Origin of the sequence: uncultured Modestobacter sp., assembly GCF_947486615.1 — a bacterium.
In the GTDB taxonomy this organism is placed as follows: Bacteria; Actinomycetota; Actinomycetes; order Mycobacteriales; family Geodermatophilaceae; genus Modestobacter.
Genome location: NZ_CANKUD010000007.1, coordinates 113,148 through 169,101, shown reverse-complemented (window position 1 = coordinate 169,101; position 55,954 = coordinate 113,148). Strand labels below are relative to the sequence as shown.

The window sequence follows — 55,954 nt, the reverse complement described above, 5'->3', positions numbered from 1 at the left end:
CGGACCGGGCCGGGGCCTCCCCCGTGGGGCCGACCTCATGGGCGGTGTCACACGCCGGTCATGCCACCCCCGGTGCGGTGTCCCTGGGCGTCCGCGCCGCGGTAGGCGTCGACGTTGCCGTGCGCCCCGCCTCGGCTCACGTTCCGGCCGACGTCCCCGGACAGCCGGGCGCCGCGGGCCTTGGCACGGCGGTCCATCAGCGCCATCCCGGCGAGCAGGACAGCGAGCAGCGACCCGACCACGATCCAGAACGTCATGACGGGACGGTAGGGGTCCAGGGGTCGGCGCGCCAGCAGACCGGCCGCGGGGATCAGCGGAGCGTGGCGAAGGTGATCGCCGCGGCGGCGGCGACCCCGAGCGAGTCGACGCCGGCCCGCATCGGGATCCGGGCGCGCACCCGCGCTGCCTCCTTCGCCGCCGCGGTGAGCCCCGGCCCCTCGGCGCCGAGCAGCACGGCGGTGCGCGGGTGGGCGGCGAGGTCGACGTCGGCCAGGTCGACGGCGTCCGCGGCCGGGGTGAGTGCGACCGTGAGGTACCCGGCGTCGTGCAGCCGCGCCAGCCCGCCCGGCCAGTCGCCGAGCACCGCGATCGGCAGCGACAGCACGTGTCCCATCGACACCCGCACGCACCGCCGGTACAGCGGGTCGGCGCAGGTCGGGTCCAGCAGCAGCCCGTCGACGCCCAGCGCCACCGCCGAGCGGGCGATCGACCCGATGTTCTCGTGGTCGTTCAGACCCTCCAGCACCGCCAGCCGGCGCGGGGCGGCCGGGTCGGGGCCGGCCAGCAGCTCGTCCAGGTCCGGCGGGGGCAGCCGGTCGGCGGAGGCGAGCACGCCACGGGTCAGCCGGAAACCGATGACCTCGGAGAGCACCCACCGGTCGGCCTCGTAGGCGGGCACGTCGTCGGGCAGCTGCAGGTCGGCCACCCGGCCGGGGATGCCGAAGACGCTGCGGATCGGGTAGCCCGAGGCGAGCAGCCGCTCGACCGCCGGGACGCCCTCCACGATCACCGGCCCGGTGCCCCGCTCGGTGCCGGGCTTCCGGTCGCCGGCGACCAGGTCGCGGAAGTCGGCGACCCGCTCGTCGGCGGGGTCGGTGATCTGCACGGGAGGGACGGGCACGCCGCCGATCATCCCCGGCGCCGTCCGGCGGGCAGGTCACCCGGTCCCAGCGTGGCCCGACGGGCGCGATCACGTGGTGGACCGCAGGATCGTGCCGTGAGCAGCCCGAGCAGCACGGTCGTCATCGGCGGCGGCATCGCCGGCATCGCCTGCGCCCGGGCGCTGGCCGACCGGGGCCGGCCGGTGCAGGTGCTCGACCGCGGTCGCCGGCTCGGTGGCCGGATGGGCGGGCGCACGCTGCACGGGCGGCCGGTCGACCTCGGCGCCTCCTACCTGACCGTCTCCGACGGCTCGCCGTTCGCGCCGGTGGTGGCCGGCTGGGTGGACCGCGGCCTGGCCCGGCCGTGGACCCACACCTTCGCCGTCGCCGGCCCGCAGGGGATCGAGCGGACGACGTCCGGCCCGCTGCGGTACGGCACGCCCGGCGGACTGCGGGGCCTGGTCACCGACCTGGCCACCGGGCTGGACGTGCAGCTGGAGCGAACGGTCACCCGGGTGGGCAGTGACGGTGGCCCGACCGTGGACGGCGACCCGGCCGCCGCCGTCGTCCTGGCCCTGCCCGACCCGCAGGCGGCCCGGCTGCTCGAGCCGGGGACGGCGATCGCCGGGCGCCTGCAGCCCACCGCGTGGCAGCCGACGCTCGCGGTCGTCCTGGATTTCGCCCGCCGCAGCTGGGACGCCGACCTGCACGGGGTCTTCGTGCACGACTCCCCCGCACTGGAGTGGATCGCCGACGATGGCGACCGGCGCGGGGACGGCGCACCGGTGCTGGTCGCGCACAGCACGCCGGCGCTGGCCGCCGAGCACCTGGACGGGCCGGAGCGGGCCGTGCCCGCGGTGCTCGCCGCGGTGCGCGCGGTGCTGGGCCTGGACGAGGAGCCGGAGTGGACGCACGTCCACCGCTGGAGCTTCGCCAAGCCGACCGACCCGCGGGAGGAGCCGTTCGCGGTCGCCGACGGCATCGGGTTGTGCGGGGACGGCTGGGCGGCCCCGTCGAAGGTGGAGAGCGCCTGGCGTTCCGGGCACGCCCTGGGCACCGCACTGGCCGACCCGACCGACTGACCGGACCCGCCGACCACTGAACGGGGAGCACGCGTGCCCGGAGGATTCAGTCCCCCACCCGGACCGTCCGATGCCGCGGCCGAGACCGAGAGCTCGAACGGTTCACGGGTCGCCGCACTGGTCCGCGGGGTCGGCGTCCCGGCGCTGGTCGCCACCGTGGTCGGGCTGGCCTTCGTGGTCGTCTTCCTCGACGCCTTCCACGCCGCCGTGCCGCACGACCTGCCGGTGGCGGTCGTCGGCAGCAGCCAGCAGGTCGAGTCGGTGGCCGGCACGCTGGAGGAGCAGTCCCCAGGGCGCCTCGCGGTCCGGTCGCTGCCGGACGAGGCGGCAGCCCGGGACGCCGTCCGGCAGGCCGACGTCTACGGGGCGCTGCTGCTCGACGGCCCACAGCCGCAGCTGCTCGTGGCCGGCGCCCACGGGCAGGGGGTCACCCAGACGCTCACCCAGGCGTTCGGACCGATCGCCGAGGGGCTGCAGGTGGTCGACCTGCAGCCCCTGTCGCCCGGGGACACCCGTGGGCTGGGCATCTTCTACAGCGCGTTCGGCGTGGTGCTCGGCGGCTTCCTGTTCGGGATCAACTCCTACCAGGCCGCGCCGAAGCTGCCGCTGCGGTGGCGGGTGGTGAGCATCCTGCTGTTCGCGACGGTCTCCGGCCTGCTGGTCGCGTGGGCCGCCGGGGTGCTGTTCGACGCCGTCCCCGGCGGGTTCGGGACCGTGGCCCTGCTGGTCGGGCTGCTGGCGCTGGCGGTGGCCGCACCGGCCGCGCTGGTCCTGCGCGCGATCGGATCGGGCGGCACGTTCGTCACCTCGATCGGGCTGATCATCCTGGGCAACGCGACGAGCACCGGCAACCTGCCGGCGGAGTACCTGCCGCCGTGGATGCAGCCCCTGGCCGGCATCCTGCCGCCCGGCGTGGCGGTGCGGGCACTCCGTGGCGCGGCCTACTTCGGCGACGACGGCGTCGTCCGGGCCTTGTGGGTGCTGGCATCGTGGTCGATCGTGCCGCTGCTGCTGATCGCCCTGCTGGACGCCGTGCGTCGGCGGCGCCCCACCTCCCCGGCCGGTGGCTGAGCCCGGATCCCCCTCGCCGGGGGGAGACCGGTCCCCCAGGGGTGCGGTCGAGGCGCCTGGCTGCCGACCTGACCCCATGGCGCCACCGCGGACGACGGGCCGAGGGGACACCCCTGTCCGCTGGACGGCCTTCACCCGGCTGGCGGCCGGGATGGTCGTGCTGGGTCTCGCCGTCGGTGCGGTCTTCCCGCTGTTCGCCGTGCTGCTGGGCGTGCCGTCCCGCTACGCGGGCGACCCGGTGTTCCGGGTGGCCTGCCTGGTCGCCGGTCTGGTCCTGGGCGCGGCGAACTGGCTGCTGGCCCGGCACGTGGTCGGCAGCCGCCTCCGGTTGCTCGCCGGTCGCATCACCGAGGTGACGCACACCGTCGGTGACCCGGTGGCCACCGCGCAGGGCCGGGTCCCGCCGGCCACCGCGCTGGCCCTGCCGGTCGGCGCCGCGGACGACCTGGGCGCCACCGCCGCGGCGTTCAACGCCCTGCTCGTCGCGCTGGAACGGGAGCGCCGGTTCCGGTCGGTGGTGCAGGCGACGAACGACGTCCTGGCCCTGCTGACCCCGGGCGGGCAGATCTCCTTCGTCTCCGACTCGGTCTCCGACGTGCTGGGCTGGTCGCGCGAGGAGCTGCTGGGCCGGCAGGCGCAGGACCTGCTGCACGCCGAGGACGCCGACCTCTTCACCGCCGACGGCGAGCCGGTCACCCGCGAGCAGGACTCCTCCCAGGTCTTCCTGGTCCAGGCCCGGCACCGGGACGGCGGCTGGCGGCACCTGGAGGTCAGCTCCTCCGACCGCCGCGGCGACCCGGTCATCGGCGGTCTGCTGGTGACCGCGCGGGACGTCACCGAGCGGCTGGAGCTGCAGCGCCGGCTGGCCTTCCAGGCCACCCACGACGAGCTGACCGGCCTGCCCAACCGAGCGGCACTGCTCACCCGGGGCGCGCAGCTGCTGTCCGACCGGGTCCGGCTCGCCGTGCTGCTGATGGACCTGGACCGGTTCAAGGAGGTCAACGACACCCTCGGGCACGGCTACGGCGACCGGCTGCTGGCCCAGGTCGGACCCCGGTTGCAGCCGCTGCTGCGAGAGGCCGACCTGCTGGCCCGGCTCGGCGGCGACGAGTTCGCCGTCCTGCTGCCGGAGGTCACGGCGCAGCAGGCGTGCACCACGGCCCGGCAGCTGCGCGACGCACTGCGCGCGCCGTTCCCGGTCGACGGGCTCGCGCTCGAGATCGGCGCCAGCATCGGCGTGGCCGCCACCGGCGAGGAGCCGGTGGAGATCGGCGCCCTGCTCCGGCAGGCCGACGTGGCCATGTACGTGGCCAAGGAGCGGCAGAGCGGCGCGGAGCTCTACGACCTCTCGACCGACGAGCACGACCGCCGCCGGCGGCTGCTCACCGAGCTGGGCCGCACCAGCTGAACCCCCGGGCGACGGCCCCGGGTCTTGTCCTGCCGACACAACTCATCTAGCGTTGACTTCATCAGCCGTTGAGTTCTCTGGAGGATCCCGTGGACGCCGCCGTCGCCGTCTCCGACCTGGTCGTGCACCGCGGTGCGCGCCGGGTCCTGCACCAGGTCAGCTGCTCGGTGCCACCCGGCCGGGTCACCGGCCTGCTCGGCCCCAGCGGCAGCGGGAAGAGCACCCTGCTGCGCGCCGTGGTCGGCGTGCAGCGCGTGCACTCGGGCACCGTCACCGTGCTGGGCCGGCCGGCCGGCGCCGCGGAGCTGCGTGCCCGGGTCGGCTACGTGACCCAGTCGCCCAGCGTCTACCCCGACCTGACCGTCCGGGAGAACGCCCGCTACTTCGCCGCCCTCGCCGGCCGGGACGCCGCCGCCGCGGACGCCGCGCTCACCGACGTGGGCCTGGGCGCCGCGGCCGGGCAGCTGGTGGGTGGCCTGTCCGGCGGGCAGCGCGGGCGGGCCTCGCTGGCCTGCGCACTGGTCGCCCGGCCCGAGCTGCTGGTGCTCGACGAGCCGACGGTCGGGCTGGACCCGCTGCTGCGGGTCGAGCTCTGGGCGCACTTCCACGCCCTCGCCGCGGCCGGGACGACGCTGGTCGTCTCAAGCCACGTGATGGACGAGGCCGGCCGCTGCGACCAGCTGCTGCTGCTCCGCGACGGGCGGCTGCTCAGCGACTCCACCCCGGCGCAGCTGCGCGCCCGCACCGGCACCGACGACCTGGAGGAGGCGTTCCTCTCCCCGGTCCGCGCCGAGGGGGTGGCGGCATGACCACCGCGCTCTCCCCCCGGCTGACCTCCGCCACCGCCGGGCGGGTGCTGCGTCAGCTGCGGCACGATCACCGCACCGTGGCGATGCTGCTGGTGCTGCCCAGCGCCCTGCTCGGGCTGCTGTACCTGCTGTGGGCCGACGTCCCGACCCCGCCCGGTCAGCCGGGGACGTTCGACCGGGTCGGGCTGACCATGCTGGGGGTCTTCCCGTTCGTGGTGATGTTCCTGGTCACCAGCATCGCGATGCTGCGGGAACGGACGTCGGGGACGCTGGAACGGCTGCTCACCACGCCACTGTCCCGGCTGGACCTGTTGCTGGGGTACGGCACCGCCTTCGGGCTGGCCGCGGCGCTGCAGGCGCTGGTGACCGTGACGGTCGCGACCACCGCCTACGACCTGGACGTCGCCGGCCCGCTCGCGCTGGTGGTGCTGATCGCCGTCGTCGACGCGGTGCTCGGTGTCGCCCTCGGGTTGCTGGCCAGCGCCTTCGCCCGTAGCGAGTTCCAGGCCGTGCAGTTCATGCCGGTGGTCGTGCTGCCGCAGTTCTTCCTCTGCGGGCTGCTGGTGCCGCGCGACCAGCTGGCCGGGTGGCTGCAGGCGGTCAGCGACGTGCTGCCACTGACCTACGCGGTCGAGGCGCTGCAGGAGGTGGGCGCCTCGTCGGAGGCGACCGGCACCATGTGGGTGGACGTCGGCGTCGTGGCCGGCGCCGCGCTGCTGGCCCTGGGCCTGGCGGCGGCCACCCTGCGGAGGAGGACCAGCTGAGCCAGCCCGCCCGCCGCGCCCGGCCCACCGGACGGCGGCCCGGCAACCCCGACACCCGGGACGCGGTGCTCGCCGCCGCGCGCGCCGCCTTCGCCGAGCGTGGCTTCGACGGCGCCTCGATCCGGGTGATCGCCACCGCCGCCGGCGTCGACCCCGCCCTGGTGCACCACTACTTCGGCAGCAAGGACAAGCTGTTCCTCGCCGCGATCGAGGCACCGGCCGACCCGGAGGAGCTGCTGCCCGAACTGCTCGCCGGCGGGCCAGCGGACCTCGGCGCCCGCGTCGTCCAGCTGCTGCTGGAGGTGTGGGACGGCCCGGGGCGGTCCGCCGGGCTCGCCCTGGTGCGCTCCGCGGTGACGAACGAGTGGACCGCCCGGCTGCTGCGGGAGTTCCTGGTCTCCCAGGTGCTGCGCCGGGTGGTCGGCACGCTGGGCCTCCCTGCCGCCGAGGCGGAGGCACGCGGCTCGCTGGTCGCCTCGCAGCTGATCGGGGTGGTGATGGCCCGCTACGTGCTGCGCGTCGAGCCGCTCGCCTCGGCGACCGCCGACGAGCTCGTCGCGGCCGTCGGGCCCACCGTCCAGCGCTATCTGACCGGGGACGTGGACCTCCCGGGCGTGGTTGCGCCCAGCACCTAGGCTCTCGCCTCGATGAGCACCGACGACGGCTTCCACTTCGCGGCCGACCCGCTGGCCGACCCGTTGTTCAGCACCCCCGAAGCGCCGGCCGCGGTCTGCCGGGGCGTGCGCAAGACCTACCGGACGGCGACCGAGTCGGTGACCGCCCTGGACGACGTCACGGTCGCCATCCCCCGCGCCCAGGTGACCGTGGTGGTGGGCCCGTCGGGCTCGGGGAAGTCCTCGCTGCTGCGGCTGCTGGCCTGCATCGACTCCCCCGACGACGGGGAGGTGCTCATCGCCGGGCAGCGGGTCGACCGGCTCGGCGCCCGGGCCCGGCGGAAGCTGCGCCAGCGCCAGGTCGCCTACCTGTTCCAGCGGCCCGGGGAGAACCTGCTGCCCTACCTGGACGCCGTGGCCCAGATCCGGCTCGCCGCCGCACTGCGCGGAGCACCGGCCACCGAGGACGACGCCCTGGAGCTGCTGGGCCGCCTCGGCCTGCGCGAGCGCGCCGACCACCACCCCGCCCAGCTCTCCGGTGGTGAGCAGCAGCGGCTGGCCGTGGCCTGCGGCGTGGTCGGCAACCCCGCGTTGGTGGTCGCCGACGAGCCGACCGCCGAGCTGGACACCGCCGCCGCCGAGCGGGTGCTGGTCGCGATGGAGGACCTCGCCGCCGCCGGCGTCGGCTTCGTCATCTCCTCCCACGACCCGCGGGTGATGGCGATCGCCGACGGGTTCGTGCGGCTGGACCACGGCCGGCTGGTCGCGGCATGAGCCCCCGGCTGCAGCCGGCCGGCGGCTTCGCCGCCACCGGCCTGGTCAAGCGGTTCGCCCGCGGCGCGGAGACGGTGACCGCGCTGGCCGGGGTGGACCTGCGGGTGGACGCCGGGGAGTTCGTGGCCCTGGTCGGGCCCTCGGGCTCGGGCAAGAGCACCCTGCTGGCGCTGCTGTGCGGCTGGGAGACCGCCGACGAGGGCCGGCTGGAGCAGCTGGGACCGCTGGCCGGGCGCCCACCGGCCGACCTGGGCTGGCGCGAACTCGCCCTGGTGCCGCAGGCGCTCGGGCTGGTTGCCGACCTCAGCCTGGCCGACAACGTGCTGCTGCCCGCCCGGCTGCGCGGCACCACCGCCGACGCCGAGCCCCGCGCCCGGGCGCTGCTGACCGACTTCGGCATCGACCACCTGGCCGACCGCTACCCGCACCAGGCCTCCCTCGGTGAGCAGCAGCGGGTCGCCGTCGCCCGGGCACTGCTGCTGCGCCCGGCGGTGCTGCTGGCCGACGAGCCCACCGCCCACCAGGACCGCGGCCACGCCGACCGGCTGCTGGACGCGGTCACCGACGCCGCCCGGGAGGGCTCGGCGGTGCTGATCGCCACCCACGACGAGATCGCCTGGGCCCGCGCCGACCGGGTGCTCTCCATGCGCGACGGCGTGCTCACCGACGGGCCACCCGCGTGAGCCGCCCGCCGCTCTGGCGCCTGGCGCCCTGGACCCGGGCACCGCTGCTCGGCCTGCGCCAGCCCGCCGCCGTGCTGGCCGTGCTGGTGACCTCGGCGATCCTGGCCTGCGCGGTCGCCTCCGCCCCACTGTTCCTCTCCTCCGCCCGCTCGGCTGCCCTGCAGCAGCAGCTCGCCCCGCAGTGCGCCGAGGCCGGCTGGCTGCAGACGGGCCTGTGGACCCTGCAGTTCGACCAGAACGGGGACCCGTCGGCAACGCCGGCCACCGCGGCCACCGACGAGGCCCTGGCCGCCGCCTGGCGCGAGCAGGGTCGGGACAGCCGGCCGGTGCTGGTGGCAGGCGGCGGCGGGGTCACCACGGCCGCCGGTGAGCCCGCGTCCATCGGCGTGACGCTCTTCCACCGGCCGGCCGCGCTCGAGCACGTCGACGTCGTGGCGGAGCGTCCGGGCGCCGGCATCTGGCTGCCCGCCGACTACGCCGACGGGGCCGGCATCGCGCTGGGTGACCGGATCGCCGTCGCCGGCGTCCCGGTCGACGTGGTCGGCCTGTACACGGCGCTCTACAGCGTCGACCCCGGGGCCTTCTGGTGCGACTACCGCCAGCTGTACGCGAACGACACCAGCGCGAACGTCCCGCCGCCGGCGCTCGCCCTGACCACCGACCCCGCCGTCTTCTACGAACTGAGCCCCGGCATGGGCGGGGTCGACCAGCTCGCCGAGGTGCCCCTCGACCGGGACGAGCTCTCGATCTCCGAGGCCCGTGGCCTGATCGACACCCAGGCCACGGCCCAGCGGACGGCCACCGGCCTGGACCCCGAAGACCGGTTCGCCGCGGTCAACGTGCGCCTCGGCGAGGCGGCCGACCGCGCGTCGCTGATCGAGCGCGGACTACGTGGCCCGGTCATCCCGGTCGCCGTCGCCGGGGCGTTGCTCGCGCTGGTCCTGGTCGCCGCGGCCGGCAGCTTCTGGGCCGACCGGCGGGCCACCGAGGTGCGGCTGCTGGCCGCCCGCGGGGTCGGGCCCGTGCCGCTGGCCGGCAAGGCCGCGCTCGAGCTCGGGCTGCCGGCGCTGGCCGGGGCCGCCCTGGGCTGGGCGGCCTCCCGGCTGCTGATCGCCGGCCTGGGCCCGGCCGACGACCTCGACCGGTCGGCGACCACGGCCGCGGGCTGGGCCGGGGTGGCTGCTTTCGTCGTCGGCCTGGGCGCGGCGGCCGCCGTCGCCGGGCTCCGTGCGCGGGGCACGGCCGAACGGCCGCTGGGCGCCGCACCCCGCTGGCCGGCGAAGGTGCCCTGGGAGGTGACACTGCTGGTCGCGGCCGCGTGGTGCTGGGTGCTGCTGGAGAGCCGGGAGGCGGTGGTCAGCGACGCCGGCGTCGCACAGGTCAACGGGCTGCTCGTGGCGTTCCCGCTGCTGGCGGTCGCCGGCGCCGCGGCGCTGCTGGCCCGGCTGGTCACGGCGCTGCTGCCCCGGCTCCGCCGCTGGGCCGGCCGCCGCTCCCCCGCCGTCTTCCTCGCCGTCAACCGGCTCACCGCCGCCCGCCTGGCCACCGCGACGCTGCTGGTCGCGGTGACCCTGCCGGTCGCCGTGCTCGGCTACACGGCCACGCTGACCGCCAGTTCCCAGGCCACCCTGGACGCGAAGGTGGGAGTGCAGGTCGGTGCCGCGCGCGCCCTCACGTCGGTGTCCCGGATCGACGCGGTGCCCGGAGTCGATCCGATCGGCACGTTCGTCGTCCGGTACGACGGCGACGTCGTCGACGCCGAGGGCGACCGCGTCGACGTCCAGGTGCTGGCCGTCGACCCCGGCACCTTCGCCGGAACGGCGTTCTGGGACGACTCCTTCGCCGATGCGTCCCTCACCGACCTGATGGCCGCACTGCAGGGTCCCGAGGTCGACGGCCGGGTCCCGGTCGTGGTCCAGGGGGTGCCGCTGGGTGACCCGGAACTGCGGCTGGGCAGCACGCCGCTGTCCGCCGAGGTGGTCGCGCAGGCCCGGGTACTGCCGGGTCGGCGCACCGTCGACCCGATGGTCCTGGTCGCCGCCGACCGGGTGCCCGCCATCGACCGCACCGCCGGCTCGAACCGGCAGTCGGAGGTCTGGACCAACGGGCCGCTCGCCCCGGCGGTCGATGCGCTCGTCGACGCCGGTGGCCTGCCCGGTCGGGAGATCACCCCGGCGGTCGTGCTCAACACCGCCAACTTCCTGGGGATCACCTGGACGTTCGGCTACCTGTCGGCGCTGGCGGTGTTCGTCGGCGTGATCGCCGTCGGCGGGCTGCTGCTGTACCTGGAGGCCCGCTCACGCACCCGGGTCGCCGGCTACGTGATGGCCCGTCGGCTCGGGCTCACCCGCGCCGCACACCTGCGCTCGCTGTTGGTCGAGCTGATCGGGGTGGCGGTCGCCGGCGTGCTGCTGGGCGGGGTGCTGGCGGCGGGTGCGGTGGCGCTGGTCTACCGGCGGCTGGACGTCGACCAGGTCCGCCCGCCCACGCCGCTGCTGGACGTGCCCTGGCCGGCGCTGGCGCTCAGCGCGGTCGTCGTCCTGCTCGTCGCCGGGCTCGCCGCGCTCTACGCCCAGCGGGCCGCCGACCGCGCCGACCCGGCCACGGTCCTCCGCCAGGAGGCCTGAAGAAGGACCCCCTCGCCCCCCACGCCTCGCACGCTCGGCGCGGGCCCCTGCGAGGGGGCCGTTCCATCCGCTATCTGGGGGCGCGGGCGAGTTGGCGGCTCTGCGCGACGAGCCGGCCGGTGGAGTCCCAGATCCGGTAGTCCTCGTCGATCCAGCCGCCGGCGATCTCGCTCGCCCGCGCCTCGACCAGGCACCAGCCCGGCGCCGGCAGGGCGCGGACGAGCACCTGCAGCTGGACCGTCGGCGCCCAGCCGAACAGCCCGATCGCCCAGGGCGTCGGCGGCAGCGCGTCGGCGAAGGTGACCAGCGCCAGCGGGTCGGGCTCGCGGTCGTCGGCGAAGCGCACCCACGCCCGCAGCACCGGCTCCTCCCCCGGCTGCCCGAGCGCCCAGCCCGCGGTCTGCGGGTCCAGCCGGGTCTCCACCCGCCGGGTGAGGCCGGGGACCGACACCGAGGACGGCGCCAGGTGCGCGTTCTCCGCGATGGAGAAGCAGTCGGCCAGCGGGGTGGCGGCCGGCATCGGCGAGGAGAACGCCGGCTCGTCGGCGGTCAGGGTCGCCGTCGTCGCCTGGACGCTGACCGCCGGCCCGGTGGCGTCGGAGAGCAGCACGGTGGAGTGGGCCAGTGTCCGCCCCGCCGGGCCGGGGGTGACCGTCAGCGACGCCGGGCCGGCCGCGGCGGCGCGCAGATAGCTGGCCGAGAGCGCGACCGGGTGCGCGTGCGGGGACTCCAGGACAGCGGCCCGGGCGACCACCGAGAGCAGGTAGCCCCCGTTGAGGATGCCGCCGCCGACGTCCCAGCCCGGGTCGAGGGTCGCGGACAGGCCACCGCCCTCGCTGCGGGTGACGGCGGTGGCGACGTCGAAGGCGGAGTCGGACGCCGGGGCAGGCGGATCGGTCTGCGGCACGGCGGCCAGGGTGCCAGGCTCGGGCGCATGGACCAGACCCACCTCGGCCGCAGCGGCCTGTCCGTCTCCCGCCTCTGCCTGGGCACGATGAACTTCGGCTGGAAGACCGACGAGGCCGACAGCCACGCGATCATGGACCGGGCGCACGCCGAGGGCGTGAACTTCTTCGACACCGCCAACGTCTACGGCTTCGACGCCGGCAAGGGCCGCACCGAGGAGGTGCTGGGCAGCTGGTTCGCCCAGGGCGAGGGCCGGCGGGAGCGCACCGTGCTGGCCACCAAGGTCTACGGCGGCATGTCCGACTGGCCCAACGACACGTTCCTGTCCGCCCGCAACCTGGTGCGCGCCTGCGACGCCTCACTGCGCCGGCTGCAGACCGACTGGATCGACCTGTACCAGTTCCACCACAGCGACCCGGCCACGCCCTGGGACGAGATCTGGCAGGCCTGCGAGACGCTCGTGGCCCAGGGCAAGGTGCTCTACGTCGGGTCGTCCAACCACGCCGGCTGGCAGCTGGCCACCGCCCAGGCGACCGCTCGCGCGCGGCACTTCACCGGCCTGGTCAGCGAGCAGTCGATCTACAACCTGCTGACCCGGGACATCGAGCTGGAGGTCATCCCCTCCGCCGAGCACCACGGCATCGGCATCCTGCCCTGGAGCCCGCTGCAGGGCGGCCTGCTGGCCGGCGTACTGGCCAAGACCGAGGGCGGGCGGCGCAGCTCCGAGCAGGTGCAGCAGGCGGTGCAGGAGCACCGGCCGGCGTTGCAGGCCTACGAGGACGCCTGCGCCGAGTGGGGTCTGGCCCCCGCGGACGTCGGCCTCGCCTGGCTGCTCTCCCGCCCGGCCGTCACCGCGCCGATCGTCGGGCCCCGGACCATGGAGCAGTTCACCGGTTCGCTGGCGGCCACCGGGATCACCCTGGACCGGGCGCAGCTGGACCGGCTCGACGAGCTCTTCCCGGGCAAGGAGCCGGCGCCGATGGACTACGCCTGGTGAGCGGACCGCCGTCGCCGACGGCTGACCCGGTCGGGTGATCCGGCCCGCACCGCCGCCGGCGGGGGAACCGTCGGCGGGCCCGGACCGTTGGCCGAGTCCACGGGACCGGGAGTCCAGGTCCCCCACCGACAGAGAGACATGAGCGAACACCACATAGCCCAGGCCCCGTACCGCTGCCCCACTGAGGCGGTGCGGGGCCGGTGACGACGCTCCTCTCCCTCGGCACGGGTGTGCTGGTGGTCCTGCTGATCACGGCGGTCACCGGGTACTTCGTCGCCCAGGAGTTCGCCTACATGGCGGTCGACCGCTCCCGGGTCGGCGCCGCCGCGGCGGCCGGCGACGCGGCCGCGGAGCGCACCCTGGCGATCACCCGCCGCACCTCGTTCATGCTCTCCGGCGCGCAGCTCGGCATCACCGTGACCGGGCTGCTGGTCGGCTACGTGGCCGAGCCGCTGATCGGTGACTCCCTCGGCGAGCTGCTCGGCGGCACCGGTGTGCCGACCGCGGTGGCCATGGGCGCCGGCGCCGTCCTGGCGCTGCTGTTCTCCACCCTGGTGCAGATGCTGTTCGGCGAGCTGTTCCCCAAGAACCTCGCCATCGCCCGCTCCGAGCCGGTCGCCCGGTGGCTGTCCCGGTCCACGGCGCTGTACCTGGCGCTGTTCGGCTGGCTGATCTGGGTGTTCGACCAGGCGTCGAACCTGCTGCTGCGCGCGCTGAGGATCGAGCCGGTGCACGACGTCGAGCACGCGGCGACCGCGCAGGACCTCGAGCACATCGTCGAGGACTCCCGGGAGAGCGGTGACCTGCCGGCCGAGCTGTCGATGATGCTCGACCGGATCCTCGACTTCCCGCGGCGGGACGTCGACCACGCGATGGTGCCGCGGTCCCGGGTCGCCACCGTCCCCGAGACGACCACCCTCGGCGAGCTCCGGCAGCTGATGGCGCACGGGCACTCCCGCTACCCGGTGCTCGCTGCCGGCAGCGAGGACGTCGTCGGCGTCGTCCAGCTGGCCGACCTGCTGCGCACCGGCCAGCCCGACACCGCCCCGGTGACCGCCATCGCCCGTCCGCCGCTGGTGGTCTCGTCGCTGGCCGCGCTGCCCGACGCACTGCGCCAGCTCAGCGAGGCCGGGCAGCAGCTCGCCTGCGTGATCGACGAGTACGGCGGCTTCACCGGCGTGCTCACCCTGGAGGACCTCGCCGAGGAGCTGGTCGGTGAGATCACCGACGAGCACGACCCGGCCGACCCGACCTACGAGCCGGTGGCCGACGACGGGGTCTGGGAGATGGCCGGCGACGTGCACGTCGACGAGGTCGAGCGGTCCCTGTCCATCGACCTGCCGCGCGGCGACCACGAGACCGTCGCCGGCCTGGTCATCGCCGCCCACGGCGACCTGCCCGACGTCGGCACGGTGCTCGACGTCGAGCTGCCGGCCGACCCGGCCGACCTGGTGCACGACGACGCGCCCGCCCGCCGGCTGCTGCGGGTCACCGTCCTGGCCGTCGACCGGCACGTCCCCTCCCGGCTGCGGCTGGAGCTCCCGGGCACCGACCGGGCCACTGACCGCGCCGACGAGGAGGCCTCCCGATGACCGACGACCCGATCGTCGTCCTGGCCGCGACCGTGGCCATCGTGGGGCTCAGCGCCTTCTTCGTGGCCGTGGAGTTCGCGCTGATGGCGGCCAAGCGCCACCGGCTGGAGGACGCCGCGGCGAGCAGCCGCTCGGCCCGTGCCGCGCTGCGCAGCTCCTCGGAGCTGACCCTGCTGCTGGCCGGCTCGCAGCTGGGCATCACCGTCTGCACCCTCGCGCTCGGTGCGATCACCAAGCCGGCCGTGCACCACTGGCTCACCCCGCTCTTCGAGGGCTGGGGGCTGCCCGCGGTCGCCGCCGACGTGGTGGGCTTCGTGCTGGCGCTGGTGATCGTCACCTTCATCCACCTGGTCGTCGGGGAGATGGCGCCCAAGTCGTGGGCCATCGCGCACCCCGAGCGGTCGGCCACCCTGCTCGCGCTGCCGATGCGCGGCTTCCTGGTGCTCACCCGGCCGCTGCTGCGGGCCCTCAACGCCGCCGCCAACGCCCTGGTGCGCCGGGTGGGGGTGGAGCCGGCCGACCAGGTCGCGGTCGGGTCGACCCCGGAGGCCCTGCGGCACCTGGTCGAGCACTCGGCGAACGTCGGCGCGCTGGACGCCCGCTACTCGGCGCAGATCGCCGGCGTGCTGGAGCTGGAGCAGCTGACCGTCCGCGAGCTGCTCACCCCGGACGTGCCGCTGACCGGCGTCCCGGCCGCGGCGACCGTCGAGCAGGTGCGCGCGGCCACCCGCACCTCCGGCCACCTCCGGGTGCTGCTCGGGGTCGGGGCGGGTGAGCGGCCGGCCGCGGTGGTGCACGTCCGGGACACGCTGACCGCACCGGGGAGCGCCGCCGCCGCCGACTTCGCCCGGCCGGTCTTCGCCCTGACGGCCGACACCACGGTGCACGCGGCGCTGGCCGCCATGCGGGAGACCCGCAACCACCTCGCCGTCGTCACCGACGACGACGAGGTGCTGGGGGTCATCACCCTGTCCGACGTGCTGCGCCGGCTCTTCCCGCAGGCCACGGCCACACCCCCGGCCACGGCTCCGGCCTGAGCCGTCGGTGCCCCGCCCGGTGCCACCGCACCGGGCGGGGTCAGCCGACCGTCCAGGCGGTGACCCGCTCGTAGCGCGGCTCGGGCCCGAGGTGGCTACGCCACAGGACCACCTCGGGCACCGGCCACCCCGGCCCCCGGTACCCGGCCAGCCGCTCGGGCAGGTCGCCGTCGGCCGGCTGGCCGGGCCGCCACCGGCCGAGGGTGAGGTGCGCCCGGAACGGGCGGTCCTCCACCGGCAGGCCCAGCCCGCGCGCGGCGCCGGTCAGCCGGCCGGCCAGCGCGGTCAGCTCCGGGACGTCACCGGCCAGCCCGGCCCAGCAGACCGCCGGACGACGGCGGGACCCGAACCTGCCGGCGCCGGACAGCTGCAGCGACATCGCGGGAGCAGCGGCCACCGCGGGCGCGACGGCGGTGACCAGCGGCTCGAGCCGGTCGGCGGGCACCTCGCCGAGGAAGAGCAGGGTCAGGTGCCACCGCGCGGACGGCGTCCAGCGCGGGGCGCCGGGCGCGGAGCGCAGCGGCGCGAGCGCGCGGTCGAGGTGGGCCACCGCCGTCGCGGGTGGGTCGACGGCGAGGAAGAGCCGGCCGGCCGATCCGCTCAGCCGGTCACCAGTCCGGCGGCCTCCAGCTCGCCGAGCAGCCGCAGCCGCTCGAACTCCCGGGCGCCCTCCGGGGTGTCCAGCAGGCGGTGCGGCACCTGCAGCAGGTCGGCCGCCTCGACCAGCACGTCGTCGTAGGCGGCGAGCAGACCGCGCCGGCGGGCCATCGGCATGCCACCGGGCACGGTGGTCAGCTCCCGGGTGAGCCTCCGCAGGTCGGCCGCCACGAGCTGGAGCGGACGCCGGACGGCGGGGGTGACGGCCCGCTGCTGACCGGTGCCGGGTGCCCGGCGTCCGGCGGGGTGGTGCCCGGCGGCCGGACGGCGGCGGGGCGGGGCGAGGCCCGGGCCGGGCGGCGTGGCCTCCATGAACCGGGTCGCCGGCGCGGCCGGCGGGCGGGGCGGCCGGTCGGCCTGCTCGCGGGCCCGCCGCTGGGCGGCCACGTCGTGCTGACGCTGGCCGGTGAAGACGCGCAGCAGCCAGACGAGCACGGCGACCCCTGCGGCGACCATGGCGATGATCACGGCGAGGTGCAGCGAGCTCGTGGTGAGGTCTGCGGCGACCGACCCTGCGGAGGGCACGGGCTGACGGTACGTCTGTCAGCGCCGTGTGACAACGCGAACGCTGTCTGCGACCACGTCAGCGGACCGGGTCGCGCGTCGTCTGCTCCCCGGGTACTGCCCCGTCCGCGGCCTCCACGAGACCCGCGACCTCGGCCGGCGGTCGGGCGGGAGCCACGTGCAGGTGCGCGCTGGGCGGGACGACGTGCAGCTCCAGGCGCACCCGGCGCCCCCGGGAGAGCACCGCACCCGCGGCTGCCGCGACGACGACGCAGACGATCCCGCCGCCGATCAGGCCCCACGGCGCGCCGAACCGCTCGGAGACCCAGCCGATCAGCGGCGCGCCCACCGGCGTCCCGCCCATGAAGGCCATGAAGTACAGCGCCAGCACCCGGCCGCGCATCTGCGGCTCGACGCCCAGCTGGACGAAGCTGTTGCAGGCCACGCTGAACACCAGGGCGGCGGCGCCGGTCGGGACGAGCAGCGCGGCGAACGCGATGTAGTGCCCCATCAGGCCGCTGACCACCAGCAGCAGTCCGAAGGCGACGGCGGAGACGATCAGGAACCGCTGCAGCGGCCGGGCGCTGCGGCGGGTCGACAGCAGGGCACCGGACAGCGAGCCGACCGCGTAGGCGGTGGACAGCAGGCCGAAGGCGCCGGCGCCCAGGCCGAAGACCTCCTTGGCCATCAGCGCGATGGTGATCTGGGAGTTGAAGCCGAAGGTGCCCACGGTGAAGGCCAGCACCATCGCCAGGATCAGGTCGGGGTGCCGGCGGGTGTAGGCCAGCGTCTCCCGCAGCTGCCCGCGGGAGCGGGCCACCGGCGTGCTGCGGTCGAGCTCCCCGACCCGCATGAACGCCAGCGCCGCGATGGTGGTCGCGAAGCTCGCGGCGTTGACCAGGAACGCCGGGGCGGTGTCGCCGCCGGAGACCGCGATCAGCGCACCGGCCACCGCCGGCCCGATCAGCCGGGCCCCGTTGAACACCGTGGAGTTCAGGCTGACCGCGTTGGCCAGCAGCCCGGGGCCGACCATCTCCGAGACGAAGGACTGCCGCACCGGGGTGTCGAGGGAGGAGACGACGCCCAGGCCCAGCGCCAGCAGGTAGACGTGCCAGAGCGCGATCGAGTCGGCGGCCACCATCAGCCCGAGCCCGAGCGCCAGCACGCCCATCACCGCCTGGGTGAGCATCAGCACCCGGCGCTTGTCGTACCGGTCGGCCAGCACACCGCCGTAGAAGCTGAACAGCAGGGTGGGCCCGAACTGCAGTGCGGTGGTGATGCCGAGCGCGACGCCGCTGTCCCCGGACAGCTGGAGCACCAGCCAGTCCTGCCCGATGCGCTGCATCCACGTCCCGGTCTGGCTGACCAGGTTGGCCGAGACGTACAGCCGGAAGTTGCGCACGCGCAGCGCCCGGAACATGCCGGCGCGCGGGGTGGGGTCAGCAGCCGTCGAGGTCACCCACTGGCGAGCTTGTCCATGATCACCGCGGCCTGGCGCAGCACCTCGCGTTCCTCCGCGGTCAGCTCCTGGAGGTGGCCGGACAGCCAGGCCTCCCGGGCGCGGACCTCCTCGGTCATGAGCTCCTCGGCGGCCTGGGTCAGCTCGATGACCACCTGGCGCCCGTCGGTCGGGTGCGGCGTCCGGGTGACCAGGCCCTTGGCCTCCAGCGCGACGACCACCCGGGTCATCGACGGCGGCTGCACCCGCTCGTGCGCCGCCAGCTCCCCCGGGCTCATCGGCCCGTGCCGCTTCAGCGTCGACAGCGCAGCCAGGTGGGTGAGGGTCACCGAGGTGTCCACCCGCTGGTTGCGCAGCCGCCGGGAGAAGCGCATCACGGCCAACCGCAGGTCGTGGGCGAGCGCCGCGGTGTCCAGCGTCGTCCGTGCCACGTGTTCCACCTTAACCGTAGAAAGGAAGCATGACTAACGACCTGCCCCGTCCGGGGGCCCGCCCCGAGCGAGGCGACGTACTGGAACGGCCCCCCTTCAGGGGCCCGCCCCGAGCCTGCGAGAGGTGGGGGGAAAGGGGGTCCTTCCTCAGAGCAGCTGCTGGATCGGCTCGAGCGCGAAGTAGACGACGAACACCGCGGCCACGATCCACATCAGCGGGTGCACGTCCCGGCGGCGGCCGACCGCCAGCCGGAGCAGCACGAAGCTGACCACGCCGGCACCGATGCCGTTGGTGATCGAGTAGGTGAACGGCATCAGCGCGATGGTGAGGAAGGCCGGGATGACCAGCGACATGTCGTCCCAGGCCAGGTCCCGGATCTGGCTGATCAGCATGGCGCCGACGATCACCAGCACCGGCGCGGCGGCCTCGGAGGGCACGACCTGCACCAGCGGGGTGAAGAAGGCCGCGACCAGGAACACCACACCGGTGACGACGCTGGCCAGCCCGGTGCGGGCACCGTCGCCGACCCCGGCCGCGCTCTCGATGTAGGTGGTGTTCGAGGAGATGCTGGAGGCACCACCGGCCGCGGCGGCCAGCGAGTCGACCAGCAGCACCGGCTGGGAGCGGGGCAGGTTGCGGTCCTCGTCCAGCAGGTCGCCCTCCGCGCCCACGGCGGTCACCGTGCCGACCGTGTCGAAGAAGTCGGCGATCATGATCGCGAAGACGATCAGCACGGCGGCAAGCACACCGATCCGGGAGAACCCGCCGAACAGCGAGAAGTCCCCGATCAGCGACAGGTCGGGCAGGCCGATCCAGTCGTCGGGCCACGAGGGCACCTGCAGCGCCCAGCCGCGCGGGTTCGCCTCACTCCCGTCGGCGCCGGTGCGCGGCCCGACCTGCGCGATCGCCTCCACCACGATGGCGAACAGCGTGGTGACGACGATGCCGATGAGCAGCCCGCCCTTTACCCGCCGGACGACGAGCACGCTGGTGACCAGCAGGCCGACGACGAAGGTGAGCAGCGGCCAACCGGCCAGCTGACCGCCCACGCCGAAGCTGATCAGCGGCGAGCCCGGCCGGATCACCCCGGCGTCGGCCAGGCCGATGATGGTGAGGAAGAAGCCGATGCCGACGGCGATGGAGATCTTCAGCTGCGCGGGGATCGCCTCGAACACCGCCCGGCGGAACCCGGTGAGCACCAGCACCGTGATGAGCAGGCCCTCCAGCACGACCAGGCCCATGATCTCCGGCCAGGTGAGCTCGGTGGCCGCGTAGACCGCGACGATCGCGTTGATGCCCAGCCCGGCCGCCAGCGCGAACGGGTAGCGCCCGATGACGCCCATCGCGATGGTGAGCGCACCGGCCACGAAGGCGGTGACGGCGGCGACGGAGGCGAAGGGCAGCGTGTTCCCGTCGATGTCCGCGCCGGACAGGATGATCGGGTTCAGCACCACGATGTAGGCCATCGTGAAGAAGGTGGTCAGCCCACCGCGGACCTCGCGCCCGAAGGTGGAGCGCCGCGCGGTGACCTCGAAGTACCGGTCCACCCCGTTCTTCGGCCGGACCTGCGGCCCGGCGCTGCGCCGCGGGCCGGTGACGACCTCGGCGGGGACGCCGGCGTCGGCCGGGGCCGGCGCGGTGCCGGTGGCTGCGGTCGCCCCCGTGCCACCGGTGACCTTGCGGGCACGGTTGCGGGACTTGTCGGGCATGGGTGACCCCCGGGGGACGGCGACCGGCACGGCCCCGGTGCATGTCGGCACACCGGCGGACCGCCCGGCGCAGCTGACATCGAGCGGCGACAGCGTGCCACACGCGCCGGGCCGGGTCGTTCCACCCGCGTTCCGTTCCGGTTGCGCCGGCCCTAGGGTCGGGGCGTGCCCGCGCCCACCCGCCCCTCTCCCCCGCCGCTGCAGGTCGACACCACCCGGGTCGTGCTGGCCGGGACGGCGCTGTGGGCCATCGCGCTGGTCGTGCTGCTGGTCCTGGGCGACCGCGTCGACCCGGTGTGGACCTGGACCTGCGTCGCCGGCGTCGTCCTGCCCTTTCTCGGCCTGGCCCTCATGCGCTGGCAGGGCCAGCGCTGAGCCCTGCGCTCAGAGGACGTCGAAGTCCGCGGTGTCGTAGCGCGCGGTCGGGGTGAACTCGGCAGGCTCGCCGTCGGTGCGCTCGAGGCTGGCCTGGCTGTGCGCGCCGCAGCCGTAGTCGGCGGCCACCACGTGCCCGTCGGCCGGGGCGAAGGCGTTGCTGCAGGCCCCCAGCGACAGGCGCAGCGAGCCCGCCAGCGGCAGGAAGAACCCGCAGGTCGCACAGGGGCCGGGCGCGTGCCGGGCCATCGACGAGCGCGGACCGAAGTCGCCCTCCCGCCAGCGCGCAGCCGCCTCGTTGCGCCCCTCCGGCGACAGCACCCGCTCGCGGCCGATGCCCAGCTCCTCGGCGACGACCCGGCCGGCCGGGTCGTCGGCGGAGTCGTCGTCGGCCAGGTAGGCCGGCACCAGGCGCGGGTCGTCCTCGGTGGAGGGCAGCACGTCGCCGACCGAGAGGTCACCGGGGCGCAGCCGCTCGCTCCAGGGCACCCAGGCCGGGGCGAGCAGCGCGGAGTCGCCCGGGAGGAGCACGACCTCGTCGAGGGTGGGGGCGGCGTCACCGGGCACCACGGCCAGGGTCACCGCCCAGTGCCAGCCGACGTAGCCGGGCAGCGTGGCGGCGAAGGAGTGGGTGCGGACCGCACCCAGCTCGGGGGCCTCGTCGAGACCGATCAGCTCGGGGCTCACCCCCAGGTGGTCGCCCACGGCGGCGGCATCCCCGGCGACCTCGACGGCGGCAGCACGGGCCTGCTCGACGGCGGCGGCCAGCACCTCGTCCGGAGCGGGGCCAGGGGCAGCGGCGTACTCGGAGTCGGACACGCCCCCCATTGTCACCGATGGCGCCACCCCGGCACGGCCGGCGTCACCGGGACGGCGGTTCGTCCCGGTGACCGCGGCCGGGGTGAGCCGACGGGCACGGACAGCTGGCGCCCGTCCCCCGCCGGCGCCGAGGGCGACGGACCGGCACAGGCAGCTGCGGCACCATGGGCTCGTGTCCGACTCCCCCGCCCCGCGCGCCCGCCGGCGGCTGCGCGCCGCACGCCGGGCTCCGGAACACGGCGTGGACACCTCACCGATGGGCGTGCGCCGGCAGCAGACCCGGCCGCTGCCGGTCGCCGCGAGCCAGCCGCCCGGCGACGACACCCCCACCGCCGCCCGCCCGGTGGCCGCCGCACAGCCCACCGCCGCACAGCCCACCGCCGGACAGCCCACCGCCGCGCAGCCCCCGGTGGCGGCCGGCCCCACCCTCGCGGCGACGACGCCGGCACCCGGAGCCCACCCGCCGTCCGGCCCGGCCGCGCCCGGTCCCCGCGGACCGAAGGTGACCGTCACCCGGGTCGCCGCCGCACGCACCCGGGAGCTGGGCGGCGCCGCCGTCCGCCGGGTGCGGGCCGCCGGCCGGGCCGACGGCGCCGGCGACAGCGGGCTGTCCGGGCTGGTCTGGGTCAACGCCCTGCACGTGGCCGGCGACGCGATGATCGCCGTCTCGCTGGCCGGCACGCTCTTCTTCGCCGCCGCGGCCGACGCCCAGCGCAGCAACGTGGCGCTGTACCTGCTGGTCACGATGGCGCCGTTCGCGCTGGTCGCGCCGGTGATCGGACCGGCGCTGGACCGGCTGCAGCGGGGCCGGCGCTGGGCGCTGAGCGGCAGCCTCGCCGCGCGGGCCGTGCTGGCGCTGCTGATGGCCGCCCACCACGACGACCTGGCGCTCTACCCGGCCGCGCTCGGGGTGCTGGTGCTGAGCAAGGGCTTCAACGTGCTGCGCGCCGCGGTCGTCCCCCGGGTGCTGCCCGGGCCGATGTCGCTGACGTCGGCCAACGCCCGGCTGTCGGTGTTCGGGCTGGCCGCCGGCGGGGTGCTCGGGGCCGTCGGCGCGGGGATCGCGGCGCTGCTCGGCTTCGGCTGGGAGCTCGGCGCCACCGCCGTGGTGTTCACCGTGGCCGCGGTGCTCGCCGTCCGGCTCCCCTCCCACGTCGACGTCCCGGCCGGCGAGGAGGCAGCCGACGTGCTGCGCACCGCGCCGATCGAGCTGCCCGGACGGCGCCGGGCCACCACCCCGCACGTGGTGACCGCGCTGCGCGCCACCGCGGCGCTGCGCGGGCTGGGCGGCTTCCTCACCATCTTCTCCGCGTTCCTGGTGCAGGCCACCGTGGACGACGGCTGGGCGGCCACCGTCGCGCTCGGCTCGATCGCCGTGGCGGCCGGGGCCGGCAGCTTCCTGGGCACCGCGGCCGGGTCGCGGCTGCACACCACCAGCCCGGACAAGGTGGTGCTGGCCGCGGCCGGGGTGGCCGCCGCGATCACCGTGCTGGCCGCCTTCACCTTCAGCCTGCCGATGGCCGCGCTGGTCGCCGGGGTCGCCGCGATCGCCAACGGCCTGGGCAAGTCCGCCCTCGACGCGATCATCCAGCGCGAGGTGCCCGACCGGCTGCGGGCCTCGGCGTTCGCCCGGTCCGAGACCTGGCTGCAGCTGGCCTGGGTGGTCGGCGGCGCGCTCGGGGTCGCCCTGCCCACCATCGGCTGGCTGGGCTTCACCGTGGCCGCGGCGCTGCTGGTGCTCGCGATCGGCCTCACCCTCTGGAGCCTGCGCACCCGCCGGACCGTCCGCACCATCGATCGGGAGGCATGACGTGAGCACGGCAGGACGGGCGTCGACGGGGGCCGCGCTGCTGGCCGGGCTGGCGCTGCTGGGCGGCTGCGGGGACTCCGGGACGGGCAGCCGGGAGACCGTCGCCCCCTCGATCACCGTGCAGGCCGGCGGCGACCCGATCACCGCCGACCCCACCCAGTACTGCCTGGGCGGGGAGGGCCAGCGCTACCAGACCTCGCCGCCGATCCTGGAGGTCGCGCCGGACACCACGGTCGTGCTGCAGGTGCCCGACGCGGTGGCCGACTCCGGCTGGGAGGTCCAGGTGTTCGACGAGGACCTCCAGGAGCGGATCGGTGAGGTTGACGTCGAGGCGGGCACCACCGTCCTCGACGAGATCTCCACCTCCGACGTCGTCCCGGCGACGTTCTACCTGGTGGTCGTGCAGGACTCCGACGCCGACGCGTGCGAGGGGCTGTCCGGCGCGTGGCCGGTCGGCTTCATCCGCACCGCCGCCGGGCCGATCGAGAGCACCACCGAGGCGCCCCCGGCCGGCTGACGGCGGCCAGCCCTCAGGCGTCCAGGTCGGCGGCGACGGCGCGCAGCACCGTGGCCACCTTGCGGGCGTGCTGCGCGTCCGGGCGCCGGCCGTGCCGGAGGCCCTCCGACACGTCGTCCAGCAGCTTGATCAGGTCCTCGACGATCGGCACCAGCTCGTCGGGCTTCTTGCGGGTGGCGGCGACCGCGGACGGCAGCGGGTCGAGCACCCGCACCTGCAGCGCCTGGTCTCCGCGGCGCCCCTGGACGATGCCGAACTCGACCCGCTGGCCGGGCTTGAGCTCGGTGGTGCCGGCGGGCAGCGCGTCCTTGTGCACGAACACGTCCGGTCCACCGTCGTGGGCCAGGAAACCGAAGCCCTTCTCCGGGTTGAACCACTTCACCTTGCCGCTGGGCACGTCGATCCCTCAGTCACTCGTCGCCGGCCCCGGGCCGTCGTGGCCGGGGCGTGCGCAGCCGGTCCTCGGCCGCTCGCTCCCCAGGCTAGCCCGGGGACCGACCGCACCGGGCGGGCTTTCCGGGAGCCCCGGACGACGGGGACCTACGCTGACCGCCGTGTCGACCCCGTCCGGCTCCCCGGCCCCGCCGCCGCACCCGGACTACCGGTTCAGCCTGGCCAACGAGCGGACCCTGCTGGCCTGGCTGCGCACCGGCCTGGCCCTGGTCGCCGGCGGCGTGGCGATGACCCAGTTCGCCCCGCGGCTGGGCTTCGCCGGCGGCGGGGAGGCCGTCTCGGTGGCGCTGCTGGTGGCCGGGCTGGTGACCGCGCTGGCCGGGCACCGCCGGTACACCCGCAACGAGCGGGCCATCGCCGCCGACCAGCCGCTGCCACCGGGCGTCGCCGCCCGCTGGGTCACCGCGCTGGTCGCGGTGCTGGTGGTGGTGCTGCTGGTGCTGGTCGTGGTGGACATCGTCCGCGGGTGACCGGCAGCCCACCGCCCCGGGACGCCGGGGAGACCCAGCCGGACCGCACCGCGCTGTCCTGGCAGCGCACCGGGCTGAGCATGCTGCTGGTCGCCGGGCTGCTGACCCGCAGCGCGGCCGTGCACGACGACCTGCGGCTGGTCGTCCCGGCCGCGGTGACCGCGATCGCCGCGCTGGCCCTGCTGGGGACGGTGACGCCCCGGCGCCAGCGGGACGGCCAGGCCGCGGCCGGAACCGGTGGTGACGCCCGGGCACCCCGCACCGCGGCCCTGGCCACCGGGCTGGTGGTGCTGGCCGCCCTCTGCGGCCTGGTGACCGACCTCGTCGTCCGGCACGGCTGAGCCCCCGGCCGTCGGGCCCGGCTCAGGCGAAGGGGCTCAGGCGAAGGGGCTCAGGCGAAGCGGGAGGCGGCCGCCTCCTGCAGCCCCAGCTCCTCGATGGACACCTCGCGCATCTCGACCTTGCGGACCTTGCCGGTGACCGTCATCGGGAAGCCGTCGACGAGCTTGAGGTACCGCGGCACCTTGTAGTGGGCGAGCCGGCCGGTGCAGAACTCCCGCAGCGCGGCCACGGTGAGCGGCTCGGCGCCCTCGCGCAGCTGGACCCAGGCCATCAGCTCCTCCCCGTACCGCACGTCCGGGACGCCGATCACCTGGGCGTCCACGACGTCGGGGTGGGTGTAGAGGAACTCCTCGATCTCCCGGGGGTACACGTTCTCCCCGCCGCGGATGACCATGTCCTTGATCCGGCCGACGATGTTCAGGTAGCCGTGGGCGTCCATCACCGCCAGGTCGCCGGTGTGCATCCAGCGGGCGGCGTCGAGCACCTCGGCGGTCTTCTCCGGCTCGTCCCAGTAGCCGAGCATCACCGAGTAGCCGCGGGTGCAGAACTCACCCGGGGTGCCACGCGGCACGGTGAGACCGGTCCGCGGGTCGACGACCTTGACCTCCAGGTGCGGGTGCACCCGGCCGACCGTCGAGGTGCGGCGCACCAGGTCGTCGTCCGCACCGGTCTGGGTGGAGACCGGGGAGGTCTCGGTCATGCCGTAGCAGATGGTCACCTCGGTCATGCCCATCTCCTCGACCACCCGCTTCATCACCTCCACCGGGCACGGCGAGCCGGCCATGATCCCGGTGCGCAGGCTGGATAGGTCGTAGGAGGCGAAGTCGGGCAGGCCCAGCTCGGCGATGAACATCGTGGGGACGCCGTAGAGGGAGGTGCACCGCTCCTCCTGCACCGCGCGCAGGGTGGCAGCCGGGTCGAAGCCGGGCGCCGGGATCACCATCGTCGCGCCGTGCGAGGTGCAGCCCAGGTTGCCCATCCCCATGCCGAAGCAGTGGTAGTACGGCACCGGGATGCAGACCCGGTCGGCCTCGGTGTAGCCGCAGCCCTCGCCCACGAAGAACCCGTTGTTGAGCAGGTTGTGGTGGGTGAGCGTGGCGCCCTTGGGGAAGCCCGTCGTCCCGGAGGTGTACTGGATGTTGACCGGGTCGTCCGGGGAGAGCTGGGCGGCCCGCTCCGCGAGCTGCCCGCGGTCCGCGGCGCGGCCGGCGGTCATCAGCTGGTCCCACGCCGGGTCGCCGAGGAAGAGCACCTCGCGCAGGTCGGGGCAGTCGGCGCGCACCTGCTCGACCATCGCCCGGTAGTCGCTGCCCTTGAACTCCGGCGCGGCGACCAGCACCGAGACGCCGGCCTGGCGCAGCACGTAGGCCAGCTCGTGGGTGCGGTAGGCCGGGTTGATCGTGACCAGGACGGCGCCGAGCTTCGCCGTCCCGTACTGCACGAAGACCCACTCGGCGCAGTTGGGCGCCCAGATGCCGACCCGGTCGCCCCTGGCCACGCCGAGGGCGTCGAGCCCCAGGGCGCAGGCGTCGACGTCGGCGACCAGCTCGGGGTAGGTCCAGCGGCGGCCCGAGGCGCACTCCACCAGCGCCTCGTGGTCGCCCACCCGCGCTGCCGTCCGGTCGAGGTCGTCCCCGATCGTGTCGCCCAGCAGGGGCACCGTGGAGGTGCCGCTGCTGTAGGACGGCAGCGCGGGAGGTGTCACCTGCCCTCGCCCGCCATCAGGCCGGCCCGGTTGGGCTTGTCCTGCGGGTGGGCGTAACGCAGCCGCTCCGGCGGGAGCGGGAAGGCGTGGTCCTCACCGAACGGCGAGAGCCCACCGGCCATCTCGCTGATCAGCTCGGTGACCGGCGGGCCGTCGCCCTCCGACGTCCCCCAGGTCGGCTCGACCAGGTGGGCGTGCTTCTCCTTGCGCTTGGACATGACGCCTCCATCTGCGTGCGGGGCCCGGGTCAGCTCCCCGGGTGCCTCCCCGTCATCTTCCCGTGCCGGGCCGCCCGCACGCACGCCGCGGGTCCCCGTGTCGCTGGGAGGGGTCAGTGCCGGCGGGCGACCCGGGCGCCGTAGACCGTGCCGGCGCCGTCGGCGGTGAGCACCCACTCGGCCGGCGAGACCTCGGCGTAGCGCACCTCGCCGCCGTCCAGCCGCTGCACCGCCCGGGTCCGCCAGACCGCGGTGGACTGCAGCCGCAGCGGCAGCGGCTCGTCCTCCGGCCCGTCCGGCTCGACCTGCAGCACCGCCGGCCCGGCGATCCGCAGCCGGCCCGACCTCCACGGCACCCGGGCCAGCGCGGCGGCCCACCGGCGGGTGCGCAGCAGCGAGCCGAGCCCGGCGAGCGCGGCCGCCAGCCCACCGACCACCAGGGCGACGACCAGCAGCCCGCCGCCGGGCAGCCGGGAGCCGCCGTCCTCGGCGATCCGGACGACGGCGGCGCCCAGCACGAACCCCAGGACGACGGCCAGCAGTCCGCCGCCCAGCCAGCGCAGCCCGCCGGCGCGGAGGGCGGCCAGGTCGGTGCGGGTCTGCGGGTCGTCGAGGGCGGGCACCCCGGGATGGTGACAGAGCCCGGCCGCCGAGGCGGTCGCACCGGGGCGCGACGTAGCGTGGAGCGGATGTCTCCGGACCAGCCCGCCACGCTCGCCGCCTGGCTGCGCACCCGCACCGACGAGCAGCTGGGTGGCCTCCTGGTGGCCCGGCCCGACGTCGCGCGCCCCGCCCCCTCCGACGTCGTGGGCCTGGCCACCCGGCTGGCGGTGCCGGTCTCGGTCGACCGCGCACTCGACGAGCTGGACGCCGCCACGCTGCAGGTGCTCGACGCGGTGCTGCTCTCCCCCACTGACGGCGTGCCGCGCGACGAGCTGCCCGGACTGCTGCCCGACGTACCGGCCGAGGTGGTCGACGCCGCGGTCGGGACGCTGACGACCCGGGCGCTGCTGTGGGGCGACGCCGACCTGCACGCCCCCGAGCCGGTGCGCCGCGCCGTCCGCTACCCGGCCGGTCTCGGCCGGCGGGCGGTCGACCTGCGGGTGCCGCTGCCCGGGGACGTGCCCGGCACCCTCAGCGGGCTCGACCCCGAGGAGCGCGGCGTGCTCGAGCGGCTGAGCGCCGACCGGCCGGTCGGCCACCTGCCCGACAGCACCGGCGGCGCGCTCACCCCGGCCCGCCGGCTGCTGCAGGCCGGGCTGCTGGCCCGGATCGACGCGGTGAACGTCGAGCTGCCGCGGGAGATCGGGCTGGCGCTGCGCGGCGACCGCCCGCTCGGCCCACCACGGCTGCGCCCGGAACCGGAGATCACCCGGCGCGACCCGGCGGTCGTGGACCGGCAGGCCGCCGGCGCCGCGCTGGAGGTCATCGGCCGGGTCACCGACGTGCTCACCGCGCTGGAGGAGGAGCCGGCCGGGCTGCTGCGCAGCGGCGGGCTCGGCGTGCGCGACCAGAAGCGGCTGGCCAAGGAGCTCAAGATCGGCGAGGGCGACGTCGCCTTCCTGGTCGAGCTGGCGCACGCCGCCGGTCTGCTGGACGTCGGCGGTGCCCAGCGCGACGAGTGGCTGCCCACCCGCGGCTACGACGCCTGGCGCGAGCAGGACCTGCCCGACCGCTGGGCGGTGCTGGCCGAGGGCTGGCTGACCAGCGTCCGGCTCATCTCGCTGGTGGGCCAGCGCGACGTGGCGGGCAAGGCGGTGAACGTGCTGTCCCCCGACACCGTCCGGCAGACCGCGCCGGCGCTGCGCCGCTCGGCGCTGGCGGTGCTGGCCGAGTTCCCGCCCGGGGAGGGGCTCACCTCCCCCGAGCTGGTCACCCTGCTCCGCTGGCGGACGCCGCGCCGGGCCGACCGGCTCTCCCCGGTGCCCGACCTGCTGGCCGAGGCCGGGCGGCTGGGCATCGCCGTGGGCGGGGTGCTGAGCACGGGTGGCCGAGGGCTGCTCACCGGCGGGGAGGACGCCGCCGGCGACGGCATGCGCGGCCTGCTGCCCGAGCCGGTCGACCACGTGCTCGCCCAGCCCGACCTGTCCCTGATCGCGCCCGGCCCGCTGGTCGCCGAGCTGGCCGGCACGCTCGCCGTCGTCGCCGACGTGGAGTCCTCCGGCGGGGCGACGGTCTACCGGGTGTCCGACGGCAGCATCCGCCGCGCGCTGGACGCCGGCTGGTCGGCCGCCGACCTGCACGACTTCTTCACCCGCGCCTCCCGCACCCCGGTGCCGCAGGCGCTGGAGTACCTGGTCGACGACGTCGCCCGCCAGCACGGCCGGCTGCGGGTCGGCGCGATCGAGTGCTACGTGCGCTCCGACGACCACGGGCTGGTCTCCCAGGTGCTCAGCGACCGGCGCACCGCGAACGCCGAGCTGCGCCGGCTCGCCCCCGGCGTGCTGGTCAGCGGGCTGCCGGCCGACGAGGTGCTCTCGGTGCTGCGCACCGCGGGCTACGCCCCGGCCGGGGAGTCCTCCGGCGGCACGGTGCTCACCCGCCCGAAGGCACCCTCGCGTGCCGCCGGCCGGCGCCCCGGCAGCACGGCGCCGTCCGGGCCGCGGCGGATGGCCCCCGAGGACGTGGCGGCGACCGTCCGGGAGATCCGGGCCGGGGACGCGGCGCTCGCCGCCCGGCGCACCGAGCCGGTGCGGCAGGTGCCCGGGGTGACCACCGCCAGCACCCTGGAGCTGCTGTCTCGCGCGGTCCGCGAGGGGCTGCCGATCTGGCTGGGCTACATCGACGCCCAGGGCAGCGGCAGCCAGCGGGTGGTGCAGCCGGTCTCGCTGGTCGGCGGTTTCCTGCAGGGGTTCGACGAGGGGCGCGGGGAGAGCCGCACCTTCGCCGTCCACCGGATCACCTCGGTCGCGCTGGTCGAGTCGGAGGACACACCCGCGCCGTCCTGATCTCTGTTCCCTCGGTCGGGGAACTCCGGGATGATCACGGACCCGCCCGCTGTTGCGCGGAACAGTTGATGCATGCAACGGCCTGCGACCGGGCAGAGGGTCCCGGACGTCCGCTGGCCGGCATGCCTGGTCAGGAGCGTGGGACATGAGGAAGCGGACGGTTGCAGACCGGCTGGCACAGGCGCTGGGCGCGGTGCTCGGGACGTCGGAGCTGCCCCTCCGGTTGCGTGGCTGGGACGGCTCGGTGGCCGGCCCGCCCGGCGCGCCCGTGCTCGCGGTGAGGTCCCGGCGGGCGCTGCGCCGGCTGGCCTGGTCGCCGGGGCAGCTCGGTCTGGGCCGGGCGTACGTCGCCGGTGAGATCGACATCGAGGGCGACGTCTTCGCGACCTTCGCCGCGCTCCGGTCGGTCGGCCGGCTGGCCGACACCGGCCCGATGGCGCCGCCGACGCTGCGCGAGCGACTCGGCCTGGTCGGCACGGCGCTGCAGCTGGGGGCCATCGGCCCCGAACCGGCAGCCCCGGCCGAGGAGATCGAGCTGGGCCGGACCGGACGGCGGCACTCCCGGTCCCGCGACGCGGCGGCGATCTCCCACCACTACGACGTGGGCAACGACTTCTACGAGCTGGTGCTCGGCCCCTCGATGGTCTACTCCTGCGCTGTCTGGGAGACCCCGGAGACCGGGCTGGACGCCGCCCAGGCGGCCAAGCTCGACCTGGTCTGCCGCAAGCTCGGACTGACCGAGGGCGCGCGGCTGCTGGACGTCGGCTGCGGCTGGGGTTCGATGGCCATCCACGCCGCCCAGCGGTACGGCGCCGAGGTCGTGGGGATCACGCTGTCGGAGGAGCAGGCCCGGATGGCCCGCAAGCGGGTCGCCGAGGCCGGCCTGACCGACCGGATCGACATCCGGGTGCAGGACTACCGGGCCGTCGACGACGAGCCGTTCGACGCGATCAGCTCGATCGGCATGGCCGAGCACGTGGGCCGGGCCCAGATGCCGGAGTACGTGGCCCAGCTGCGCTCGCTGCTGCGCCCCGGTGGCCGGCTGCTCAACCACGCGATCAACTGGAACGACGGCACCACCACACCCGATCCGGACACCTTCATCGCCCGGTACGTCTTCCCCGACGGCGAGCTGCTGGGCCTGGGCGAGACGGTCGGCCTGCTGGAGTCCCGCGATCTGGAGGTGCTCGACGTCGAGGCGCTCCGCCAGCACTACGCCCTGACGCTCCGCGCATGGGTGCAGCGGCTGGAGGAGAACTGGGACGCCGCCGTCGCGGCCACCAGCGAGGGCCGGGCCCGGGTCTGGCGGCTCTACATGGCCGCCTGCGCCCTGGCCTTCGAGGCCGGCGACATGGGCGTCAACCAGGTCCTCCTGCAGAAGACCGGCGGCGAGCAGCCCCCGCTCCGCCGCACCGCCTGGACCTGACCCTCGCCCGCTGGGGCCGGAGTCGCGACTTCGGCCCCAGCGCGGGTCCGCGAGACGGCGGGCTGAGGTGGGCCGCACACCGGCGAGCGGAAGGGGACGTCGTCCGGCGGCGTTACCGTGGTCAGTCCGCGCGCGACGTCTGCGCCGGAGCCCCCAGCCGAAGGATGCGCCCGCGTGAGTGACGGCCCCCTGATCGTCCAGTCCGACAAGACGCTGCTGCTCGAGGTCGACCACCCGCAGTCCAAGGAGTGCCGGGCGGCGATCGCGCCGTTCGCCGAGCTGGAGCGCTCGCCCGAGCACGTGCACACCTACCGGATCACCCCGCTGGCGCTGTGGAACGCCCGCGCCGCCGGGCACGACGCCGAGCAGGTCGTCGACGCGCTGGTGCGGTTCAGCCGCTACCCGGTGCCGCACGCGCTGCTGGTCGACGTCGCCGACACGATGGACCGCTACGGCCGGCTGACCCTGGCCAACCACCCGGTGCACGGGCTCACCCTGACCAGCACCGACAAGGCCGTGCTGGAGGAGGTCGTCCGCAGCAAGCGGGTCGCCCCGATGCTCGGCGCGCGGATCGACGCCGACTCGATCGTCGTGCACCCCTCCGAGCGCGGCCGGCTCAAGCAGGCGCTGCTCAAGGTGGGCTGGCCGGCCGAGGACCTCGCCGGCTACGTCGACGGCCAGGCGCACCCGATCGACCTGGCCCAGGACGACTGGCACCTGCGGGACTACCAGCAGGAGGCGGTCGACGGGTTCTGGGCCGGCGGCTCGGGCGTCGTCGTCCTGCCCTGTGGCGCCGGGAAGACGCTGGTCGGCGCCGCAGCGATGGCCGAGGCGAAGGCGACCACGCTGATCCTGGTGACCAACACCGTCTCCGGCCGGCAGTGGAAGCGCGAGCTGATCGCCCGCACGTCGCTGACCGAGGAGGAGATCGGCGAGTACTCCGGTGAGCGCAAGGAGATCCGGCCGGTCACCATCGCGACCTACCAGGTGATCACCACCCGCCGGAAGGGCGAGTACCGGCACCTGGACCTGTTCGACGCCCAGGACTGGGGCCTCATCGTGTACGACGAGGTCCACCTGCTGCCCGCCCCGATCTTCCGGCTCACCGCCGACCTGCAGTCCCGCCGGCGGCTCGGGCTCACCGCCACGCTGGTGCGCGAGGACGGCCGCGAGGACGACGTCTTCTCCCTCATCGGGCCCAAGCGCTACGACGCCCCGTGGCGGGACATCGAGGCGCAGGGCTACATCGCCCCGGCCGAGTGCGTCGAGGTGCGGGTCTCCCTCGACGACGAGGAGCGGATGACCTACGCGGTCGCCGAGCCCGAGGAGCGGTACCGGATCGCGGCCACCGCCCAGTCCAAGCTGCCGGTGATCCGCCGGGTGCTGGAGCGGCACCCCGAGGAGCAGAAGCTCGTCATCGGCGCGTACCTCGACCAGCTCGACGAGCTCGGCGCCGCCCTGGACGCCCCGGTCATCCAGGGGTCGACGACCAACAAGGAGCGCGAGCGGCTGTTCCAGGCGTTCCGCACCGGGGAGATCAAGACCCTCGTCGTCTCCAAGGTGGCCAACTTCTCCATCGACCTGCCCGAGGCCGCCGTCGCCGTCCAGGTGTCGGGGACGTTCGGGTCGCGGCAGGAGGAGGCCCAGCGGCTCGGCCGGGTGCTCCGCCCCAAGGCCGACGGCCGGCAGGCGCACTTCTACACGGTCGTCTCCCGCGACACCCTGGACAGCGAGTACGCCGCCCACCGGCAGCGCTTCCTCGCCGAGCAGGGCTACGCGTACACGATCGTCGACGCCGCCGACCTGGCCGGCCCCGGTGAGGTCAACGGCCCCGACTGGGTCGACGAGCCCGCCGACTGACGCCCCGGGCGGCCATGTTCGCCAACATGGCCGCCCTGGGCGGCACCACCCCCGTCAGGCGGTGAGCTGGTCGACCGTGCCGAGCGGCACGATGCCGTCGGCCCGCGTCCGGGCTGCGTCGTCCACGGTCACGTAGGCGTCGGCCTGCAGCCGGGTGACGGCCAGGAACTCGGCGTCGGTCGCCGAGTCGAATCCGTGCTCCCGGGCCAGCTGCCAGGCCACCCGGCGGGACACCCGGTCACCCAGCAGCCGGATCCTCAGCTGCGTCATCCGATCGTGCAGCTCCATCGCCACGGCGTCGGTCAGCCGCCCGGCCCGCACCTGGTCGAACAGCAGGTCCAGGGCCTGCGACCGGACCGCGTTCGGCGCCACCAACTGGTGCCCGGCCGAGACCGGCACCTGCTCGGTGACCAGGTGCAGCAGCGTGGGTGCGTCGATGACGTAGCGCGCCATGCGCCGGGACCCTAGCCGCGCAAGACCACCCGGGCGGCCATGTTGGCCAACATGGCCGCCTCGGGGTTCGCCGTCAGGGGCGGAGGACGGCGCCGAGGCGGGCCATGCCGTCGGCGATGCGCTCCGGGGTGTGGGTGGTGAACGACAGCCGCAGCGTCGACCGGTCCGGGGTCCCGGCGTAGAACGCGGCCCCGGGCACGAAGGCGACGTCGGCGGCCAGCGCCCGGTGCAGCAGCTCCGCGGTGTCGACGTCCCCGGGCAGCCGCGCCCAGACGAACATGCCGCCGTCCGGCTCGGTCCAGGTGCTGCCCGCCGGCAGCGTCCCCGGCAGCGCGGTCACCATCGCGTCGCGGCGCTGCCGGTAGGCCCGCCGCAGCGTGCGCAGGTGGGTGTCCACGTCGGCCGCGGCGAACCAGGCGGCCGCGGCGGCCTGGTCGATGGTGGAGGTGTGCAGGTCGGCCGCCTGCTTGGCGACGGTGAGCGCCGGCAGCAGCCGGGACGGCGCCCGCAGCCAGCCCAGCCGCAGCCCCGGGGCCGCGATCTTGGAGAAGCTGCCCAGGTGGACGACGTGCCCGTCGGCCCCCGGCTGGGCGGCGAGCGGCGCGACGTCGGTGCCCCGGTAGCGCAGCTCGGCGTACGGGTCGTCCTCCACCAGCCAGACGCCGTGCCGGCCGGTCAGCTCGACCACCTCGGCGCGGCGGTGCTCGGGCATCGTGCGCCCGGTCGGGTTGGCGAAGGTGGGCACCAGGTAGACCAGCGCCGGGCTCTCCCGCTCGATCGCCTCCGCCAGCGCCGCCGGGTCGATGCCGTGCTCGTCGGTGGCGACCGGGACGACGCGGGCACCGGCCAGCTGGAAGCACTGCAGCGCGGCCAGGTAGGTCGGATCCTCGACCAGGACGACGGCGCCCGGGTCGAGCAGCGCGGTGGCGACCAGGGTGAGCCCCTGCTGCGAGCCGGTGGTGACCAGCAGGTCGTCGACCGAGCTCAGCATGCCGCGGGCGGTCATCCGGCCGGCCACCCGCGCCCGCAGCGCGCGGTCGCCCTCGGTGGGGGCGTACTGCAGCGCGTGGCGGGCGCGCGGGCCCCACAGCACGCTGTCGTAGGCGGCCCGGACGCCGTCCAGGTCGAACAGCTCGGGGGCCGGCAGGCCGCCGGCGAAGGAGATGACGCCCGGCCGGTCGAGCAGGGCGAGCAGCTCGCGGACCGGCGAGCTGGCGACCCCGGTGAGCCGCTGGGCGAGCGGGGGCAGGGACGGGGACAGCACCGACGAGGACACGGGAGGACTCCAGGAGGCAGCACGGTGGGTGTGGCGGCGCCGGGCAGCGGGGGGTGTCCCGCTGGTGGCCGGGCCGATCGGGCCTCCTGGTCGAGGGGCCGTCTCCCAGCCTACGACGCGGCAGCCGCCTGCGTCAGGGCCAGCGACATCAGCACCTCGTCGCGCCGGTCGTCCGGGGTGATCTGCAGCGCGCCGGGCCAGCGGCCGGTGACCTCCCAGCCGAACCGCTCGTAGAACGCCTCGAGCCCCTCCCCGCCGCGCACCTCGATCCGCAGCAGCTCCACCCCCTGCTCGTCCCGGGCGTACCGCGCCACCTCGCGCATGAGCGCCCGGGCGGCACCGGTGCCGCGGTGCGCGGGCGCGGTCTGCACCCGGGTCACCCGCCCCCAGTGGGCGAGCACCGGGCCGGCGTTGGTGATCAGCACCAGCCAGCCGGCCAGCGCTCCTCCGCGCCGGGCCACGAGCAGGCGCGCGTGGGTGCCCAACGCGTCGACCGTCTCGTCGAGCACCGGCCGGACGACGTCGTCGGTCACCGGCAGCTGCTGGGCGAACCCGACCGCTCCCCCGCCGTTGGCGACGTCCCGCCAGCACGCGGTGAGCTCGGCCCGCACCCCCTCCGGCACCGCCTCCGGCGAGGTCAGCCAGGACAGGGACAGGGCGGGTCCGTCGGTCACCTCGGGAGTCTGTCAACGCGCCGCGGGGCGGTTGGGGACGGCGGGGCCGGGGAGGGTGACGGGACGGTCCGGCCCGGGACATGACGAGCGCCACATCTCACGACACTTCAGGGGATCTATGCAGGTCAGCGGCCTGCCGGCGGCCGCTATACGTGGCGGCAGGAGACGCGCGCGGGAGGTGGGTGGTTGGGCGTGTTGCCCGGCCGCCGTCCAGAATGACCCTCGACATGGCGACTGCAACACAGGCGGCGGCCCGGGCCCCGCAGACGACCAGCCGACCGCTCCGGGCCTGGCAGCAGGCGGCCCTCGGCAAGTACGAGGAGGAGTCCCCGAAGGACTTCCTGGTCACCGCGACCCCGGGCGCCGGGAAGACCACCTTCGCGCTGACCCTGGCCGCCCGGCTGCTCGCCAAGCGCGAGGTCGCTCGGGTGATCGTGGTCTGCCCGACCGACCACCTGCGCCTGCAGTGGGCCGACGCGGCCGATGCGATGGGCATCGTGCTCGACCCGAACCTGACCAACGCGGTCGGCCCGGTGCGCGCCGGCACGCAGGGCTACGTCACCACCTACGCGCAGGTCGCCGGCAAGCCGATGCTGCACGCCGCCCGGGCCACCACGGTGAAGACGCTGGTGATCCTGGACGAGGTGCACCACGCCGGTGACGGCCTCTCCTGGGGCGAGGCGGTCGAGGAGGCCTACGGCCGCGCGGCCCGGCGGCTCTGCCTGACCGGGACGCCGTTCCGCACCAAGGCCGACGAGCGCATCCCGTTCGTGCGGTACGTGGAGGACGGCTTCGAGGGCCAGGGCGGCCTGATGTCGATGGCCGACTTCACCTACGGCTACAAGGAGGCGCTGGCCGACAACGTCGTCCGGCCCGTCGTGTTCGCCGCCTACACCGGCACCTCGCGCTGGCGGAACTCCGCCGGCGAGGTCGTCGCTGCCTCGCTGTCGGAGGCCGGCACCCGCTCGGTGGAGATGCAGGCCTGGCGCACCGCGCTGGACCCCAAGGGCCAGTGGGTACCGCACGTGATCGCCGCGATGGACGACCGGATCACCCACCTGCGCGAGACCGGGATGCCGGACGCCGCCGGGCTGGTGCTGGCCAGCGACCAGGACGACGCCCGCGAGTACGCCAAGATCGTCCGCCGGGTGACCGGCAAGGCGCCGGAGCTGATCCTCTCCGACGACCCGAAGGCGTCGAAGAAGATCGAGAAGTTCAACCTCGGCGGGGCCCGGATCGCGGTCTGCGTGCGGATGGTCTCCGAGGGCGTCGACGTCCCGCGCGCCGCCGTCCTGGCCTGGATGACCTCCTACCGGACGCCGCTGTTCTTCGCCCAGGCCGTCGGCCGCGTCGTCCGCGCCCGGACGCCGCACGAGTCGGCGACCGTCTTCCTCCCCGCGGTGCGCCCGCTGCTGTCGCTGGCCGCCTCGATGGAGGAGCAGCGCAACCACGTCATGCCCCCGCCGAAGAGCCAGCCCGACGAGGAGCTGGAGGCGCTCGACCTGCCGCCACGCGAGCCGCGGGAGGGTGAGATGGCCAAGTGGGAGGCGCTGGAGGCCGACGCCCGGTTCGCCCACGTGCTCTCCAGCGGGACGGCGCACACCGGCGCGGGCAGCGGCGCCGTCGAGCCGCTGGAGGCCGACGCGGAGGACTTCCTCGGCATCCCCGGGCTGCTCACCGCCGCGCAGACCGCCGAGCTGCTGGCCAAGCGGGACGACGAGCTGCGCGCCCGGATCGCCGCCTCGCACCGCAACGGGGACGACGACGGCTTCATGGTCGTCGAGGACCACCCGGAGGAAGAGGAGGCCGGCCGCTCCTGGCGCGACGCCACCGACCTGCGCCGGGAGATCAACCGGCTGGTCAACCGGATCGCGGCGAAGACCGCCACCCCGCAGGCCGTGGTGCACACCCAGCTGCGCCAGTCGGTGCCCGGCCCGCCGTCGGCGTCCGCGTCGGTCGACGTCCTCCGCGCCCGCCGCGAGCGCCTGCGCACCATGCTCTGACCCGGCGTCGCCCTGCCCTCGTCGGCAACAGCCCCCGAAAGCCGAGTGACAGCTCACCGGGGTCACCGGGAGCCGGGAGGCCCGCTGAGCTGTCACTCGATGCTGCTCGGCGGGGTCGAAGGGTGGCCATCCGAGTGGGCGCGGGCAGGGCAGGGGCGCTCAGCACCCGGCGACCCTGAGCCCAGGAGACCAGGGTCGGATCCGGGGGTTCCCCGATGCCACGGGGACGGCGCCGCGCGCAGGCTGGGGACATGACCGAGACAGCGCACACCGACACCCCGCAGCTCGAGAACCCGCAGCTCACCGCGCCGCCGGCCGGGACGCCGCAGAGCCCGTCGGAGCCCCCGCCGCTGCAGCGGAGCCGTACCGACCTGCTGGTCGGCGGGGTCGCCGCCGGGCTGGCCCGGCACACCGGGATCGACGCGCTGCTGTGGCGGCTCGGGTTCGTCGCCCTGGTCTTCGCCGGCGGTGCCGGGTTCTTCCTCTACCTGGCTCTCTGGCTGCTCATGCCGGCCGCGCCGGCCACCCCGGAGGACCGCACGAACGTCCTCGACGGCTGGGTCGAGCGGCTCCGCCAGGTGGTCGTCCGCCGGCCCGCCCAGCGTTGACCATCGGCGGACGGTCGCTCGGCACGCCGCCGAGCACAGCCGTTCGCCGATGACCGCCCGAGGAGGGGCGCCCCTCAGCCGAGGAGGCCGCGGGCGGCGGCGAGGGCGACTGCCTCCGCCCGGCCGGAGGCGCCGAGCTTGGCCAGGATGTTGCTGACGTGCACGCTGGCCGTCTTCTCGCTGATGAACAGCTCGGCCCCGATCTGCCGGTTGGTGCGGCCCTGCGCCACCCGCGCGAGCACCTCGACCTCCCGCGGGGTGAAGACCGTCGTCGCCGTCGCCACCGGCACCCCGGCGAGCTCCAGCCGGCCGCGCCGGGCCAGCGCCTCGATCGCCGTGCGCAGCGGCGCGGCCCCCAGCCGGAGGGCGACCTCGTGGGCCTGGCGCAGCTCGGCGGCCGCCGCCACCCGGTCGTCCGTCGCCAGCAGCGCCTCGGCCAGCCGGAAGCGGGTGCGCGCCTGCTCGACCACGTGCCCGTAGCCGAAGCCGGCCAGGTCCGCCCGCCACAGCTCCGGGTCGGACCGGCCGTGCAGCCGGGCGGCCTCAGCGACCAGCCGCTGCTGCCAGGCCCGCGCCTCGACGCCCAGCGGGGCCACCGCGGGCACGTAGTCGACGACCACCTGCTCGGCTGTCTCGACCAGCTCCTCCCCCGCCATGACCCAGCGGGTCACCACGTCGCCGTGCCCGGCCAGCCGCGCGGCAGCGGCTGCGTCGGCGACCACCGACAGGGCGCTGGCGAGCAGTCGGAGCGCGGCCAGCCGATCGGCGCCCCACAGCTCGTGGAGCCGCCGCTCGGCCCACCGGGCCCGGTCGGCGGCCCGGGCCGGATCGCCGTCCAGGGCGGCCTGGTCGATCTCGGCGGTGATGGTGGCCAGCATGAGCAGCAGGTGCGCGTCGAGCCGGTCGGCCAGCCCCCGCGCCCAGGCGAGCCGCTCACGGGCCGCCGGGTCGCCGCGGCCCAGCAGCACGAGCAGCCCGTTGGCCCGCACGTGGGCGGCCATCTCCGGCACGCGGGCCAGCTCGTCGGCGCCGGCCAGGCTGCCGTCCCAGTCGCCGCCCACGTAGCGGGCGACCACGTCCAGGTGCCGCACCTCGGCGCCGTAGAACGACCACTCGACGGCGAGCTCACGGGCCCGGGCGATCCCCTGCCCGGTGACGGCCAGCGTCCCGGCGACGTCCCCGGCCTCGTAGGCGACGATCCCCAGGTTGAACCAGACCCGCATCTCGACGTCGGCGTCGCCGGAGCGCTCGGCCCGCCGCAGGGCCTCCCGCAACCGGGTCTGCACGGTCGCAGGGTCGCTGGTGGCCTGTACCCGGGCGAGCGAGACGGCCGTGTCGGCCCAGGCGCTGTCCAGGCCGAGGACGTCGGCGGCGGCGAGCGCCTCCTCGGCCGCCGCCGTCGCCTCCTCGTTCCGGCCGATCGTGTAACTGCTGCGGGCGTGGGTGGCCGCCGCCCAGGTGCGCACCGCGGACGGCGGGTCGGCGGGCACGAGTGCCATCGCCGCACTGCTCTCCCGGTAGGCCGTCTCCTGGTCCTCGATCCGGGCCAGGGCCTGGGCCAGCGTGTAGTGCACCCGGGCCCGGGCGGCCGGGTCGCCGTCGGGGCCCAGCACCTCCTGCGCCGAGCGCAGCAGCGCCAGTCCGCGCGGCATCTCACCGATCACCCGGGCGGCCGCGGCGGTGTCGACCAGCAGCGCCCAGTGCTCGCGGCCGGTGCGCTCCGCGGCGTCGGGCACCACCGGCCACAGCGCCAGCGCTGCCTCCAGGTGCTGCAGCTGCTCGGCGGGCGCGCCGACCCGGCCGGCGGCGGCCGCCGCCTCCAGCGAGGCGCTGAGCGCCCCGGGCAGGTCGTTGCTCTCCCGGGCGTGGTGCGCGCGCTCCGCGGCCGTGCCCGCGCCGGGGTGTTCGGCCAGGTGCGCCGCCACCGCGGCGTGCAGGCGCACTCGTTCCCCGGGCAGCAGGTCCGCCAGCACCGCCTCCCGCAGCAGCGCGTGCCGGAACCGGTAGCGCCCGTCGTCGGAGACGACCAGCAGGTGGTGGTGCACCGCCTCGGCCAGCGCCTGCTCGGTCTCCGCCGGCGTCTGCCAGGAGACGGCCGAGACCAGTTCGTGCCGCACCCGGCGTCCGGCGACGGCGGCCACCCGGAGCACCTGCTGCGCGGCCGGGCTCAGCTGCTCCACCCGGGACAGCAGCACGTCGCTCAGCCCCAGCGGCAGCCCTTCACCGTGGTGGCCGGCGGCGAACAGCTCCTCGGCGAAGAAGGCGTTGCCCTCGGCCCGGGCCACGACGTCCTCCACCACCCGGTCGTCGAGCACGCCGGCCTCGGCGGCCAGGCCACGGACCAGGGTCGTGACGTCGTCGTCGGGCAGCGGGTCCAGCTGCAGTCGCTCGACACCGGGCAGCCGCACCAGCTCGGCCAGCAGCGGACGCAGCGGGTGCCGGCGGTGCAGGTCGTCGGCCCGGTAGGTGGCCACCACCGCGATCGGGTCGTCGACCAGGTCGCCCAGCCGGGCCAGCAGGTAGCGCAGCAGATCGCGGCTGGAGCGGTCGGCCCAGTGCAGGTCCTCCAGCACGACGAGCAGCGGACCGGCCGTGGCGAGCTCACCCAGGAGCCCGGCCACCGACTCGAACAACTGCAGCCGGCTGTCGTCGACCGGCCGGCCGAAGCCCCGGTTCGGCGCCGGTGACGGCACCCCGAGGTCGGCCGGCTCACCGGCCGGGTGGTCGGGCGGCGTGGCCCCCGGGCGGCCGGTCAGCAGCCCGCCCAGCACCGGGAACCGCGCCAGCGCCCCGGCCAGGCCCGGGTCACCGGCGACCGGACGGAGCAGGTCGACGAAGGGGAGGTAGGACAGCCCGACCTCGCCCAGGTCGACGCAGTGCCCGGTGAGCACCCGCACGCCCCGGTCGGCGGCCCGGTGGGCCAGCTCGTCGAGCAGCCGGGTCTTGCCCACGCCGGCGTCACCGGCCACCAGCACGGCGGACGGCCGCCCCTGGGCCGCCCGCTCGACGTGCGTCATCAGCCGGGCCAGCTCCTCGGCCCGGCCGACGATCGGGCAGTCCCCCCAGTGCGGCACGGCGCCGATCGTGGCAGAGACCCCCGACAGCGGGGCCGCTCCGGCGACCGGTGCGCTCAGCGTGCCCGCCGCCGTCCACCCAGCCAGGAGCCGCGCCTGCTGCCCGCGCGGCGGGCGGCGGTCTGGATCAGCTCGTGCCGGTAGGCCAGCTCGGCCTCCAGTGCGGGGTTCGGGTAGTGCGCCATGACCGTCTCCTCGTGGACCGTGACGCCGGCTGGCGACGAGGAGGACGGTCGTCCTGAGGGGGTGACCGACACATCGGTCGACCACGCAGTGCTGGCGGCCCGGCCGGCCCGAGGTGCGTCTGAGGCCCCTCAGGTCACCGCAGCTCGGTGCCCTTGGTCTCGCGGAGGGTGAGGATCGTGCAGAAGGCGATCACCGCGGCCACCGCCACATACCAGAAGAACCACAACGGGTGCCCGGCCTCGGACAGTGCGGTGATCACCAGTGGCGCCGTCCCGCCGAAGACGGCGACCGTGAGGTTGTACCAGGCACCGATGCCGGTGGCCCGCAGCTCGGTCGGGAACAGCTCGCTCATCACCGCCGGGGCGATCGAGGCCAGCAGCGCGTAGAGCACCAGCCCGGTGCTGAACACGACGACCAGCGACGCCAGGTCGTCCTGCACCAGGAACGACAGCGGCACGATGAGCACCGCGATCCCGGCGGCCCACACCAGCATCTGCGGCTTGCGGCCGAACCGGTCCGACAGCGCGCCGAACGGGTAGCAGCAGGCCACGAACAGCGCGGTGCCGATCGACAGGGCCACGAAGACGTCGTTGGCGTCGGCGTCCCGGAAGTTGATCGCGAAGGGCGTCAGCGCACTGAAGAACGTGTAGTACGACAGCGTCGACAGCATGGTGAACGCGCACAGCTGCAGCACCGCCCGCGGGTGCTCCTTGATCGTCATCAGCAGCGGGTTCTTCACCGCCCGCGCCTTGGCCGCGTTCTCCTCGAACTGGTCGGTCTCCGACAGCGAGCGGCGCAGCCACAGCCCGACGAAGCCCAGCAGCCCGCCGATGGCGAAGGCGATCCGCCAGCCGTAGGACCGCAGCTGGTCGTCGTCGAGCACGTTGGTCAGCAGCACGCCCAGCAGCGAGGCGGCCAGCAGCGCGGTGCCGGTGGAGATGTAGAAGAAGGCCGAGTACCGGCCGCGCCGGGCCGGCGGGGCGATCTCGGCCAGGTAGGCCGATGCGTTGGAGACCTCACCGCCCAGCGACATGCCCTGGGCGATCCGGGCCAGCAGCAGCAGGATCGGCGCCAGCCAGCCCACCGCCTCGTAGGTGGGCAGGATCGCGATGACCAGCGAGCCGCCGGCCATCAGCAGGATGGTCAGCAGCATCCCGGCCTTGCGCCCGCGCAGGTCGGCGAACCGGCCGAGCAGCCACCCGCCCAGCGGACGGAAGAAGAACGCCAGCGCGTAGGCCGACGTCGCCCCGATCAGCGCCAGCGCCTCGTTCTCGCTGGGGAAGAACTGGGTGGAGAAGTAGACGACGAACGTCGCGTAGACCGTCCAGTCGAACCACTCGACCGCGTTGCCGATGCTGGCCGAGACCAGCGTCCGGATCGGCAGCCGGTGCCGCTCGGTCGTCCCGCTGACCTGATCTGTGGTGCCGGCCATGGGGGCTGCCCTTCGTCGTGCCGCGGCGTCCGGCTCACCGTAGTGAGCCGGCTCACCTCCGGCATCCCGACGGGCTCACCGGACGTCGTGGTCCGCTGGTCAGCCGACGGTGTACTGGGCGTCGTCCTCCACCGGGTCGGAGAGCTGGGAGACGTCGTCGTCGGCGTCCCCGCCGTCGATCGGCGCGGGCACCACCTCGTCGGCCCCGGGGTCGAAGGAGCCGTCCCGGTCGGTGTCGGCGTACAGGGTCGCGACCAGCGCGGTGTCGGCGGCCAGCGGCGGGTCGAGGGAGACCTCGACGTCACTCGACGTGCCGACCTGGACGTCGGCCCAGCCGAGCACCGCGTCGTCGGCGCCGTCGGCGGTCAGCACCACGAAGCCGCCCTCCGGCGCGGAGACGGTGCCCACGAGCGCGGTGCTGCCGTCACCGGACTGGTCCTCGAACTCGATGTCGGCCTGCTGTCCGCTGCCGGCCCGGCCGCCCGGCAGCGCCGTCGTCTGCCCGGCCGTGGCCGGGGAGGACGGCGACACGCCGTCGTCGTCGGCGACGGGGGCGCCGTCACCGGAGCCGCAGGCGGACAGCAGGACGACCACCGCAGCGGTCGGGACGGCGAGCAGGGCACGATGGTGTCGGGTCACACGGGACTGCTGCCCGGGTGTCCGCGGTTCCACACCACACGAGCTCCACGGGTCGTCCACCTCACCGGCGTGGGGACCAGCCGTTGGGGACAGCCCGACCACTGGACGGCGCCGGTTCTGCGGCGCCCACCGAGAGGAGCCCCGTGTCCGACACCGGGACGAACGACCTGACGCCCACCGTGTTCGTGCTCTACGGCGCGACCGGCGACCTGGCCCGGCGGATGGTGCTGCCGGCCTTCTTCCAGCTCGCCCAGCACGGTCTGCTGCCCGACGAGTGGCGGCTGATCGGCAGTGGCCGCGGCGAGCGCACCGACGAGGAGTTCGTCGAGCACGTGCGCGGCGCGCTGGAGGAGTTCGGGCCCGCACCCGAGGACGGGCCGTGGGACGAGTTCCGCACCCGGCTGCGCTTCGCCGGCGGCGGGTTCACCACCGACGACCCCGGCCGGCTGCTGGACGTGGTCGGCAAGGCCCGCGCCGAGGTGGGCGAGGACGCTCAGCTGGTGCACTACCTGTCGCTGCCGCCCAAGGCCTTCACCGGCTACACCGAGGCGCTCGGCGCCCACGGGCTGGCCGAGGGCTCCCGGGTGGTCTACGAGAAGCCCTTCGGCGACTCCCCCGACGGCTTCCGCGAGCTCGACGGCGTCGTCCACTCGGTGTTCGACGAGGAGCAGGTCTTCCGGATCGACCACTTCCTGGGCAAGGAGGGCACCCAGGACCTGCACGTGCTGCGCTTCGCCAACGGCCTGTTCGAGCACATCTGGAGCCGGGAGCACGTGGCCCAGGTGCAGATCGACGTCCCCGAGGACCTCGACGTGGCCGACCGGGCCGACTTCTACGACGCCACCGGCGCGACGCTGGACATGCTGGTCACCCACCTGTTCCAGGTCGCCGCCGAGGTCGCCATGGAGCCGCCGGTCAGCTTCTCCGCCGACGACATCCTCTCCGCCCGTGAGTCGGTGCTGAAGAACTTCCGCCCGCTGGCCCCCGAGGACGTCGTGCTCGGCCAGTTCGACGGCTACCGCGAGCTGGACGGCGTGCCGGACGACAGCCGGACCGACACCTTCGTGGCCGCCCGGCTGTTCATCGACTCCGGCCGCTGGCGCGGGGTGCCCTTCCTGCTGCGCACCGGCAAGCGGATGGCGGCCAAGCAGCAGCGGGTCAGCCTGGTGCTGCACCGCCCCAAGGGCCCGGTCAACGAGGTGCCGGCCAACGGCAACGTCATCTCGCTGTCCCTGGCCGGTGCCGGCGCGGTCGACATCGACGTGATGGCCAAGCGGCCCGGCCCCGACCTGGCGATGGCCCCGGCCCGGGTGTCCCTGGACCTGTCCAAGATCCCCGGTGGTGAGCCGCTGCCGCCCTACGTCTCGCTGATCCACGACGTGCTGGTCGGTGACCGCTCGCTGTTCACCACCAGCGAGGGCCTGGCCCAGACCTGGCGGGCGCTGCAGCCGGTGCTCGACAACCGGCCCGAGGTGCAGTCCTACGCGCCCAGGTCGTGGGGGCCGGCCGCGGCCAACGAGCTGGCCGGCGAGCACGGCTGGCTGCTCGGGCAGACCGTGTAAGGACCTCGTCCCGCTCACCCCTCGCCGGCTCGGGGCGAGCCCCTGGACGAGGCCAGCACAGCAGAACGGCCCCTCTCCGCTGAGGAGAGGGGCCGTTCTGCTGAGTAGGTCCGGACCGAGCGCTGGTCGCCTCGCGGCGGTTTGCACATCCGGGGCTCCAGGCCCCCGACCGAGGTCGGGGCGGTGTTCCCCAGCGGCAGTTATCTAGTGGAGCCCGGGGACACAGGTCGCCCGGCCCGGACGTCGTCCACCGTACCCGCGGGGGTGGGCCCGACGCACGTGGCGGGGGCCTCAGTTGAGGCCGCGCTGGTCCTGCTTCAGCGCGGTGTCCACGGTCAGCGCGGCGGCCAGCACCAGGTCGGCCAGCGGTTCCGCCAGCCGGCGGTGCACCTGGACGACGTACCGGTCGGCGGTGGTGAACAGCGTCCGGGCCAGCCCCTCCCACCGTTTGGTGATCCGGGCGACCTCGACCCCGCCGGCGTCGGTGATCGCGAAGTCCCAGGCCCGCCAGTTCTCCGCCTGGACGGCGCCCACGAGACCTCCGCCGACCACGAGGTCGAAGCGGATCCGGCCGAGCACGTTCGCCTGCACGATCTCCCCCACCGGCGAGCCGTCGGGGCGGGTCACCTGGACGCGGGAGCGCATGAGCTTCGCCGGCCGGGTCAGCACCAGGACCACGCCCGTCGGGTCGCGCACCTCCAGCCGGTGGGTGAGGAACTGGTCGTACCGGGAGACGAACCGGAATGCCTTGCGCAGCCCGCTCTGCCCGACCTGGACGACGGCGCCCAGCTGCTGGCCGTTGCCGTCGAACACCGCGTACTCGTTGGTCAGCTCGACCAGCTTCGTCTTCTGCTCGACCACGAGCACCGGTTGCTCCAGCAGCACCGACCGCGGCCCGGCGGCCGGGGGCTGCTGCACGTGCCCGGTCCAGTCCTGGCCGTCCCACCAGCGGACGCCGCCGCTCCCGGCGGGGTCGGGGTACCAGCCGGGCGGCGGGGGCGGCTTCGTCATGGCCCGGACGGTAGCCAGCGTGCGGTCCCGTGCGTGCCAGACTCGGGCGCATGAGCGGCGTCGGCTTCGAGGACTGGACGGCGCTGGCCGGGGACTCCGAGACCTCGCGCACCGAGTGGGCCGCGCTGGTGGGCGCCTGGTCCGAGCCGCACCGCAGCTACCACGACCTCGCCCACCTGGCCGCCGTCCTCGGCATCGTCGACCAGCTGGCCGGGCACGCGACCGACCTCACCGCCGTCCGGCTGGCCGCCTGGTACCACGACGTCGCCTACGACCCCGAGCGTGACGACAACGAGGAGGTCAGCGCGGCCCGGGCCCGGATCGGGCTGCTCGGGCTGGTCTCCCCCGACACCGTCGCCGAGGTGGAGCGGCTCGTGCTGCTCACCGCCGGCCACGACCCGGCGGACGACGACCCGAACGGCGCGGTGCTCTGCGACGCCGACCTCGCGGTGCTGGCCGGCCCGCCGGCTGCCTATGCCGGCTACGCCTCCGCGGTGCGGGCGGAGTACGGCCACCTCTCCGACGCCGACTTCACCGCCGGCCGGATCGCGGTGCTGGAGCAGCTCCTGGCCCTGCCGGCGCTGTTCCGGGTGCCCGCCGCGGCCGAGCAGTGGACCGAGCCCGCCCGGGCCAACCTGACCGCCGAGCTCACCCTGCTGCGCGCCCGCAGCTGACCCGCCCCACCCGATCGGGTGATCACCGGGTCGCGCCGGGTGCACCGGTGGTCCAGGGTGGCCCGGCGACCCGCCGCCGCCCCGGTGGCTCCCGTCCGGGACCGGTCGCCTGACGGAGGAGTTCCTCGTGCGGCTCGGTACCGGCATCTTCCTGCTCGCGCTCGGCGCCATCCTCACCTTCGCGGTGACCGCCGAGGTCAGCGGGATCGACCTCGACCTCGTCGGCTGGATCCTGATGGCCGTCGGCGCGCTGGGCATCCTCGTCGAGCTGGCGGTCTGGGCACCGCGTCGCCGTCGCGTCGTGCGCACCGACGGCTACGAGGGCGGCCCGGTCCGCCGGTCCACCACGGAGGAGACCTACTAGGCCCGGGCCTTCTTCCTGCGCAGACCAGCGGCCATCAGCCGCTGGAGCAGCTCCCGGCTGCCCACCGGCTCCGCGCCGGCGGCGACCGCCCGGGCGTACAGCTCCTCCGGGACGTCGTAGTGGTCGCCCTGGAACGCCCGGCGCGGGATGTCCAGGTGCGCCTGGACGAAGGCGTGCAGCTCGTCGTAGCCCACGTCGCTGACCAGGTGCGACCAGCGCCGCCCCCGCCAGGGCCAGACCGGGGTGTCGATCAGCAGTGCCACCCGGACAGTCTGCCCCGGCTACGGTCAGGGCGTGACTGAGGAGATCCGCTGGGGAGTCGTCGGGCCGGGCCGCATCGCCGAGCAGGTGGTGAAGGACTTCGCCGTCGTCGACGGCGCCCGCGCGGTCGCGGTCGCCTCCCGCTCGCTGGACCGCGCCCGGGACTTCGCCGGCCGGCACGACATCGAGCGCGTGCACGGCTCGTACGCCGAGATCCTGGCCGACCCGGAGGTCGACGTCCTCTACGTCGCCACCCCGCACCCACAGCACCACGCCGTGGCGCTCGGCGCCATCGAGGCGGGCAAGGCGCTGCTGGTGGAGAAGGCGTTCACCGCCACCGTCGCCGGCGCCCGCGAGGTCGTCGAGGCCAGCCGAGCGGCCGACGTCTTCGTCATGGAGGCGATGTGGACCCGGTTCCAGCCGGCCGTCGTCCGGGTGCGGGAGCTGATCGCCGACGGCGCGATCGGGGAGGTCCGCTCGGTGCAGGCCGACCTCGGGGTGGCCCGCGAGTTCGACCCCACCGACCGGCTGTTCGCGAAGGAGCTAGGCGGCGGGGCGCTGCTCGACCTGGGGGTCTACGTCGTCTCCTTCGCCCAGATGTTGCTCGGCGACCCGGACACCGTCACCGCCACCGGCTCGCAGTTCGAGACCGGCGTGGACGCCGAGGCCTCGCTGCTGCTCGGCTACGCCGACGGCCGGTCGGCGACGCTGATGACCTCGCTGCGCAACGCCCTGCCCGGCCAGGCCCGGGTGTTCGGCACGGCGGGCTGGATCGACGTCCTCCCCCGCTTCCACCACCCGCAGACCATCGTGCTGCACCGGGGCGGCGCCGAGCCCGAGCCGATCACCCTCCCGCAGCTGGGCGGCGGCTACTCGCACGAGCTGATCGAGGTGACCGAGTGCCTGCGCGCCGGCCGCACCGAGAGCGCCGTGATGCCGCTGGCCGACACCCTCGCCGTCCAGTCGGTGCTGGAGCAGGCCGCCGGTCAGCTGGGCGTGACCTTCGCCGAGGACGCCGCCGTCCTCTGACGCCTGGGCGGCGGCGCGGGCGGCCAGGCCGCGCCGCTGGCCTGGGCCACCGTCGGCACCCGGGTGTGCGTGCCCCCGGTGGCCCGGACGGCGTCGGCGAAGGTGACCGCGTCCCTGGTGGCCGCACCACCGGGGTCGTTGTTGAAGTACGTCAGGACGTCGTCCTCGCCGTACGTCTCGCGCAGCCGCTGCGCCCACAGCTGGAGCGTCTCCGGGTGGTAGTCCCAGCCGTCGCGGCCGGTGTGCAGCCGGAGGTAGCCCCACTCGGCGGTGCGCCACAGCGGTGCGACCGGCTCCTCGCCGCGGTCGGCCCAGCACAGCGCCGCCTGGTACCGCTCCAGCAGGGCCCGCACCTCGTCGGTCCACCAGCTCACGTGCCGCGGCTCCACTGCCACCCGGGTGCCGGCCGGGAACTGCCCGAGGCACTCGCTGAGCAGGTCGACGTCGGCCTGCAGCGTGGGCGGCAGCTGCAGCAGGACGACGTCCAGCCGGTCACCCAGGCCGGCCACCCGGTCCATCAGCCGGGCCACCGGCTCGGCCGGGTCGCGCAGCCGCTTGAGGTGGGTGAGGAAGCGGGAGGCCTTGACCGCCCACCGGTAGTCCGGCGGGGTGCGCTCGCGCCAGCGCTCGAAGGTCTGGTGCTCGGGCAGCCGGTAGAAGGCGTTGTTGCTCTCCACGGTGGCGAAGTGCTCGGCGTGGTGCTCCAGCCACAGCCGCTGCGGCAGCGCGGGCGGGTAGAACCGCCCGCGCCAGTCGCGGTACTGCCAGCCCGACGTCCCGATGACCACCGTCACCCCGGCCGCCTACCCTGCTCGGCCATGAGCGACTCCCCCGCGCGGTTCAAGGACCTCTGCCTGGACGCCGTGGACCACCAGGCGCTGGCCGACTGGTGGTGCACCGCGATGGGCTACGCCCGCCGTGACGACCTCGAGCCACACGAGGACGGCTGGGTCCGGCCGACCGACTGGCCGGTGCCCATCGTCGACCGGTCCGGTGCCGGCCCGCTGATCTGGGTGGTGCCGGTGCCCGAGAGCAAGACGGTGAAGAACCGCATGCACCACGACGTCGTCGGCGACACCGAGGCGCTGCTGGCCCTCGGCGCGACCCTGGTCCGCCGCCGGGACGCCGGCCCCGACGACGAGCCGGACGCCGGCCTCATCGACTGGGACGTGCTCGCCGACCCCGAGGGCAACGAGTTCTGCTGCTTCGCCCCGGAGTGACCCCTGCCGCGGCGACCACGGCGCCGTCGCGACGACACGCTGCCTCCCGACCGCGCGTCGGCACCGCGGCGCGGTGACCGGTACGGCCGGTCAGCCGTCTACCAGGGCAGCGGGCCGTCGTCGCCGGAGAACGTCCCGGTCGGGCCGTCCGCGCCGATGGTGGCCATCCGGACGGCGGCCACGGCCCCCTGGGCGGCGGTGCGGTGGCCGGTGTGGCCGTTCAGGTCGGTGGCGGTGAACCCCGGGTCGACCGCGTTGACCAGGATGCCCTCCCGGCGCAGCTGCTGGGCGTACATGACGGTGGCCGCGTTGAGCGCGGCCTTGGACGGGACGTAGCCGGCGACGACCGGGAGCTCGTGCGTGGCGAGCCCGGCGTAGACGACGGCGTGCACGGCCGGGTCGGTCTGCGCGGTGAGGGAGGCGGTGCTGCTGGAGACGTTCACGATGCGCGGGGCGGCCGAGCGGCGCAGCAGCGGCAGCAGGGCGTCGGTGACGGCGAGGACGCCGAAGAAGTTGGTGTCGAAGATGCGTCGCAGCACGGCGAGGTCGATGGAGCCGGGGCGCTGGTCGGCCAGGCTGCTGCCCGGCGGACCGGCCACACCGGCGTTGTTGACCAGCACGTCGAGCCGGCCGTGCCGGGCCTCGACGGCCGCCGCGGCGGCTGCGACGGAGGCGGGGTCGGTCACGTCGAGGACGACGGAGCTCGCCTCGGCGCCGGTTTCGCGCAGCTCGGCGGCGGCCGCCTCCCCCTGCTCGGCACTGCGGGCGGCGAGGACGACGGAGTGGCCGAGGGCGGCGAGCTGGCCGGCGATCTCGCGGCCGATGCCCTTGTTGGCCCCGGTGACCAGGGCGATGGTGGTGTCGTTCATGGCTCCAGCCTCGGCCGGGAGTGCCCGCGCGAGCCAACACCGATGCCACCACGGGCGATACCCTGCAGGTATGGAGACGCGGGAACTCGCCTACTTCGTGGCGGTCGCCGAGGAGCTGCACGTCGGCCGGGCAGCCCAGCGCCTGGGCATGGCGCAGCCGCCGCTGTCCCGTGCCATCCAGCGGCTGGAGCGCCGGCTGGGGGTGCTGCTGTTCGAGCGCACCAGCCGTGGGGTGACCCTCACGCCTGCCGGCGCCGTGCTGCTGGAGGAGGGGCGCCGCGCGCTCGACGCGGTCGACGCCGCGGCCCGCCGGGCGGTGCGGGCCGGGCAGCCGACACCGCGACTGACCCTGGTGATGAAGCCCGACGGGGACGCCGGCCTGCTGGAGCACGTGCTGCCGCTGTACCGCCGGGACCCGGACGCCGTCGAGGTCGAGGTGCTGGTGTCCGGCATCGGCGAGCAGGCGCAGCTGCTGCGCGACGGCCGCGCCGACGTGGCCCTGCTGCCCGCCCACGACGACCTCACCGGGTTCGACACCGAGGTGCTGCTGGTGCTCGACCAGGTGGCCGTCCTGCCCCGCGGTCACCGGCTGGCCGGCCGCGAGGCGCTGGTGCTGGCCGACCTGGCCGGCGAACCGCAGCTGCACGACGAGGGCAGCCCGCAGGTGCGTGACGTCGGCCAGCTGATGCAGCTGGTGGCCCTCGGTCAGCTGGTCGCCGTCGTCCCGGAGACGGCGCGGCGCAACGGGCGATCGGACGTGGTGACCGTGCCGGTCCTGGACGCGCCCACGACGTCCCTGGTGCTCGCCTGGCCCGAGGGCAGCCGGTCCCGCGCGGTCGCCGCCTTCGTGCGGGCCAGCACCCGGGCGGCCACCGCCGACCAGTCGCCCGCACGAGCGGCCGTCACGACGTGAGCCCGCGCGCCACGGCCCTGGCTGGGTTGACACACGGCGCGCCACCTGCGGGCCGTCACCGCAGCTCCCGAGCCGCACCGGGAGGCCGGGGCGGCAACGCCGACAGGGGCGGCCCGCCGAAGCGGACCGCCCCTGCCGGGCAGTGCTGGTGCGGCTACGTCGCAGGGACCCGCGGCGCGCGGAGCGCGTCGTGGGGGGCGACGTGGTCCTTCGTCAGAAGTCCATGCCGCCCATGCCGCCGCCCTCGCCGCCGCCCATGGGCGGGCCGTTCTTCTCCGGCTTGTCGGCGATGACGGCCTCGGTGGTGAGGAAGAGCGCCGCGATGGAGGCGGCGTTCTGCAGCGCCGAGCGGGTGACCTTGGCCGGGTCGATGATGCCGGCGGCGACCAGGTCCACGTACTCACCGGTGGCGGCGTTGAGGCCGTGCCCGGTCTGCGAGTTGCGCACCTTCTCCGCCACGACGCCACCCTCGAGGCCGGCGTTGACGGCGATCTGCTTCAGCGGGGCCTCGAGCGCGACGCGCACGATGTTGGCACCGGTCGCCTCGTCACCCTCGAGGTCGAGCTTCTCGAACGCGACGGCGGTGGCCTGCGCGAGGGCCACGCCACCACCGGCGACGATGCCCTCCTCGACGGCGGCCTTGGCGTTGCGCACCGCGTCCTCGATGCGGTGCTTGCGCTCCTTGAGCTCGACCTCGGTCGCGGCGCCGGCCTTGATGACGGCGACGCCACCGGCCAGCTTGGCCAGGCGCTCCTGCAGCTTCTCGCGGTCGTAGTCGGAGTCCGACTTCTCGATCTCGGCGCGGATCTGGTTGACGCGACCCTGGATCTGGTCGGCGTCACCAGCGCCCTCGATGATGGTCGTCTCGTCCTTGGTGGTGACGAACTTGCGCGCCCGGCCCAGCAGCGACAGGTCGGCGTTGTCCAGCTTGAGGCCGACCTCCTCGCTGATGACCTGACCACCGGTGAGGATGGCGATGTCGGCGAGCATGGCCTTGCGGCGGTCACCGAAGCCGGGGGCCTTGACGGCGACCGACTTGAAGGTGCCACGGATCTTGTTGACCACCAGGGTCGCGAGGGCCTCGCCCTCGACGTCCTCGGCGATGATGGCCAGCGACTTGCCCGACTGCATGACCTTCTCCAGCAGCGGGAGCAGGTCCTTGACCGAGGAGATCTTGCCGTTGACGACCAGGATGTACGGGTCGTCGAGCACGGTCTCCATGCGGTCGGTGTCGGTGACGAAGTAGGCCGACAGGTGACCCTTGTCGAAGCGCATGCCCTCGGTGAGCTCGAGCTCGAGCCCGAAGGTGTTGCTCTCCTCGACGGTGATGACGCCTTCCTTGCCGACCTTGTCCATCGCCTCGGCGATGAGCTCGCCGATGGCCGGGTCCGCGGCGGAGATCGAGGCGGTGGCCGCGATCTGCTCCTTGGTCTCGACGTCCTTGGCGGTGGACAGCAGGTACTCGGAGACCGAGGCGACGGCCTTCTCGATGCCCTTCTTCAGGGCCATCGGGTTGGCGCCGGCGGCGACGTTGCGCAGCCCCTCGCGGACGAGGGCCTGGGCGAGCACGGTGGCGGTGGTGGTGCCGTCACCCGCGACGTCGTCGGTCTTCTTGGCGACCTCCTTGACGAGCTCGGCCCCGATCTTCTCCCAGGGGTCCTCGAGCTCGATCTCCTTGGCGATGGAGACACCGTCGTTGGTGATCGTGGGGGCGCCCCACTTCTTCTCCAGCACGACGTTCCGGCCACGGGGGCCGAGGGTCACCTTGACGGCGTCGGCGAGGGTGTTCATCCCTCGCTCGAGGCCGCGGCGCGCCTCTTCGTTGAACGCGATCATCTTGGCCATGTGGTGATGTCCTCCGAGCGTGGATCGCTGCACGGCCGGCTCCGGCGCCCGCGACGGACGGCACTGGTGGCGTGGACGCTCCTGCGGCCCACGTCCCGGTACCTCACCGTTCCGACCTGGTTGGCACTCGACAGGCGTGAGTGCCAAGAAGGAGTCTGGCACTCGGCCTGTGCGAGTGCAAGAACGGGGGGTGGCCCGGGACTGTTCCCGCAGGCAGGGGCCGCGATCCCGTCGGTAGACGCAGCGAGGCCCGGCCCCCCGTGGGGACCGGGCCTCGCTCGGTCCGTGGTCGCCGTGCGGACGGCGGCGCTGCCTCAGATCAGGCGCTCTGGACGGCGTCGGCCTGCGGCCCCTTCTCGCCCTGGACGACCTCGAAGCTGACCCGCTGGCCCTCCTCGAGGCTCTTGTACCCGTCCATCTGGATGGCCGAGTAGTGGACGAAGACGTCCTGGCCGCCGTCCACGGCGATGAAGCCGAAGCCCTTCTCGGCGTTGAACCACTTCACGGTGCCCTGTGCCACGTGTGCTCCCACGTTCAGTGCGTGCGGACGACCCCCGGCATCCGGGAGCCGGGTCTCGCCCTTCCGCCCGCCGAACACGAACGTGGAACTGAAACCGCGCGGAACGGTACAGGAGCGGGGTGTTCTTGGTCACTGACCCGCACGCGGATCACCCTCCCGTGTGTTAAAGGACCCCGTCCCCCTCACCCCTCGCAAGCTCGGGGCGAGCCTCCGGACGGGGCCTAAGCGATGAGGCCGGCCTCGCGGAGCGACCTCAGCGACGGCTGCACGTGGTGCGAGGGCCCGACCACCGGCAGCAGCGGGTCCAGGGTCTTCAGACCCTCGCCGGTGTTCAGCACGACGACCTCCTGCGTGGGGTCGATCAGCCCCTTCTCCACCAGCTGCCGCAGCACCGCGGTGGTCACGCCACCGGCCGTCTCGGCGAAGACGCCGGTGGTGCGGGCCAGGTCGCGGATGCCGGCGACGATCTCGTCGTCCCCGACCCGGCCGACCGAGCCGCCGGTGCGCCGGATGGCGTCCAGGGCGTAGGGCCCGTCGGCGGGGTTGCCGATGTTCAGCGACTTCGCGATCCCGGTGGGCTTGACCGGCTTGACGACGTCCCAGCCGTTGTCGAAGGCGGTCGCGATCGGGTCGCAGCCGGCGGACTGGGCGCCGAAGACCTTCCAGCCGGTGTCCTCGACGATGCCGGCGGCGACCAGCTCGCGCCAGGCCTTGTCCACCTTGGTGAGCAGCGAGCCGGACGCCATCGGGATGACCACCTGGGCCGGGATCCGCCAGCCCAGCTGCTCGGCGATCTCGTAGCCCATCGTCTTGGAGCCCTCGGCGTAGTACGGCCGGACGTTCTGGTTGACGAAGGCGGTGTCCTCGAACTCGTCGGTCTCGGCGAGCTCGCTGGTCAGCCGGTTGACGTCGTCGTAGTTGCCGTCGACGGCGACCAGCGCCTGCCCGTAGACCGCGGACTGGGTGATCTTGCCCGGCTCCAGGTCGCTGGGCACGAACACGAAGGAGGGCAGCCCCATCCGCGCGGCGTGCGCGGCGACGGAGTTGGCCAGGTTGCCGGTGGAGGCGCAGGCGATCTTGGCGTAGCCGAAGCTCTTCGCCGCGGTCGCGGCCAGGCTCACCACCCGGTCCTTGAAGGAGTGCGTGGGGTTGGCCGAGTCGTCCTTGACCCACAGCCCACCGGTGAGGCCGAGCTCGGCGGCCAGCCGGTCGGCGCGGACCAGCGGGGTCATGCCCGGGTCGAGGGTGACCCGGTCGGCCGGGTCCTGCCCGACCGGCAGGAGGGCGGCGTAGCGCCAGATGTTCTGCGGGCCGGCCTCGATCTGCTGGCGGGTCACCGCGCGCATCAGCTCGGGGTCGTAGTCGACCTCCAGCGGGCCGAAGCACTCGGCGCAGGCGTGCTCGGCGATCAGTGCGAAGGTGGCGCCGCAGTTGCGACAGACCAGCCCGCGGGCGGGGTTCGGCGGGACCGGCCCACCCTCGGTGACGTCTGCCTGGGCGGAGCCGGGAGCGGTCATGGTCATGCGACGACTACCTCCTCATCTTCCCCGCGCCGGGCCGTCGAGCCGCGCGAGACGGAATTGGCACCTTCCGTCGCGGGAGTGCGACGGCGGTTGCCGGGGCTTCATCGGGCCGTGTCCCTCTGCCCCTCTGGATGAGTGGAACGTCACCGACTCTACCCGGAGCCGCCCTGCCCGCCCGGCACCGACAGGATGGGCCCGTGGCCACCCGCATCGTCTACACCGACCTCGACGGCACGATGGTGGGCCCGCGGGGCTCGTTCTGGCACACCGCCGACCGCGTGCCGACCGCCTCTCCCGCCGCCGCGCTCCTGGAGCTGCACCGGGCCGGCGTCCCGTTGGTGCTGGTCAGCGGCCGCACCCACGCCCAGCTGCTGGAGGCCGGCCGCATCTTCGCCGCCGACGGCGCGATCGCCGAGCTCGGCTCGCTGGTCAGCTGGGCCGGCGGCCGGGAGACCCATCTGCTCACCGGCGACCTGCCCGAGCAGTACGCCGGCCGGACGCCGATGGACGTGCTGGCCGAGCTCGGCGTGGTGGAGCAGCTGATCGCCGCGCACCCGGGGCGGATCGAGTGGCACGAGCCCTGGCACGCCACCCACTCCGCCGACGCGCTGCTGCGCGGCCGGGTCGATGCCGCCGCGGTCGACGACTGG

Annotated in this window: 55 protein-coding genes, 1 pseudogene and 1 riboswitch (1 of these 57 running past the window's edge); of the genes and pseudogenes, 29 read left to right on the top strand and 27 right to left on the bottom strand. The window is 74.9% G+C overall.

Going from position 1 to position 55,954, the window contains the following annotated elements; all coding sequences use genetic code 11:
- Nucleotides 1-47: 47 nt before the first annotated feature.
- On the bottom strand, nt 48-257 hold the full coding sequence (locus tag Q1A09_RS14550) for a hypothetical protein (protein WP_299956111.1): 210 nt from the start codon (nt 255-257) through the stop codon (nt 48-50).
- 53 nt (nt 258-310) lie between these two features.
- A complete protein-coding gene (locus Q1A09_RS14545; protein ID WP_299956109.1) occupies nt 311-1,120 on the bottom strand; it encodes an RNA methyltransferase in 810 nt (269 codons plus the stop codon).
- A gap of 96 nt (nt 1,121-1,216) precedes the next feature.
- Between Q1A09_RS14545 and Q1A09_RS14540 the strand changes: the two genes are divergently transcribed.
- The 9 genes from Q1A09_RS14540 (at nt 1,217) to Q1A09_RS14500 (ending at nt 10,932) form a co-directional block, all read left to right on the top strand.
- Nucleotides 1,217-2,182, top strand: coding sequence for an NAD(P)/FAD-dependent oxidoreductase (locus Q1A09_RS14540; protein WP_299956107.1), 966 nt, complete (start codon nt 1,217-1,219; stop codon nt 2,180-2,182).
- Nucleotides 2,183-2,215: 33 nt separating this feature from the next.
- Nucleotides 2,216-3,253 carry a hypothetical protein gene (locus tag Q1A09_RS14535; protein ID WP_299956105.1) on the top strand — a complete coding sequence of 346 codons (1,038 nt, stop codon included), beginning with the start codon at nt 2,216-2,218 and terminating at the stop codon, nt 3,251-3,253.
- Nucleotides 3,254-3,329: 76 nt separating this feature from the next.
- Nucleotides 3,330-4,661, top strand: coding sequence for a sensor domain-containing diguanylate cyclase (locus tag Q1A09_RS14530; RefSeq protein WP_299956104.1), 1,332 nt, complete (start codon nt 3,330-3,332; stop codon nt 4,659-4,661).
- Between the two features lie 89 nt (nt 4,662-4,750).
- Entirely contained in the window at nt 4,751-5,470 is a 720-nt protein-coding gene (locus Q1A09_RS14525) for an ABC transporter ATP-binding protein (protein WP_299956102.1), read from the top strand.
- Nucleotides 5,467-6,234, top strand: coding sequence for an ABC transporter permease (locus tag Q1A09_RS14520; RefSeq protein WP_299956100.1), 768 nt, complete (start codon nt 5,467-5,469; stop codon nt 6,232-6,234). The genes Q1A09_RS14525 and Q1A09_RS14520 overlap by 4 nt, the downstream gene beginning before the upstream one ends.
- Nucleotides 6,235-6,299: 65 nt before the next feature.
- On the top strand, nt 6,300-6,869 hold the full coding sequence (locus tag Q1A09_RS14515; protein ID WP_299956098.1) for a TetR family transcriptional regulator: 570 nt from the start codon (nt 6,300-6,302) through the stop codon (nt 6,867-6,869).
- Nucleotides 6,870-6,881: 12 nt separating this feature from the next.
- Nucleotides 6,882-7,622 carry an ABC transporter ATP-binding protein gene (locus tag Q1A09_RS14510; RefSeq protein WP_299956097.1) on the top strand — a complete coding sequence of 247 codons (741 nt, stop codon included), beginning with the start codon at nt 6,882-6,884 and terminating at the stop codon, nt 7,620-7,622.
- Nucleotides 7,619-8,305, top strand: a complete 687-nt coding sequence (locus Q1A09_RS14505) for an ABC transporter ATP-binding protein (protein ID WP_299956095.1) — start codon at nt 7,619-7,621, stop codon at nt 8,303-8,305. The genes Q1A09_RS14510 and Q1A09_RS14505 overlap by 4 nt, the downstream gene beginning before the upstream one ends.
- On the top strand, nt 8,302-10,932 hold the full coding sequence (locus Q1A09_RS14500; protein ID WP_299956093.1) for an ABC transporter permease: 2,631 nt from the start codon (nt 8,302-8,304) through the stop codon (nt 10,930-10,932). The genes Q1A09_RS14505 and Q1A09_RS14500 overlap by 4 nt, the downstream gene beginning before the upstream one ends.
- A 70-nt stretch (nt 10,933-11,002) precedes the next feature.
- On the opposite strand, the gene Q1A09_RS14495 is transcribed toward Q1A09_RS14500, so the two are convergent.
- Nucleotides 11,003-11,839 carry a thioesterase family protein gene (locus Q1A09_RS14495; protein WP_299956091.1) on the bottom strand — a complete coding sequence of 279 codons (837 nt, stop codon included), beginning with the start codon at nt 11,837-11,839 and terminating at the stop codon, nt 11,003-11,005.
- Nucleotides 11,840-11,866: 27 nt separating this feature from the next.
- Between Q1A09_RS14495 and Q1A09_RS14490 the strand changes: the two genes are divergently transcribed.
- From Q1A09_RS14490 to Q1A09_RS14480, 3 genes are all read left to right on the top strand, one after another.
- The gene (locus Q1A09_RS14490; protein WP_299956090.1) at nt 11,867-12,835 is read left to right on the top strand and encodes an aldo/keto reductase; all 969 of its coding nucleotides are present in this window, start codon (nt 11,867-11,869) and stop codon (nt 12,833-12,835) included.
- Between the two features lie 200 nt (nt 12,836-13,035).
- The gene (locus Q1A09_RS14485; protein WP_299956088.1) at nt 13,036-14,427 is read left to right on the top strand and encodes a hemolysin family protein; all 1,392 of its coding nucleotides are present in this window, start codon (nt 13,036-13,038) and stop codon (nt 14,425-14,427) included.
- Nucleotides 14,424-15,464 carry a CNNM domain-containing protein gene (locus Q1A09_RS14480; RefSeq protein WP_299956086.1) on the top strand — a complete coding sequence of 347 codons (1,041 nt, stop codon included), beginning with the start codon at nt 14,424-14,426 and terminating at the stop codon, nt 15,462-15,464. The genes Q1A09_RS14485 and Q1A09_RS14480 overlap by 4 nt, the downstream gene beginning before the upstream one ends.
- 40 nt (nt 15,465-15,504) lie before the next feature.
- Here the strand turns inward: Q1A09_RS14480 and thpR are convergent, their stop codons facing one another.
- The 5 genes from thpR to Q1A09_RS14455 all read right to left on the bottom strand — a co-directional run bounded on the left by thpR (nt 15,505) and on the right by Q1A09_RS14455 (nt 20,225).
- Complete coding sequence (thpR, locus tag Q1A09_RS14475; RefSeq protein ID WP_299956315.1) at nt 15,505-16,068, bottom strand: RNA 2',3'-cyclic phosphodiesterase; 564 nt, start codon at nt 16,066-16,068, stop codon at nt 15,505-15,507.
- Nucleotides 16,065-16,646 (bottom strand): hypothetical protein, encoded by a 582-nt coding sequence (locus Q1A09_RS14470; RefSeq protein WP_299956084.1) that lies wholly within the window; start codon nt 16,644-16,646, stop codon nt 16,065-16,067. Before Q1A09_RS14470 ends, thpR begins: the two co-directional genes overlap by 4 nt.
- Nucleotides 16,647-16,704: 58 nt before the next feature.
- Nucleotides 16,705-18,084 carry an MFS transporter gene (locus Q1A09_RS14465; protein ID WP_299956081.1) on the bottom strand — a complete coding sequence of 460 codons (1,380 nt, stop codon included), beginning with the start codon at nt 18,082-18,084 and terminating at the stop codon, nt 16,705-16,707.
- The gene (locus tag Q1A09_RS14460; protein ID WP_299956079.1) at nt 18,081-18,515 is read right to left on the bottom strand and encodes a MarR family winged helix-turn-helix transcriptional regulator; all 435 of its coding nucleotides are present in this window, start codon (nt 18,513-18,515) and stop codon (nt 18,081-18,083) included. The genes Q1A09_RS14465 and Q1A09_RS14460 overlap by 4 nt, the downstream gene beginning before the upstream one ends.
- Nucleotides 18,516-18,662: 147 nt before the next feature.
- Nucleotides 18,663-20,225 (bottom strand): NCS2 family permease, encoded by a 1,563-nt coding sequence (locus tag Q1A09_RS14455; RefSeq protein WP_299956077.1) that lies wholly within the window; start codon nt 20,223-20,225, stop codon nt 18,663-18,665.
- Nucleotides 20,226-20,390: 165 nt separating this feature from the next.
- Between Q1A09_RS14455 and Q1A09_RS14450 the strand changes: the two genes are divergently transcribed.
- Nucleotides 20,391-20,600, top strand: coding sequence for a DUF2530 domain-containing protein (locus tag Q1A09_RS14450; RefSeq protein WP_299956075.1), 210 nt, complete (start codon nt 20,391-20,393; stop codon nt 20,598-20,600).
- A 9-nt stretch (nt 20,601-20,609) separates the two neighbouring features.
- Here the strand turns inward: Q1A09_RS14450 and Q1A09_RS14445 are convergent, their stop codons facing one another.
- Entirely contained in the window at nt 20,610-21,428 is an 819-nt protein-coding gene (locus Q1A09_RS14445; protein ID WP_299956073.1) for a DUF3027 domain-containing protein, read from the bottom strand.
- Between the two features lie 163 nt (nt 21,429-21,591).
- Here Q1A09_RS14445 and Q1A09_RS14440 point away from each other — a divergent pair, with 163 nt between their 5' ends.
- A complete protein-coding gene (locus Q1A09_RS14440; RefSeq protein WP_299956071.1) occupies nt 21,592-23,229 on the top strand; it encodes an MFS transporter in 1,638 nt (545 codons plus the stop codon).
- 1 nt (nt 23,230) lies between these two features.
- Nucleotides 23,231-23,746 (top strand): DUF2771 family protein, encoded by a 516-nt coding sequence (locus tag Q1A09_RS14435; protein WP_299956069.1) that lies wholly within the window; start codon nt 23,231-23,233, stop codon nt 23,744-23,746.
- A 205-nt stretch (nt 23,747-23,951) separates the two neighbouring features.
- On the opposite strand, the pseudogene Q1A09_RS14430 reads toward Q1A09_RS14435, so the two are convergent.
- Nucleotides 23,952-24,143: pseudogene (locus Q1A09_RS14430) on the bottom strand (cold-shock protein); the annotation flags it as partial.
- Nucleotides 24,144-24,300: 157 nt separating this feature from the next.
- Between Q1A09_RS14430 and Q1A09_RS14425 the strand changes: the two are divergent.
- Entirely contained in the window at nt 24,301-24,669 is a 369-nt protein-coding gene (locus Q1A09_RS14425) for a YidH family protein (RefSeq protein ID WP_299956068.1), read from the top strand.
- Entirely contained in the window at nt 24,666-25,010 is a 345-nt protein-coding gene (locus tag Q1A09_RS14420; RefSeq protein ID WP_299956066.1) for a DUF202 domain-containing protein, read from the top strand. The genes Q1A09_RS14425 and Q1A09_RS14420 overlap by 4 nt, the downstream gene beginning before the upstream one ends.
- Nucleotides 25,011-25,060: 50 nt before the next feature.
- On the opposite strand, the gene Q1A09_RS14415 is transcribed toward Q1A09_RS14420, so the two are convergent.
- The 3 genes from Q1A09_RS14415 to Q1A09_RS14405 form a co-directional block, all read right to left on the bottom strand.
- Entirely contained in the window at nt 25,061-26,716 is a 1,656-nt protein-coding gene (locus Q1A09_RS14415; RefSeq protein ID WP_299956064.1) for an AMP-binding protein, read from the bottom strand.
- The gene (locus Q1A09_RS14410) at nt 26,713-26,934 is read right to left on the bottom strand and encodes a hypothetical protein (protein WP_299956062.1); all 222 of its coding nucleotides are present in this window, start codon (nt 26,932-26,934) and stop codon (nt 26,713-26,715) included. Before Q1A09_RS14410 ends, Q1A09_RS14415 begins: the two co-directional genes overlap by 4 nt.
- Before the next feature lie 113 nt (nt 26,935-27,047).
- Nucleotides 27,048-27,557, bottom strand: coding sequence for a hypothetical protein (locus Q1A09_RS14405; protein WP_299956060.1), 510 nt, complete (start codon nt 27,555-27,557; stop codon nt 27,048-27,050).
- Nucleotides 27,558-27,623: 66 nt separating this feature from the next.
- Between Q1A09_RS14405 and Q1A09_RS14400 the strand changes: the two genes are divergently transcribed.
- The 3 genes from Q1A09_RS14400 to Q1A09_RS14390 all read left to right on the top strand — a co-directional run bounded on the left by Q1A09_RS14400 (nt 27,624) and on the right by Q1A09_RS14390 (nt 33,168).
- Entirely contained in the window at nt 27,624-29,882 is a 2,259-nt protein-coding gene (locus tag Q1A09_RS14400; protein ID WP_299956058.1) for a helicase C-terminal domain-containing protein, read from the top strand.
- Between the two features lie 145 nt (nt 29,883-30,027).
- A complete protein-coding gene (locus Q1A09_RS14395) occupies nt 30,028-31,308 on the top strand; it encodes a cyclopropane-fatty-acyl-phospholipid synthase family protein (protein WP_299956057.1) in 1,281 nt (426 codons plus the stop codon).
- A 174-nt stretch (nt 31,309-31,482) separates the two neighbouring features.
- Nucleotides 31,483-33,168, top strand: a complete 1,686-nt coding sequence (locus tag Q1A09_RS14390; protein WP_299956056.1) for a DNA repair helicase XPB — start codon at nt 31,483-31,485, stop codon at nt 33,166-33,168.
- A 54-nt stretch (nt 33,169-33,222) separates the two neighbouring features.
- Here the strand turns inward: Q1A09_RS14390 and Q1A09_RS14385 are convergent, their stop codons facing one another.
- From Q1A09_RS14385 to Q1A09_RS14375, 3 genes are all read right to left on the bottom strand, one after another.
- Nucleotides 33,223-33,621: a hypothetical protein gene (locus Q1A09_RS14385; RefSeq protein WP_299956055.1), complete on the bottom strand. Its 399-nt coding sequence runs from the start codon at nt 33,619-33,621 to the stop codon at nt 33,223-33,225.
- Between the two features lie 73 nt (nt 33,622-33,694).
- Nucleotides 33,695-34,897 carry a PLP-dependent aminotransferase family protein gene (locus Q1A09_RS14380; protein WP_299956053.1) on the bottom strand — a complete coding sequence of 401 codons (1,203 nt, stop codon included), beginning with the start codon at nt 34,895-34,897 and terminating at the stop codon, nt 33,695-33,697.
- Between the two features lie 110 nt (nt 34,898-35,007).
- Nucleotides 35,008-35,571 carry a GNAT family N-acetyltransferase gene (locus Q1A09_RS14375; RefSeq protein ID WP_299956051.1) on the bottom strand — a complete coding sequence of 188 codons (564 nt, stop codon included), beginning with the start codon at nt 35,569-35,571 and terminating at the stop codon, nt 35,008-35,010.
- 227 nt (nt 35,572-35,798) lie between these two features.
- On the opposite strand from Q1A09_RS14375, the gene Q1A09_RS14370 reads away from it, so the two are divergent.
- Together Q1A09_RS14370 and Q1A09_RS14365 are read left to right on the top strand one after the other, a co-directional pair.
- Entirely contained in the window at nt 35,799-37,574 is a 1,776-nt protein-coding gene (locus Q1A09_RS14370; RefSeq protein ID WP_299956049.1) for a DEAD/DEAH box helicase, read from the top strand.
- A gap of 251 nt (nt 37,575-37,825) precedes the next feature.
- Complete coding sequence (locus tag Q1A09_RS14365; protein ID WP_299956047.1) at nt 37,826-38,182, top strand: PspC domain-containing protein; 357 nt, start codon at nt 37,826-37,828, stop codon at nt 38,180-38,182.
- Between the two features lie 74 nt (nt 38,183-38,256).
- Here Q1A09_RS14365 and Q1A09_RS14360 read toward each other — a convergent pair whose 3' ends face one another.
- The 4 genes from Q1A09_RS14360 to Q1A09_RS14345 all read right to left on the bottom strand — a co-directional run bounded on the left by Q1A09_RS14360 (nt 38,257) and on the right by Q1A09_RS14345 (nt 43,513).
- Nucleotides 38,257-41,256 carry a LuxR family transcriptional regulator gene (locus tag Q1A09_RS14360; protein WP_299956046.1) on the bottom strand — a complete coding sequence of 1,000 codons (3,000 nt, stop codon included), beginning with the start codon at nt 41,254-41,256 and terminating at the stop codon, nt 38,257-38,259.
- 56 nt (nt 41,257-41,312) lie between these two features.
- Nucleotides 41,313-41,441: a hypothetical protein gene (locus Q1A09_RS14355; protein ID WP_299956044.1), complete on the bottom strand. Its 129-nt coding sequence runs from the start codon at nt 41,439-41,441 to the stop codon at nt 41,313-41,315.
- Between the two features lie 134 nt (nt 41,442-41,575).
- Nucleotides 41,576-42,874, bottom strand: coding sequence for an MFS transporter (locus Q1A09_RS14350; protein WP_299956042.1), 1,299 nt, complete (start codon nt 42,872-42,874; stop codon nt 41,576-41,578).
- A gap of 99 nt (nt 42,875-42,973) precedes the next feature.
- Nucleotides 42,974-43,513 carry a hypothetical protein gene (locus Q1A09_RS14345; RefSeq protein WP_299956040.1) on the bottom strand — a complete coding sequence of 180 codons (540 nt, stop codon included), beginning with the start codon at nt 43,511-43,513 and terminating at the stop codon, nt 42,974-42,976.
- 143 nt (nt 43,514-43,656) lie between these two features.
- On the opposite strand from Q1A09_RS14345, the gene Q1A09_RS14340 reads away from it, so the two are divergent.
- On the top strand, nt 43,657-45,075 hold the full coding sequence (locus Q1A09_RS14340; protein WP_299956038.1) for a glucose-6-phosphate dehydrogenase (NADP(+)): 1,419 nt from the start codon (nt 43,657-43,659) through the stop codon (nt 45,073-45,075).
- A gap of 291 nt (nt 45,076-45,366) precedes the next feature.
- On the opposite strand, the gene Q1A09_RS14335 is transcribed toward Q1A09_RS14340, so the two are convergent.
- Nucleotides 45,367-46,086 (bottom strand): phospholipid scramblase-related protein, encoded by a 720-nt coding sequence (locus Q1A09_RS14335; protein WP_299956036.1) that lies wholly within the window; start codon nt 46,084-46,086, stop codon nt 45,367-45,369.
- A 50-nt stretch (nt 46,087-46,136) separates the two neighbouring features.
- Here Q1A09_RS14335 and Q1A09_RS14330 point away from each other — a divergent pair, with 50 nt between their 5' ends.
- Both Q1A09_RS14330 and Q1A09_RS14325 read left to right on the top strand, forming a co-directional pair.
- The gene (locus tag Q1A09_RS14330; RefSeq protein WP_299956035.1) at nt 46,137-46,760 is read left to right on the top strand and encodes a metal-dependent phosphohydrolase; all 624 of its coding nucleotides are present in this window, start codon (nt 46,137-46,139) and stop codon (nt 46,758-46,760) included.
- 127 nt (nt 46,761-46,887) lie between these two features.
- Nucleotides 46,888-47,124 (top strand): DUF6458 family protein, encoded by a 237-nt coding sequence (locus Q1A09_RS14325; protein WP_299956033.1) that lies wholly within the window; start codon nt 46,888-46,890, stop codon nt 47,122-47,124.
- On the opposite strand, the gene Q1A09_RS14320 is transcribed toward Q1A09_RS14325, so the two are convergent.
- Nucleotides 47,121-47,387 carry a DUF4031 domain-containing protein gene (locus Q1A09_RS14320; RefSeq protein WP_299956031.1) on the bottom strand — a complete coding sequence of 89 codons (267 nt, stop codon included), beginning with the start codon at nt 47,385-47,387 and terminating at the stop codon, nt 47,121-47,123. The two genes, Q1A09_RS14325 and Q1A09_RS14320, sit on opposite strands and share 4 nt — an antisense overlap.
- A 31-nt stretch (nt 47,388-47,418) precedes the next feature.
- On the opposite strand from Q1A09_RS14320, the gene Q1A09_RS14315 reads away from it, so the two are divergent.
- Nucleotides 47,419-48,414 (top strand): Gfo/Idh/MocA family protein, encoded by a 996-nt coding sequence (locus Q1A09_RS14315; RefSeq protein WP_299956029.1) that lies wholly within the window; start codon nt 47,419-47,421, stop codon nt 48,412-48,414.
- Here Q1A09_RS14315 and Q1A09_RS14310 read toward each other — a convergent pair.
- A complete protein-coding gene (locus Q1A09_RS14310) occupies nt 48,372-49,208 on the bottom strand; it encodes a DUF72 domain-containing protein (protein WP_299956027.1) in 837 nt (278 codons plus the stop codon). The genes Q1A09_RS14315 and Q1A09_RS14310 overlap by 43 nt on opposite strands.
- A gap of 24 nt (nt 49,209-49,232) precedes the next feature.
- Between Q1A09_RS14310 and Q1A09_RS14305 the strand changes: the two genes are divergently transcribed.
- Complete coding sequence (locus Q1A09_RS14305; RefSeq protein ID WP_299956026.1) at nt 49,233-49,634, top strand: VOC family protein; 402 nt, start codon at nt 49,233-49,235, stop codon at nt 49,632-49,634.
- A gap of 98 nt (nt 49,635-49,732) precedes the next feature.
- Here Q1A09_RS14305 and Q1A09_RS14300 read toward each other — a convergent pair whose 3' ends face one another.
- Nucleotides 49,733-50,503, bottom strand: a complete 771-nt coding sequence (locus tag Q1A09_RS14300; protein ID WP_299956024.1) for an SDR family NAD(P)-dependent oxidoreductase — start codon at nt 50,501-50,503, stop codon at nt 49,733-49,735.
- A gap of 70 nt (nt 50,504-50,573) precedes the next feature.
- Between Q1A09_RS14300 and Q1A09_RS14295 the strand changes: the two genes are divergently transcribed.
- Nucleotides 50,574-51,416, top strand: a complete 843-nt coding sequence (locus tag Q1A09_RS14295; RefSeq protein ID WP_299956022.1) for a LysR family transcriptional regulator — start codon at nt 50,574-50,576, stop codon at nt 51,414-51,416.
- Nucleotides 51,417-51,629: 213 nt separating this feature from the next.
- Here Q1A09_RS14295 and groL read toward each other — a convergent pair whose 3' ends face one another.
- The 3 genes from groL to thrC all read right to left on the bottom strand — a co-directional run bounded on the left by groL (nt 51,630) and on the right by thrC (nt 55,304).
- Nucleotides 51,630-53,261, bottom strand: a complete 1,632-nt coding sequence (groL, locus tag Q1A09_RS14290; protein ID WP_299956020.1) for a chaperonin GroEL — start codon at nt 53,259-53,261, stop codon at nt 51,630-51,632.
- Between the two features lie 319 nt (nt 53,262-53,580).
- A complete protein-coding gene (locus Q1A09_RS14285; RefSeq protein WP_166753724.1) occupies nt 53,581-53,781 on the bottom strand; it encodes a cold-shock protein in 201 nt (66 codons plus the stop codon).
- Nucleotides 53,782-54,002: 221 nt separating this feature from the next.
- Nucleotides 54,003-55,304, bottom strand: coding sequence for a threonine synthase (gene thrC, locus Q1A09_RS14280; RefSeq protein WP_299956016.1), 1,302 nt, complete (start codon nt 55,302-55,304; stop codon nt 54,003-54,005).
- A 12-nt stretch (nt 55,305-55,316) separates the two neighbouring features.
- A riboswitch (SAM riboswitch) is annotated at nt 55,317-55,442 on the bottom strand.
- A 59-nt stretch (nt 55,443-55,501) separates the two neighbouring features.
- Between thrC and Q1A09_RS14275 the strand changes: the two genes are divergently transcribed.
- Nucleotides 55,502-55,954 carry the 5' portion of an HAD family hydrolase gene (locus Q1A09_RS14275; RefSeq protein WP_299956014.1) on the top strand. Its footprint extends 372 nt past the window's final position, so only the first 453 of its 825 coding nucleotides appear in the window; its start codon is at nt 55,502-55,504; its stop codon lies beyond the right edge, outside the window.

Coding starts and splice junctions, on each gene's coding strand:
- Q1A09_RS14445 (WP_299956073.1), bottom strand. CDS start 21,428: ATGGGGGGCGTGTCCGACTCCGAGTACGCCGCTGCCCCTGGCCCCGCT.
- Q1A09_RS14295 (WP_299956022.1), top strand. CDS start 50,574: ATGGAGACGCGGGAACTCGCCTACTTCGTGGCGGTCGCCGAGGAGCTG.
- Q1A09_RS14350 (WP_299956042.1), bottom strand. CDS start 42,874: ATGGCCGGCACCACAGATCAGGTCAGCGGGACGACCGAGCGGCACCGG.
- thrC (WP_299956016.1), bottom strand. CDS start 55,304: ATGACCATGACCGCTCCCGGCTCCGCCCAGGCAGACGTCACCGAGGGT.
- Q1A09_RS14510 (WP_299956097.1), top strand. CDS start 6,882: ATGAGCACCGACGACGGCTTCCACTTCGCGGCCGACCCGCTGGCCGAC.
- Q1A09_RS14385 (WP_299956055.1), bottom strand. CDS start 33,621: ATGGCGCGCTACGTCATCGACGCACCCACGCTGCTGCACCTGGTCACC.
- Q1A09_RS14550 (WP_299956111.1), bottom strand. CDS start 257: ATGACGTTCTGGATCGTGGTCGGGTCGCTGCTCGCTGTCCTGCTCGCC.
- Q1A09_RS14505 (WP_299956095.1), top strand. CDS start 7,619: ATGAGCCCCCGGCTGCAGCCGGCCGGCGGCTTCGCCGCCACCGGCCTG.
- Q1A09_RS14305 (WP_299956026.1), top strand. CDS start 49,233: ATGAGCGACTCCCCCGCGCGGTTCAAGGACCTCTGCCTGGACGCCGTG.
- Q1A09_RS14370 (WP_299956049.1), top strand. CDS start 35,799: ATGGCGACTGCAACACAGGCGGCGGCCCGGGCCCCGCAGACGACCAGC.
- groL (WP_299956020.1), bottom strand. CDS start 53,261: ATGGCCAAGATGATCGCGTTCAACGAAGAGGCGCGCCGCGGCCTCGAG.
- Q1A09_RS14335 (WP_299956036.1), bottom strand. CDS start 46,086: ATGACGAAGCCGCCCCCGCCGCCCGGCTGGTACCCCGACCCCGCCGGG.
- Q1A09_RS14520 (WP_299956100.1), top strand. CDS start 5,467: ATGACCACCGCGCTCTCCCCCCGGCTGACCTCCGCCACCGCCGGGCGG.
- Q1A09_RS14490 (WP_299956090.1), top strand. CDS start 11,867: ATGGACCAGACCCACCTCGGCCGCAGCGGCCTGTCCGTCTCCCGCCTC.
- Q1A09_RS14530 (WP_299956104.1), top strand. CDS start 3,330: ATGGCGCCACCGCGGACGACGGGCCGAGGGGACACCCCTGTCCGCTGG.
- Q1A09_RS14395 (WP_299956057.1), top strand. CDS start 30,028: ATGAGGAAGCGGACGGTTGCAGACCGGCTGGCACAGGCGCTGGGCGCG.
- Q1A09_RS14410 (WP_299956062.1), bottom strand. CDS start 26,934: ATGTCCAAGCGCAAGGAGAAGCACGCCCACCTGGTCGAGCCGACCTGG.
- Q1A09_RS14400 (WP_299956058.1), top strand. CDS start 27,624: ATGTCTCCGGACCAGCCCGCCACGCTCGCCGCCTGGCTGCGCACCCGC.
- Q1A09_RS14365 (WP_299956047.1), top strand. CDS start 37,826: ATGACCGAGACAGCGCACACCGACACCCCGCAGCTCGAGAACCCGCAG.
- Q1A09_RS14300 (WP_299956024.1), bottom strand. CDS start 50,503: ATGAACGACACCACCATCGCCCTGGTCACCGGGGCCAACAAGGGCATC.
- Q1A09_RS14455 (WP_299956077.1), bottom strand. CDS start 20,225: ATGCCCGACAAGTCCCGCAACCGTGCCCGCAAGGTCACCGGTGGCACG.
- Q1A09_RS14480 (WP_299956086.1), top strand. CDS start 14,424: ATGACCGACGACCCGATCGTCGTCCTGGCCGCGACCGTGGCCATCGTG.
- Q1A09_RS14355 (WP_299956044.1), bottom strand. CDS start 41,441: ATGGCGCACTACCCGAACCCCGCACTGGAGGCCGAGCTGGCCTACCGG.
- Q1A09_RS14330 (WP_299956035.1), top strand. CDS start 46,137: ATGAGCGGCGTCGGCTTCGAGGACTGGACGGCGCTGGCCGGGGACTCC.